Source organism: Vibrio maerlii (genome assembly GCF_003415655.1).
GTDB lineage: Bacteria > Pseudomonadota > Gammaproteobacteria > Enterobacterales > Vibrionaceae > Vibrio > Vibrio maerlii.
The window spans coordinates 57,672-115,342 of the sequence record NZ_QRHC01000012.1 but is presented as its reverse complement, the minus strand read 5'-3'; the positions used below and the strand labels follow the sequence as shown (position 1 = coordinate 115,342).

Genomic DNA, 57,671 nt, shown 5'->3' with positions numbered 1-57,671 from the left:
GTGACTATATGCAAGGCTTCTACTTCGGCCAGCCAATGTCGATCTCAGAGCTAAATAGCTGGTATAAAAATAGACAAGGAATAGAACAATAAATGAAGAGTGTCGTTATCGCTTCTCTTAACCCTGCGAAATTAAGTGCCGTTGAAAGTGCTTTTAATTCAGCTTTTCCGGGACAAGAGTTTACGTTTTCAGGGGTGTCTGTACCAAGTGGCGTATCGGACCAACCGATGTCTAATGCCGAAACGTATCTTGGTGCCACTAACCGTGTGTTTAACGCGCTAGAAGCGCAACCAGATGCGGATTACTACGTAGGGTTAGAAGCTGGGATAGAAGGGCATACCACCTTTGCGTGGATGATTATTGAAGCTAAAGATGGAACTCGCGGAGAGTCGCGTTCTGCAAGCCTTATGCTGCCACCGATTGTTGTAGAAAAACTGGAGCTAGCTAATGAGCTTGGTGATGTGATGGATGAGGTCTTTAACACTCAGAACATTAAGCAAAAAGGCGGAGCTATTGGGCTATTAACACAAAACCAATTAACTCGGAGTTCTGTATATCATCAAGCGCTAATTCTGGCTTTGATTCCCTTCATAAACCCTGAACACTATTAGGGACTCACGTCCCTAATTCGAGTTAAAACAAGTTACTTAGAGTCCTCTAAGCCACGATTTAACAACGCACTCAATTGAGTGCGTTGTTGCTCATCTTTACTCTTCAGTTCATTAGAACCACGAGTGATGGTTGCCACCCCAACACCAAGCATTTGACTGATCTGACGCTGAGACATTTCACCTTTCAACAACTCAGACAAAATGTTTACACGTGCTAGCAAGGCATCGCGCTCATCAGGGGTCATCAACAACTTAAGCAAAAATCCATGTTCACCTTGTTCAACAGCTGTCTTTACCAACTCTTCTATCTGTTGCCATTGTTGGTAGTCGGGTTTCTCAGACACTCACTTTCCTCATTGCTCGGCCAATCAGGCTTTGGCCAATCTTACTAATATTTTAGGCTTTCTTCGCTCTTAGTGAGGAAACTACCTTCTACATTCATGATATCGCGATAGTAGGTTTCAAACATCAAAATATTCTGCACATAACCACGGGTCTCTTTGAATGGGATCGATTCGATAAAGCTATACACATCAACATTACCCTGAGTACGTCCTCGCCATGTTTTTACGCGGCTTGGACCCGCATTATAGGCAGCAAAAGCGAAGATACGGTTGTTGTCGTACTCCTTGAGTAAGCTGCCAAGGTATTGACTTCCGATCTCTATATTTTTTTGTACCTCATAAAGCTCGCTTGGCCCACTGTACTTGATCTTGTACTTGTTAGCTGTTGCTTTAGCGGTTGCTGGCATAATCTGCATTAGACCTCGCGCGCCGACAGGTGATTTCGCCTCAGAGTCTAGAGCGCTTTCTTGTCGAGCAAGGGATAGCATAGTAATAGAGCTAACGTCATTTTTTTCACCATAAAAATCAAACCACCATTGATGCGCGATAGGGAAACGAACGTTAAACTTATCCCACATTTTGGCTTGAATGCTAGCTGTTACGCTAAGGTGGTGCCAGCGCTTCTGGCTAGCAAATTTTGCAAGCATCTCTCGCTTGTCCTTGGTGACATTACCCAGTAGAAAACGCCACTCGGATTTTGCGGCAGCAATCTTATCCAGAGCAATAAGCTCCTCAATCCTATCTAACGAGGCTTGATAAGGCTCTATCAATGACTTATCAAGTTCGATTGTCCCTTTGGGGTATGTAATTGGTACTTGCAATTCCTCAGCCGCGGCTGCGCTGTAAAAGTTACGCTCCCCTAGAATCGATTTGAGTCGCGCTTTACCTTGCTCAACTTGTCCCAGTTCGATCTCACTGCGACCACGCCAGTATTTCCAACGTTTATGACCTTGAACAGTCTCACTTAGGTTAGATATCCAAAACAAGACGCCTTCCCAATCTTGATTCTGCACCGCTAAGCGAGCTCGTGTCTCCGTCAATGGTTTGTAGCTACTATTTTTCACTACTTCATCACGCCATTTAGCCAATTCTTCCGATTCAGTACGAGTTAGACGAAATGCAATGTAGTCCGCCAGGCGTTGAGCGTCATCTTGAGAGAACTTTTGCCCTGAAATAACAGCATCATATGATTGCTGTGCTTGTTCCACATCCATACGAGCCAGCTTTTGCAACGCAAGCTTAGATTGTTCGCGATTTATTTCGGTAACTTTCGACTGTTTCGCAAACTTAGCCACGCCGTCAGGCTTGTTAAACAGCGTCAACATGCTTTTCGCTTGTTTCTTAGCCGCCTCAGTTTTAGGTAGCTTCGCAAGGTACCTCACCATATTGCTATTACGTGCCTCAAAGGCTAGCAACATTCGAGTTAATATCTTATCGTCGCTACGCCGGTCCGCTTTATCCCATTCGTTTAACAGGGCGTCACATTGGTCAGCAATGCTATTCCCCGTTAGCCACAGCTTCTCTGCCCCCTCGAATGCGAGATCTTGATTACCAAGTTCAAACTGTGTTCGATAATAGATGCATTGATAGCTTTGCCCTTTTGGCTCTTGCTGTTGAAAGGCTCCGATGGCCTGCCAATCTTTTCGTTTATATAACGCATCAAGGTAAGGGGCACGAACACGTGTGGAAAAAGGAAACTCTTTATATTGAGAAATGAAGCCTTCGACTTGAGCGGGTGATTGATCATTTAAATCACGAAGAAATAAACGGTAATCCAAATAAGGGGTTAGCGAGTAATCTGGAATCTGTTTTTTCAACGCTAGAGCTTTGTCCAACTCACCCTTGTCTATCGATGACTGGGCTTGCTCGTATATTTTGCGCTGCTCCTCAAGTGGAGAAGCACTCGCCACACTAGCCCCCAAGCACAACATACCTAGAGTACTTCTAACTAACCAGTTTGGCATTGTTCGCGTTGAACTCACTTTCATTATCATCATCCCAGATGTTTCTCACTGTAAGATATAGAGCCTGATCGATATGCAATTGTAAAGGGGATAGGTGTAATAATTATTAACTTTATTTACAGTTTCTTTACTCTTGATAAACCCATCAGTTCGTCATCGGAAAATGCAAGCAAAATAAAGTCGATAAGTAACATATTAGGCCGCTTTGAGTTACACTATTGGGTTTGAAGACAATTGTTTATTTAGGATCGATCGGCAATGGCTGAATACGTATATACCATGTCGCGCGTGAGCAAAATCGTGCCACCAAAGCGACAAATTCTGAAGGACATCTCTCTTAGCTTTTTCCCAGGCGCAAAGATTGGTGTTTTGGGTCTAAACGGCGCAGGTAAATCAACCCTACTCCGCATCATGGCAGGTATTGATACCGATATCGATGGTGAAGCGCGTCCACAACCAGGTCTAAACGTAGGCTACCTACCTCAGGAGCCGGTTCTTGATGAATCAAAAACGGTTCGTGAGATCGTAGAAGAAGCAGTGTCAGACGTTGCTGGCGCAATGAAGCGTCTAGACGAAGTTTACGCAGCTTACGCAGAACCAGATGCAGATTTTGACGCACTTGCTAAAGAGCAAGGTGAGCTTGAAGCTCTTATCCAAGCGAAAGATGGTCACAACCTAGATAATGCTCTAGAGCGTGCTGCCGATGCACTACGCCTACCGGAATGGGATCAAAAAATCGAACACCTATCTGGTGGTGAACGTCGCCGTGTTGCTATCTGTCGTCTACTGCTGTCTAAGCCAGATATGCTACTACTCGACGAACCAACCAACCACCTAGATGCAGAATCTGTTGCGTGGCTAGAGCGCTTCCTAGTGGATTACAGTGGTACCGTTGTTGCGATTACCCACGACCGTTACTTCCTAGATAACGCTGCAGGTTGGATCCTAGAACTTGACCGTGGTGAAGGTATTCCATGGGAAGGTAACTACACCTCTTGGCTTGAGCAAAAAGATGCGCGTTTACAACAAGAAGCATCTCAAGAAAAAGCTCGTCAAAAGACTATCGAGAAAGAACTTGAGTGGGTTCGTCAAAACCCTAAAGGTCGTCAATCGAAGTCAAAGGCTCGTATGGCTCGCTTTGAAGAATTACAAAGCGGCGATCGTCAGAAGCGTAACGAGACTAATGAACTGTTCATCCCACCAGGTGAGCGCCTAGGTGACAAGGTTATTGAAGTAAACAACCTGACTAAGTCTTTTGACGGTCGCGTTCTTATTGATGACCTATCATTCAACATGCCTAAGGGTGCTATCGTCGGTATCATCGGTGCTAACGGTGCAGGTAAATCTACCCTGTTCAAGATGCTAAGCGGCACTGAACAACCTGATTCAGGTACGATTGATATGGGTGAAACGGTTAAACTGGCTTCTGTTGATCAGTTCCGTGATTCTATGGATGACACTAAGACAGTGTATCAAGAGATCTCTGAAGGCGCTGATATTATCAAGATCAACAACTTCGAAATTCCAGCTCGTGCATACTGCTCTCGCTTCAACTTCAAAGGTTCAGACCAACAGAAGATCATTGGTGAGCTATCCGGTGGTGAGCGTAACCGTGTACACCTTGCTAAGCTTCTTAAAGCAGGCGGTAACGTACTGCTACTCGATGAGCCAACCAACGACCTCGACGTTGAAACACTACGTGCACTAGAAGAAGCGCTTCTAGAATTCCCTGGCTGTGCAATGGTAATCTCGCACGACCGTTGGTTCCTTGATCGTATTGCAACCCACATCATCGACTACCGTGATGAAGGCCAAGTTAACTTCTACGAAGGTAACTACAACGAGTACATGGAGTGGCTGAAGAAAGAAATTGGTGCGGAAGCTGCTGAACCACATCGTATTAAGTACAAGCGCGTTACTAAGTAATCAGCAAAAAGTACCCAATATGCTATAGGCCGCTCACATGAGCGGCTTTTTATTTTGGCATCTTCGATAGATTGCACAATAAGCTAATGCATTTCACCGGCAATAGGTCTATATTAATCAGCATACTATTCCAATTAAGGTGACATCAGGATGATTGAACGCCGAAAATTCTCCCGAATTTCTTTTGAGGCACCGGCCTCTATTCAACAAGGCAGCACTACTGTAAGTGGCACTGTCCGTGATCTGTCACTGCATGGGTTACTTGTTAGTTCTGAAAATGCCTCACAGCTCTCTCAAGAACAAGGGCTCACTGCGTCAGTCATGCTCAATGACTCAGAAGTATCACTAACTCTCACTGGTCAGCTTGTTGCCGCTCTAGACAAAGAACTTCATATTCGTATTGATAAGATTGACCTAGATAGCATCGCTCATTTACGTAGATTAGTTGAGCTCAATATGGCAGATGAAGAGCTACTTAACCGCGACCTAGAAAGTCTAATTGCTCTAGGTTCAAACTAGCTTCGGATTGAAAGCATAAAAAAGCGCGCAGATACCAGTCTCTTGTTATGAGCCAGTATTTGCGCGCTTTTTAAATCCGATGTCGTTAGCCTCGATGGATAGAGTCGTTCGCCTGTTTGAGTAGATTTTGGCTCTCATCCAAAAATTGTTGGGAGTAGTCACCAAACCAATCACTCACTTGATTAAAGCTCTCAACAAAGGTCTGTTTATCCTTACTATCCAATATCTCCAAAGCCTCACCAAAGCGCTGGTGGAATCGCTTAATCATTTCAATATTGTTATCCGAAGCAAGAATGATATCGCCATATAGGTTAGGGTCCTGACCGAACAATCGACCAACCATCGCCAGTTCCAATCGGTAGATAGGTGAGCTCAGCTGAAGAAGCTTATCAATGTTTGGATTCTCTTTACTCAAGTGCAAGCCGTAAGCAAATGAAGTGAAGTGGCGTAGAGCCTGAATTAGGGTCATTCCATGATCATGCTCTGCGGCATCAATCTGACACAAGCTAGCGCCCCAGATACCAAACTGTTTCAACAGCCATTGGTAAGTTTCTTCACCACGGCCATCACAGTAAACAATTACCTGCTTCGCAAGGCTTGGAACATCGGGACCAAACATTGGGTGCAGGCCAACAACAGGACCTTGATGCACCTTCATCATTTTCTCTAATGGCTTAGACTTGATGGAGGTTAAATCACAAAGGATACAATCTTGAGGTAGATTACCTAACTTATCAATCACACCTTCCGTTAAGTGGATTGGCACGGTCACAACAACAAGGCCAGCATCAGAAAGCATCTCGTCCGCTTTATCCCAGTCTTTGCTGCCTAGCAGTTTCACATCGTACCCAGAAAGCTGGAACATACGAGCAAACAGGCCACCAAGTTGACCACGACCACCAATAACCACAACTGAACGCAGCTCTGGGTTTAGGCACTTAAAGCCAGAATCTTTTTCGCTAGCATAAGACTCACGCATCACTCGGCGTAGGATGTCCTCAATCAGTTGAGGTGGCACACCCATTTTTTCCGCTTCTGCACGACGTGAAGCCAACATTGCTGCCTCACGATCCGGAGCATAAATTGGCAAGCCGTGCTCGCTTTTTACTTCACCAACTTTTTCTACTAGCGCCAAGCGCTGCGTCAGCAAATCTAAGATCTGCTTGTCTACGGCATCAATTTGATCACGCAGCTCGTTAAGTTCTACAGCCATCGATATCCCTTATTGTTCTAGCTTTGAGGCATCATAACCTAAACGCCACAAGCTGTGTCAGCTTGTGGCGCGTATTCATTTGATAATTAAGACCTAAATTAACCTTTTAGACGGTCTTCTAGGAATGGTACTAACTCTTTATGAGCATGGCGTAGAAGCTCATCTGTCGAGTCCCAGTTGATACATGCGTCGGTGATAGAAACGCCGTATTCCATTTCACTCAATGGGATATCTGATGGCTGATTACCTTCGTTAATGTGGCTTTCAATCATTAGGCCAATGATCGATTTGTTGCCTTCACGAATTTGGTGGATAACATCTTCAGCAACTAGCGGCTGACGACGGTAGTCTTTGCGAGAGTTCGCATGGCTACAGTCAACCATGAGTGACGCATCAAGACCAGACTTCGCCATCTCTTGCTCACAGTCATTTACTGACACTGAATCGTAGTTAGTTTGCTTACCACCACGAAGAATAACGTGACCATTCGGGTTACCTTGCGTAGTAAGAAGCGCTACCTGACCTTCGCGGTTGATACCCATGAAGCGGTGGCTTGAAGATGCTGCCTGCATTGCATTTACTGCGGTAGCTAGGCTGCCATCTGTGCCGTTCTTAAAGCCGATTGGCATTGAAAGACCGCTTGCCATTTCACGGTGAGTTTGTGATTCCGTAGTACGAGCGCCGATTGCTGCCCAGCTAAACGTATCTGCTAGGTACTGTGGGCTGATTGGGTCTAGCGCTTCTGTTGCTAGTGGGATTTCCATCTCAGCAAGCTCAACCAAAAGCTCGCGACCTACATGCAGACCGTGCTCGATATCGAATGAACCATCTAGATGAGGGTCATTGATAAGACCTTTCCAGCCTACCGTTGTACGAGGCTTCTCAAAGTACACACGCATTACAATATACAGTTGGTCACTTAGTTGCTCTGAAAGGGCTTTAAGACGTTTCGCGTACTCCTTCGCTGCCTCAACATCATGAATAGAACATGGGCCACATACCACAAGTAGGCGATGATCTTTCTTATGAATGATGTTTGCAATCGTCTCACGAGACTCTTGGATAAAACGACGAGCATTGTCACTCAGTGGTAGCTTTTGCTTTAGTTCTTCTGGAGTAATTAGAACCTGTTCATCACTAATGTTGATATTGCTTAGTTCACTTTTTTGCATATTCTTGCCTGTATATTATTTTTTACAGAGCTTCAGCTGCTCCCTTTGAAGACAACATATATCTATCAACAAACAGATGCAAGTGTAAATTACAAAAAACATTTACTGTAAATTAAAATTTACAGTAAATAAAAACCAGAATGTAATCATTCTGGTTTTTATTGTTCAACTTGTTCTGACAACAGCAAGGTTGCTAATCAAGCAACCGCTTCATAGCTTCAGATGCTAGCTTCCATTCGTCACTCAAACGCAGTTCACTCAGCGTAAAGCTTTGTTTCTTCATTAGGTTGACAGCGCGACCAGAAAGGTGAGGGGCTATATCACTGATCTTAAGATTATCTAGCACTTCAACTTGAGCATCACGCTTATTGCATACCAGTAACATATCACAGCCAGCATTCAGTGCTTGAAGTCCACGCTCTGCTGGCCCACCCATGATTGCAGCACCTTCCATCGTCAGGTCATCAGAGAAAACTATGCCTTTGAAACCGAGCTTTTCACGCAGGATCTGTTTCAACCAAAATGTTGAACCACTTGCAGGCTGGTCATCATAGTGCGGAAACACTACATGAGCAGGCATCATTGCATCCAAAACGCCCGCTTCAATCTGCGCTTGGAAGATAGCCATATCTTGTTCAACAATAGTGTCTCGAGCATCAAAAGGGGTTTCTAGATGCGAGTCAGCCACTACCCCACCATGCCCCGGAAAGTGCTTACCTGTTGTTGCCATACCAACCGACTTCATACCCTTCATATAAGCACTACTATGACGGATGATTGAGTCGATATCCTCACCAAACGAACGACTACCAATCGCCTTACACTGATGGCCTTTGTCCAATACAGGTGCGAAGCTTAAATCAATATCATGCGCCACCAGCTCAGCGGCCATCAACCACCCACCAAGCTCAGCAAGTTGTTCACCATTGGTATGCTTAGCGTATTGCTCTGCTGCGGGGATCAAGGAAAAGCCTTCACGGAAACGTTGCACTCGCCCACCTTCTTGGTCGACGCCAATTAAGATTGGTCGCTTAGCTGCTTCACGAATTGATTTGTTCAACGCTAACAGTTGTTCACTATCATGATAGTTGCGGGCAAAAAGAATCACGCCACCTACCGTAGGGTGTTGCAAAATCTCCTTATCTTCTGCAGTCAACTCGTAACCTTCAACATCAACCCATAATGGCCCCATACAAACTCCTAGCTCTTGATTCGATTTGTGTTGTTGAACGAGGTTATTCTGTTTAAATTAGCTTTACAATAAGTTTTAACGCTTTGAATTTAGGACACACGATGGCGAGCCGAGAGTTATATATTGGAGTAATGTCAGGAACGAGTCTTGATGGAATAGACACAGCGTTAGTGGAATTTACACACGGTTGCCCAAAGCTGATTGCATCACACGAGTACTCATATCCAGAAGGTTTAAAGCAGAGAGTTCTGGCTATCTGCTTAGGACAACAAACCAATTTAGTAGAGGTGGGTGAAATAGACCACCAGCTAGGTAAGCTTTATGCTGATGCGGTCCTAGCGTTACTCAATCACAGTGGCTTTGATGCATCGCAGATCACCGCGATCGGTAATCATGGCCAAACCGTCTTCCACCAACCTAACGGACAATCGCCATTTACTATTCAGCTTGGCGACGCCAATCTCATTGCGGCAATAACGGGTATCGACACAGTCGCTGACTTCCGGCGTAAAGATATGGCATTAGGTGGACAAGGTGCGCCGCTCGTTCCGGCTTTCCATCAATCGCTATTTTCCAGCTCTGATTCGAGCACTGTAGTACTCAATATTGGAGGCATCGCTAATATCTCAGTATTACGCCCTGGTGAAAAAGCTATTGGTTATGATACCGGTCCAGGCAACATGCTAATGGACGCATGGTGTCATAAGCATACCAACCAAGCTTTCGACAAAGACGCGAACTTGGCTAAACAAGGTAGTGTTAATCCGACCCTACTCAACGATCTTCTCAATGAGGAATACTTACAACTTTCAGCCCCAAAAAGCACTGGAAGAGAGCTGTTTAATCTTCCTTGGCTTGAGAGCAAACTTGCGAAACACTCATTGAGTAGCCAAGATGTTCAACGCACGCTGTGTGAGTTCACCGCAATCACCATTGCCCAAGAAGTGGACAAGTTTCAGCTTGGTAGCCAACCAGAGCTACTGATCTGCGGTGGTGGGGCTCAAAACCCACTATTGATGTCACGAATCCGTGACCTTCTGTCCAATTGGACCGTAATGACCACCAACGATAAAGGTGTCGATAGCGACAATATGGAAGCGATGGCCTTTGCTTGGCTCGCCTATTGCCGCATTCATAACTTGCCAAGCAACTTGCCTGAGGTCACCGGAGCATCGCGCTTAGCTTCTCTCGGTGTGATGTACTTTGCGGATAAATAAGGACACCTATGACTAACGACGCGCTTATCACTGCGCTTTCTCATCTTGTATCAGAAGGTCGTAACCCTGAAACCATGGACATCGACCTATTGTCCTCACTTGAGATCGTTCAGAGAATTAACCAACAAGATCAACTGGTCCCTCTAGCGGTAGAGAAGGTGCTACCAGAAATCGCTCTGGCAGTGGATAAAATTACCGAAGCATTTAAGCAAGGTGGTCGCCTTATTTATATGGGAGCAGGAACAAGCGGTCGCCTCGGGGTACTCGATGCCTCTGAATGTCCGCCGACTTTCGGCGTTTCAGATAAAATGGTTATTGGCCTAATCGCAGGTGGGCCAGAGGCGATATTAAAGGCCAAAGAAGGGGCAGAAGACTCACCTGAACTTGGCATCGAAGATCTTAAGTCTATTGATTTTACAGACAAAGATGTCGTGGTGGGTATTGCCGCAAGCGGCCGCACTCCTTACGTAATTGGTGCTCTGGGTTATGCAAACGATATTGGCGCTACCACTGTAGCATTGTCTTGTAACCCGGGATCTCCTATTGCTGACATAGCTAAGATTGCCATTAGTCCAGTTGTTGGCCCTGAAGCACTAACAGGTTCAACGCGCCTTAAGTCAGGTACCGCACAGAAACTCGTGCTCAACATGCTGACGACAGCCAGTATGATTCGCTTGGGCAAAAGCTATCAAAACTTGATGGTAGATGTGAAGGCCACCAACAAAAAGCTTGTGGCTCGTGCGGCACGCATTGTAATGCAAGCGACCGACTGTGATACCCTAGAAGCGACTCAAACACTTGAGCAAACAGATTACGATGTGAAACTGGCCATCTTAATGATTCTAACCGGTTTGGACGTTACGACCGCCAAGCTGCAACTTCGTCAGCAGCAAGGATTCTTACGCCGCGCTGTTGAATCAAATAAGTAACCATAAATAAACGAAAAGGGCTCTTTTGAGCCCTTTCTGAACTTGGCGTTTAACGCTTAGAGGTTATACTCACTCCAGCCACGTTGCCACTCCATTCGGAATCGCTGACCATCTTCAGTACCCTCACAGACGCCCTCATAGTAGCTACCCGATAATCCAATTTGGTATGCGAAATCAGGGTTACAATACTCTTCTACCCCTACAAGGTAGCCTTGCTCGTAGTCTGTGATATTCGCATCTCCGAGACGGTTCAACGCGTCATATGAACGATGAGTGGAGCCTTTGACACCGTCTTGGTAGCCAATTTGATACCAATTGTTATCATCAGCTAATTGTTGCACACTGGCACTACAGCCAAACAGTAGAACCAGTGAGGCGAGAATCGCGATTCGTTTCATTGCTTTTCCTTAAACAGAATCTTTGTTTTACAAATACCCTGCAATCATAGCTTATCCAGAGCTAAGATACTGCAAGCACTCGAGTTTTAGCAGCAATCTCAGACAATAGCAGCTCTGATTGTTCAATGAACCTCTCAATCAATACCGTATCGATATGCTCTTGTTGCAGAATTTGTAGCTCAATATTCTCAGCCATAGAAACTAGATGCCAAGCGGCTAAATTTCGCCAAGTCGCTTTTACTGTATGAGTATAGTGCTTTACCTTATCTTGCTCATTTAGCTGTACTCCTTGAGCTAGCATAGCAAGGTGAGCTTGAGTTTCTTCAATCACAGTCGAAAAGAAGTTTTCTGCCATGTGCATTGGTAATCCAATATTACGCAACGTCTCTTCAACATTGAACGTAGGTTGCGGATTGTTCAGTTGAAAGTTGGATTTGAACACCACCGCACCACTGAACAACCTTTTAGCAAACACACCCAACATTTCATCAAGCTCTCGCTCAACAATCGGTTTAGCGACTAGCTCGTCAGCCCCCGCTTGCAACATCTTAGTTCTAGACTCTTGAAACACATCGGCGGTACAACCTAACATCACAACATCCTTATTATGCTCTTGCTGTCGAATCAGCGGCATCGCCTGCAAGCCATCCATCAATGGCATGTGATTATCCATCAAGATCAAGTTAAAGCTTTCTTGACTAGCTAGCTGAACACCTTCACGCCCATTACCCGCTTTTGCCACCTCAAAGCCTTTTTGCTTGAGCATAGACTCTATAACTAATGTATTGACTCGGTTGTCTTCAACAATGAGAGCCTTAAGTCCTTCGTAACTTAGGCGTTTAGTCTGTACGACCGAATCTTCAACCGGCTCTGTCTCATCAAGGTATACAGAGACTTTAAAGTAGCTCCCCATTCCTTCTTGGCTATTTACCGAAACCTGGCCATGCATCAACTCAGCGAGACGTTTGACAATGGATAATCCAAGTCCTGTACCACCGTAGTTACGTGTCGTCGAGCTATCTGCTTGCTCAAATGGAGTAAAGATACGCTGCTGCACCTCTTCGGACATACCGATACCGGTATCTTTCACGCCGATATCCAAGCGTAGACGATCCCCCTGTTGCGATTCATCAAATGAAATTTCGATATATCCACGGTCGGTAAACTTGATGGCGTTGTTGAGCAAGTTGAAAATAATTTGTCGAAGACGAGAGCGATCACCTTTGTACCAACGGTTTGACGCAATAGAACTATTAATATGGAGCTCTAAGCCTTTATCCTTCGCAATCGAGTAATACATACTCTGGATGAAGCCAACCACAGAAGACATTGCGAACGGAACCTTATCGAGTTCCAACTTCCCTTCTTCAATCTTCGAGTAATCGAGAATCTCATTGAGCAATACCATCATGTGTTCACCAGATTCATACAAACTACGTAATTGCGAACGTTGTTCTGAGTTCAACTGGCTTTTCTCAAGTAACTGCGCAACCCCTAACACACCATTCATTGGCGTACGTATCTCATGAGATACCGTGGCTAAGAACGCTGATTTCGCCTTTGCTGAGCTTTCTGCTTTATCTTTCTCAATACTCAGCTCTTCAATGACGGCGCTGTAGTTATCAGCAATTTCACTCAACTCATCCCAGTTACTGGTATCTGCAGAGCGAATATTGCCATCATGCAATTCACGACTGTAGGCAGCAAAACTAGAGATGCGCTTTAGGACACTACGGTATACCCACGCTAAGCCGATGAGACAGGCTAAAAAGATCAGCGTGCCACCAATCAGGGTGAGATCTATCGAGTTATTCATCAAAACATCATTATTGGCTGATGCATTACGGCGCATGTTATTCATTTCATCATAAAGAAGGTTGATGGCGCGAATAGCAGGTTCATCATCCACTTTGACCTTTTCATCGGTCATAGAAATCAATGAAGAGTCATACCCCTCACGATAAAGGTCTGTTAGCTGAGATTGGTATTGACGAATTACACCCGTTAATAAAACTAGTGCCTTTGATTCTTCTGCGGTGAGTTCTAGGTCATGGTAATGCTCAATGGTAGAAAGGGCATTCTTAAATCCGGATTTCGCGGCGCTGAGATAACGGGTTTCCCCTCGAAGAACGAAGTTTTTGAAATGGTGAATTGCCCCCCCATAACCCAATTGGTTACGGATATCGGTCAACATTGTTTGTCGCTGAACCACATCTACTCGATAGTTTTGAATCGAGGATTCGAGCTTGGAAAAGGAGTAGTAATTCACACCAACAGCCGTCGCTGTCAGTAGAACCAAAACAAAGAACACCGTGGCGAGACGCCCGCGAATGGATAGATGTCCATTGGCATAGAAGAAAGGTTGTAACGACATGCAGCACTCCTTGCTGACTAGGGTCCCATGAACCTAAATAAACATATTTGTTGTAAATGTATCAAACATCCCTGAGTAATACAGCACGACATTTCAAAATATATTTAACAACTAATTCAACATAAAATAACAGTCTCTCGTTCAAAATGCGATCGAGTCGACATCTTACGAAACCACTTAATTCTCTATACGACCACTCACCTTTTAGACCAATGAAAGGAAACCTTCCGAACAATAGACTGCACTATGAAAGTGAAACTTAATCCATTCAATTAAGGATAATTGCTATGTTATGGTTCTTAACCTGTGTTGCTGCTCTTATCGGTGGCTATTTTATTTACGGTGCATTCATTGAGAAAGTGTTCGGTATCAATGAAGCGCGTAAGACCCCTGCTCATACCAAAGCTGATGGCGTTGACTATGTCCCAATGTCGACTAAAAAGGTTTACCTCGTTCAACTATTGAACATTGCTGGTGTGGGTCCTATCTTTGGTCCAATCATGGGGGCTCTATACGGCCCTGCAGCGATGCTATGGATTGTGGTTGGCTGTATATTTGCTGGTGCCGTGCATGACTACTTCTCAGGCATGCTATCGGTTCGCAATGGTGGTGCTTCGGTTCCCACCATCACAGGTCGCTACCTGGGTAATGGCGCTAAACATTTTATGAACGTCTTTGCTATTATCCTGTTGCTTCTTGTTGGTGTGGTGTTCGTTTCTGCACCTGCCGGCATGCTAACAAACCTTATCAATGATCAAACTGACCTAACGATCAGCATGAGTACCATGGTTATTGCGATCTTCGCTTACTACATCATCGCTACCATTGTTCCTGTTGATAAGATTATTGGCCGATTCTACCCACTGTTTGGCGCTCTACTTATTTTCATGTCAGTAGGTCTGATGACAGCGGTTGCTTTCTCAAGTGAACATACTGTTATGGGTGAGTTCCAAGTAGGCGATATGTTCTCTAACCTAAACCCTAACGATATGCCGCTATGGCCTGCACTGTTTATCACCATTGCTTGTGGTGCTATCTCTGGTTTCCACGCAACTCAGTCACCTCTGATGGCGCGTTGTATGGAGAATGAGAAGAACGGGCGCTTCGTGTTCTATGGAGCAATGATTGGTGAAGGTGTGATTGCGCTCATCTGGTGTGCACTAGCACTTTCTTTCTTCGGCAGTATGGATGGCCTTGCAGAAGCAGTTAAGAATGGTGGCCCAGGTAATGTCGTGTACAGCGCATCGTTTGGCCTGTTAGGTGTCGTAGGTGGTGTACTTGCGTTCCTTGGCGTAGTTATCCTACCAATTACTTCAGGTGACACAGCATTCCGTTCTAGCCGTCTGATCCTCGCTGAATACTTCAACATGGAACAAAAGACACTGCGTAATCGCCTGATGATGGCTCTACCTCTATTCGTTATCGGTGGAATTCTGACTCAAGTGGACTTCGGTATCATCTGGCGTTACTTCGGTTTCGCTAACCAATCAACGGCGGTAATGATGTTGTGGACAGCTTCAGCTTACCTACTTCGTCATAACAAGAACCACTGGATTACCACAGTACCTGCGATGTTTATGACTACGGTATGTGTCACCTTCATTTTGAACAACAGTACTTTAGGATTCGGCTTGCCTATGCAAATATCAACAATTGCAGGCATGCTATTTACCCTAGCGGTAGCGACTTATGTCATTAAGAGCTCGAAAGGCAAAGGTGAAACAGACCTTGCTGATGAAGAGAAACCTTCAGGTACAACTAAAACAGCCTAGTGAAACTCTTTAACCCTAAGAGCCAGCTGCGTGCAGGCTCTTGTTGTTTCACCCCACTAGAAAGTCAAACTAAGCTCTCAATTAAATAATCCTAAACTCACGCCCAAAGTTGAAGTTTGATACTTTGAACCTCTATCTAACAGCGGAAAGTAACCATGGAATTGATCCTCTCTCTTCTACAGCAAATGTGCGTCTACTTAATGCTGGCATACATGCTGAGTAAAACCCCTCTGGTTCTTCCACTACTCAACATTTCCTCCCACCTTAGCCACCGTATTATCTGTTACTTCATGTTTTCTGCATTTTGTATTCTAGGTACCTACTTTGGCTTGCAGATCAACGATGCTATTGCGAATACCAGAGCGATTGGTGCTGTTATGGGTGGATTATTTGGAGGTCCTGTTGTTGGCTTTGCTGTGGGATTAACGGGCGGTATTCATCGCTATACCTTGGGAGGATTTACCGACCTCGCTTGTGCTATTTCAACCACAGCGGAAGGTCTCATCGGTGGTCTACTGCATGTATATTTACTGCGTAAAAATCTCGGTAGATACCTGTTTAATCCAGCGATTGTCTTTGGGATCACTTTCATTGCCGAAGTGGTTCAAATGCTGATTCTGTTGATAGTCGCCAAGCCCTTCGACCAGGCTTATAACCTAGTTTCAGAGATTGCCGCCCCGATGATCATCGCTAACTCGGTGGGCGCGGCTTTGTTTATGAACATCCTGCAAGACAGAAAAACTATGGTCGAGAAATACTCAGCCGCATTTTCTCGCCGTGCACTAACCATAGCGGATCGTTCTGTAGGGATCTTAACGAACGGCTTCAACAGTGAGAATGCAGAGAAGATCGCTCGTATCGTCTATGAAGAAACCAATGTCGGTGCGGTAGCAATTACCGACCAAGAGAAAATCTTATCCTTTATCGGCATCGGTGATGATCACCATAAGCCTAATACCCCTATCTCTTCACAATGTACTTGGGACTCTTTAAAACACGACCGAATCATCTATCTTGATGGTAAAGAGCACCCTTACCAATGCTCATTGAGTCCTCACTGCAAACTTGGCTCCGCACTGATCATTCCGTTAAGAGCAGGAAAAGAAGTAATTGGAACCATAAAGCTGTACGAACGTAAACATAAGCTATTTTCTACGGTCAATATGTCAATGGCCGAAGGTATCGCCCAGTTACTTTCTAGCCAGATCCTATTTGGTACTTATCAACAACAACAGAGTCTACTTGCTCAATCGGAGATCAAGTTGCTCCATGCTCAAGTAAACCCGCACTTTTTATTCAACGCACTCAATACCATCAGTGCGATAACCCGAAAAGATCCTGATAAAGCGCGAGAGCTGATCCAAAAGTTGTCTCAGTTTTTCCGCAGTAACTTAAAACAGAACATCAATGTCGTCACCCTGAAAGAAGAGCTAGAGCACGTTGATTCATACCTCAGCATTGAGAAGGCTCGCTTTACTGACCGACTTAATGTAGTCATTGATATTGCGCCAGAGCTTCTCGACACCAAGCTTCCCAGCTTTACCTTACAGCCTCTAGTCGAGAACGCCATTAAGCATGGTATTTCGCATCTAATCGAAGGTGGGTTAATCAGAGTCACTAGTACAAGGTTAGCGCAAGGCTATGAAATTATGGTGGAAGATAACGCCGGCCTTTATCAAGAACCAGAACAAAGCCACTCGGGCTTGGGAATGGAGATAGTTGATCGCCGCCTCATAAATCAATTTGGGCAAGATTCAGCACTCAAAATTCGCTGTGAACGGGAGTCTTTGACGCAAATGAGCTTTATTATTCCCTACTAACAGGGAATCTAGCGAGAAGCACGATGTTAAATGCAGTGGTCATTGATGACGAACAATTTGCCCGTGAGGAATTATGCCAGCTTTTAATTGAAAGCGGTCAGGTTGAGGTATTGGGAGAAGCGCCCAATGCGATTATTGGATTACAAAAAATCAATGAATTGAAACCTGATGTCGTTTTTCTCGATATTCAAATGCCACAAGTCTCAGGTATTGAACTCTTAAGCATGCTTGACCCGGATACTATGCCGAGGGTCGTGTTTGTGACAGCATTTGATGACTACGCGATTCAAGCCTTTGAAGACAATGCATTTGATTACTTACTGAAACCTCTTGACCCTAAACGCTTAAATAAAACCCTGTGTCGACTTAAAAAAGAGGCCCACCAGCACGAACCGAGTGATGTCCAAATCATTGCCCCGGACAGATTAGAACAAATTCCATGTGTGGGATTAAACCGTATTGTTATGCTTGCAACAGAACAAGTTGAATGCGCGTTTACGGACATCAGCGGTGTTCATATTCAGACGGCTGCGCAAACAGCCAGCACACAATTAACGCTTAAGGTATTAGAGGAAAAGACCTCACTGATACGCTGTCATCGTCAATATTTAGTCAATTCAAAAACGATCCGCGAGATCAAGTTACTCGAAAACGGATTGGCCGAGATCATCACTCGTTCAGGCTTTGACGTACCTGTCAGTCGGCGCTACTTTAAGCTACTTAAAGAACTGCTTGGGATTAGCGGTTGAACCACTTCTTCAATTAGATATTCGATTGTAGATAACAAAAAGGCGACCTGATGGCCGCCTTTCGAATTCATAGGAATAGAGGGATTAGTCTACTTGCTTAATTTGAAGCTCTTTAGGTACTTCAAAGAACATGTTCTCTTCTCGACCTTGGATCTCTTCAATCTCATCCACACCGATAATTTCTTTGATGCGCCCAATGATCTTGTTTACCAACTCTTCAGGAGCAGAAGCCCCGGCAGTAACGCCGACTTTCTTCTTGCCATCTAACCATTCAGTTTGAATGTCTTCTGGACAATCAGTTAAGTAACCCGGAGTGCCAAGCTTTTCTGCTAGTTCTTTAAGGCGCGTTGAATTCGATGAGTTCTTAGAGCCAACCACCACCACGACTTCAACATCGGATGCCATATCACGCACCGCGTCTTGGCGGTTTTGGGTTGCGTAACAGATATCATCTTTTCGTGGACCTTGGATATCAGGAAAGACGCGACGAAGCTCTTCAATGACGTCTGCCGTTTCATCAACTGAAAGAGTTGTTTGACTCACGTAATGCAGATGAGTTGGGTCTTTAACCATCTCTTTTAGCTTCACCACGTCCTCTGGTTTTTCAACCAAATACATGCCGCCCTCATCGCTTGCGTACTGCCCCATAGTGCCTTCCACTTCTGGATGGCCAGCATGACCAATCAGCACTACTTCCATATGTTTGCGGCTCGCACGAGCTACTTCCATGTGTACTTTCGTTACCAGTGGACAGGTTGCATCAAAAACCGTCAGGTCACGTTCTTTCGCTTCTTTGCGTACCGCTTGAGATACACCGTGAGCAGAAAAGATCACAATGTTATCGTCTGGCACTTCGTTTAGTTCTTCAACGAAGATAGCACCGCGCTGCTTTAGTCCTTCTACCACAAAGCGATTATGCACGACTTCATGACGCACGTAGATTGGCGGTTGATACATTTCTAGGGCACGTTCAACAATGCTGATAGCACGGTCAACACCCGCACAAAAGCCACGTGGGTTGGCTAAGAGAATTTTCATTTCGTTGCTCATGGTACTTATCTTTTGGCTCGCTATTCTACTGTCAAAATCTCAACTTCAAAAGTCACATCTTGCCCTGCGAGCGGATGATTAAAATCAACGGTCACTGAATCTCCAGCAATATCAGTAATAATCCCTGGAATTTCCATACCGTCTGGACCAGAAAACGCCATGATGGTGCCCACTTCGACCTCTGCATCGCCAACAAACTTAGCGCGATCCATATGATGAACATTATCTGGATTTGGCATGCCAAAAGCATCAGCCGCTTTTAGCTCAATCGACTGATTATCACCGCTTTCTAAGCCAATTAAGCACTGCTCAAAGTTGTCACTCAAGCTACCATCACCAATAATTAGCTTAGCGGGTTTGCCCATATTATGCGTGCTGTCTGCGACAGAACCGTCATTCATTTTGATAGTAAAATGCAGAGTTACTGCCGAGTTTTGTGCGATGACTGCCACGTTTCTGCTTCCTTGTTGTTATCGTTATCTCACGCTTTTTTGTGAGGTACCCTCTTATACTAAAAAAGCGCGGTCCGAATCAACGGACAGCGCTTGTGGTTATTCATTTAATTTACACTTCGAGGCTTAGCTCTCTTTCTGCTCAGGCTCTTTATCTTTTCGAAAGCCGTCAAGAATGATCATTGCTGCACCGATACAAATACCCATATCTGCAAGGTTGAATGCAGGCCAGTGATAAGTGCCCCAGTAAAAATCTAGGTAATCGACAACAAAGCCATGCACGACACGGTCAAATACGTTGCCTACTGCACCACCAATGATCATCGCATAAGCAATGTTGTTCCACTTTTCTTTTGCGGGTAGCTTACTCATCCAGTACGTCAGCATCGCAGTCACTGCAAATGCAATAGCCGTAAAGAACCAGCGCTGCCAGCCACCTTGGTCACTCAAGAAGCTAAACGCAGCTCCGTAGTTGTGGACATACAGTAAGTTGAAGAAAGGCAGAATCTCAATGCGATTCGACCAGCCGTAACCCATGTTCTCCATAACGACAAACTTGATGGCGATATCTGCAAGAAAAATGACGAAAGCAAGTAACAGCCAACGAACACCTGATTGTTTTAATGGAATGTTTGACATCCTATCCCCTGAAAACTGAAACCTAGAATGGCTCCTAAAAATAACCCCAGTAGATACTGGGGCTATAGAAGTTACATAAAGATCAACTAATTATGCGTAACGACGAGTTTCGCCTTCACCGTCGATATTCGACACACAACGACCACAAACTTTTTCGTGACCTGCAATAGTGCCTACATCTGGAGTGTGGTGCCAACAGCGGTCACACTTCTCGTTCTCTGTCGCTGCAACTTCAACGAATAGACCTTCAACATCTGTCGCTTGTGCTGCGTCTGTCTTCTCGCTCAGTGGTTTTACTGTAGCCGCTGAAGTCAGAAGAACGAAACGTAGTTCATCTTCAAGTTTGTTGATCTTAGCTGCTAGTGCATCGTCAGCGTATAGCGTTACTTCCGCTTGCAGAGAACCACCGATAGTCTTGTCTTTACGCGCATCTTCTAGAAGCTTGTTCACTGCGCCACGAACGGTCTGGATTTCAGCCCAGAATTCGTTGCTTAGCTCTTCACCTTCCGCTAAACCAAATAGACCTTCGAACCACTCGCCTGTGAATACGAACTTATCACGCTGCTCACCAGTAGGTAGAGAGCTTGGCATCTCGTTCCAGATTTCATCTGCTGTGAACGACATGATAGGAGCCATCCAACGAACAAGTGCTTCCACGATGTAGTAAAGTGCTGTCTGACAGCTACGTTGAGCGTTACCGCCCTCTTTTGCTGTGTACTGACGGTCTTTGATTACGTCTAGGTAGAATGAACCCATCTCTACTGAACAGAACTGCATTAGACGCTGAGTAACACCGTGTGTGTTGTACTCTTCGTATGCTTTCACGATCTCTTCTTGAGCCGCTAATGCACGACCTACAGCCCAGCGATCTAGCGCTACCATATCTTCTGGTGCAACCATATCTGTAGCAGGGTTAAAGCCGCTTAGGTTAGCTAGGAAGAAACGTGCTGTGTTACGGATACGACGGTAAGCATCAGCAGAGCGTTTTAGGATTTCATCAGAAACCGCTACTTCACCAGTGTAGTCGGTAGAAGCAACCCATAAACGCAGAATGTCAGCACCTAGCTTGTTAGTTACATCTTTTGGTGCAACCACGTTACCGATAGATTTAGACATCTTACGGCCGTTACCATCTACTACGAAGCCGTGCGTTAGCACTTGCTTGTATGGCGCTTCGCCTTTCATCGCGATAGATGAAATTAGAGAAGACTGGAACCAACCACGGTGCTGGTCAGAACCCTCTAGGTATAGGTCTGTCTTGTTACCGTTGTACTCTTCACGTGAGTCTACTACTGAGTAGTGAGTCACACCTGAATCGAACCATACGTCTAGCGTATCCAGTACTTTCTCGTACTTGTCAGCGTCTTCACCTAGTAGGTCTGCAATTTCTACATCCCACCAAGCTTGAATGCCTTTTTCTTCAACTAGCTGAGCAACTTTTTCTACCAGTTCAATTGTGTTCGGGTGAAGTTCTGATGTCTCTTTGTGAACGAATAGAGCGATTGGCACACCCCAAGTACGTTGACGAGAGATACACCACTCAGGGCGTCCTTCAACCATACCTTCGATACGGCTTTGACCCCACTCAGGCATCCACTCAACACCTTTGATCGCTTCTAGTGCGTTTGCACGAAGACCTGCTTGGTCCATCGATACGAACCACTGCGGTGTTGCACGGAAGATGATTGGCGTTTTGTGTCTCCAACAGTGTGGGTAGCTGTGCTCGTAAGCGTGGTGGTGTAGAAGTGCACCTTTTTCTTTCAGAACTTCTAGTACTGAATCGTTCGCTTTGAATACGTGCTGACCAGCGAATAGCTCGGTATCTGGTAGGTAAACGCCGTTTGAGCCAACTGGGTTCGCTACTTCTAGGTCGTATTTTTTACCAACCGCGAAGTCTTCTTGACCGTGGCCAGGTGCTGTGTGAACCACACCAGTACCAGAGTCAGTTGTTACGTGATCGCCAAGGATCGCAGGAACCGTGAAGTCGTAGAATGGGTGGTTGAACTGAGACAGTTCAAGATCTTCACCCTTCGCAAAACCTAGGTTATGGAAGTGCTCGATACCCGCGCGATCCATTACGTCTTTCGCTAGCTCAGAAGCTACGATGATCCGCTCAGGCTGCTGTCCGTTTTCAGGAGAAGCCTCAGTTTGGATAAGAACGTACTCTAGATCATCACGTAGACATACTGCGCGGTTTGCAGGCAGTGTCCATGGCGTTGTTGTCCAGATAACGATAGAGATATCGCCTTGACCTTCGTGGCCTTCTGCGACAGAGAACTTAGATACCAGTGCTGCTTCATCAGCCGCTTTAAAGCGAACATCGATAGAAGGAGATACTTTATCTTTGTACTCAACTTCTGCCTCTGCTAGTGCGCTGCCACAGTCAGTACACCAGTGAACAGGTTTGAAGCCTTTTAGTAGGTGACCGTTGTCAGCAATCTTACCGAGTGCACGGATGATGTTCGCTTCTGTACCGAAGTCCATCGTGCGGTAAGGCTTATCCCACTCACCCATGATACCAAGGCGCTTGAAGCTCTCTTTTTGGCCCTCTACCTGGCCTGCCGCGTATTTACGACACTCTTCACGGAACTCTGCCGCAGAGATTTTTTGGCCTGGCTTGCCTTTCTTCTTCTCTACCATTAGTTCAATTGGTAGCCCGTGACAGTCCCAACCTGGAATGTACGGTGCATCAAAACCAGAAAGTGTTTTGGATTTAATAATAATGTCTTTAAGAATCTTGTTTAACGCGTGACCAATGTGAATGTCACCGTTAGCGTATGGAGGACCATCGTGTAGAACGAAAGATTTCTTGCCTTTCTTCGCTTTACGGATCTCGCCGTAAAGGTCTTCTTTGTACCAACGCTTAAGCATTTCTGGCTCGCGATTAGCCAGATTACCGCGCATCGGAAACCCTGTTTCAGGTAAGTTCAGGGTATCTTTATACTCACTCATCGATTCTTAATTCCGTTGTGTTGGGTGACAGTTAGACATTATGCTAAGCCGCGAACTAAACGACTTAGGCTTTACACTGCTGCAGCCACACCCTTGCTGCCTCAGCATCCAATTCGATTTGTTGTTTTAAAGCGTCAAAAGATTCGAATTTTTTCTCATCTCGCAGCTTATGTCGAAGTACGATTTCCAGTTGTTTGCCATATAAATTAGCCTGAAAGTCAAATAAATGAACTTCGAGTTGTTGGCGAACGCCATTTACCGTAGGTCTGTTACCAATATTGGCAACGCCGTTGACCGGTTGTTCCCCCAAGCCCAATGCTTGAACCGCGTATACACCTGAAACGGGTGATACACAACGTTTAAGTGGGATGTTCGCCGTAGGAAAGCCAATAGTTCTTCCTAATTTACGACCGTGAGAAACACGACCGCTAATGCTGTAATCACGCCCCAGCATATGGGCAGCAGAGTCTAAATTATCGCCTGCTAATGCTTCACGAATCGCAGTACTACTTACTCGCAACTGCTGTAAACGGAAACTTTGCGTGCTAACGACTTCAAAACCAAATTTTTCACCGGCTTGTTGTAACATCTGAAAGTTGCCTTCACGATTCTTACCAAAACAAAAATCGTCACCAACTACCAAAAACTTAACACCCAATCGTTTGACCAACAAGTCAGTAATGAACTCATCAGGGCTTTGATTAGCAAAACGACGGTTGAAGTTAACACACAATAAACGCTCAATACTCAGTTTACTGAGTTGAACATACTTATCTCTCAGTCGAGTTAAGCGAGCTGGTGCTTTATCACGAGCAAATAATTCAAGGGGTTGCGGATCAAACGTCATCACCGTGGATGGCAAACCTAACTGCTTGGCCTTCTCAGAAACCTGCTCAAGTACCGCTTGATGACCTAAATGTACGCCATCAAAGTTGCCAATTGTCAGTACACATCCTGCATGATGTGGTTTGATATTGTGAATGCCTCGGATTAATTCCATTGGGTGTCACTACAACCTATTAAGTCTATTTACTCGTAAAGCTTGCTTCTAAAAGCGTGAAACTGACGGATTATATACTAATCTGACTTATTCTGTCGCTGCTTTTACATCTTTTAAGCGAATACCCAAAACAAGCAAAGTGATCAAGTAAACTGCTGCACCCAATCCTATTAATGTTGTTAACCAGAAAACTCGTTCTACTAAAGTCCAGGATAACCAAACTTGCATCTCTTCAAGCTGCCAAAGAATCACAGCAACCATCGCCCCACCAGCAACGATCAAACGAGCAATAAACAATAACGTTTTCTTGGTTAGTTGATAAACCTTTGCTAGGTGTAGGCCTCGATAAAGTAGCGACATATTGACGAATGCCGACAGTGCAGTTGCCATCGCCAAGCCGACATAACCATAGAACCATGCAAAGATGGCATTGAATACCATGTTCGAAACCATCGCAATAATGCCGTACTTCACTGGCGTCTTGGTATCTTGGCGCGAGTAGTAGCCAGGCGCTAGCACCTTAATCAGCATAAAGTTCAACAGACCCGAGGCGTAAGCCATTAAAGACATCGATGCAAATTCAACATCTTGTGGGCTAAACTCACCACGCATAAACAACACCATCAGCATTGGTTTTGCTAACACAATTAAGCCAAGCATCGCAGGCACACCGAGCAACATCACCATGCGGACCCCCCAGTCCATGGTATGAGCAAAGCCTTCTCCCTCATCATCGACATGTTTGCGAGAAAGCGCTGGGAGGATTACGGTAGCAATCGCGATACCAAATAAGCCTAGAGGAAATTCAAGAAGCCGGTCTGAATAATAGAGCCAACTGATTGAGCCCGTTTCAAGGAAGCTAGCAATAAACGTGTCGAATAACAGGTTAATTTGGCTTACCGAGACACCAAACAAAGCAGGGATCATTAGCGTGCGGATCTTCACGACACCAGGATCTCGCCAACCCCACTTGGGCTTAACCATCACACCGGCTTTAATAAGGAAAGGGATCTGAAATAGGAATTGCACCAAACCACCGAGGAACACACCTATTGCAAGACCAATCTCAGGTTGTGATAACTGCGGAGCGATCAACCACGCAGACAGAATAATCATCACATTGAGGAAAACAGGAGTAAAAGACGAAACCGCAAACTTACCCAATGTGTTAAGAATCGCGCCAGATAACGCAACAAAGGTAATGAACCATAAATAAGGAAAGGTAATTTTGAGCATCAGACTGGCTAGTTCGAATTTACCCGCAGATGGGCCATCGTTCATCCAATCCAAGAACCAACCAAAGCCGAACAGCGCAGTCACGACTCCTGAGCCTAAAACGCCAAGTACGGTAACAATAGAGACAATAACGCCTAAGGTACCTGCGGCCCGAGCAATCAGTTGACGGGTTTTATCCATATCACCAGAGGCATGATATTCCGTTAGGACAGGAACAAAGGCTTGCGAGAAGGCACCTTCAGCAAAAAGGCGACGCAGGAAGTTGGGGATTTTATTAGCGAAGAAGAAAACATCAGCGCTCGCTCCTGCCCCCATTAAATTTGCCACTACAATATCGCGCACTAAGCCTAGGACGCGGGATACGAGCGTCATCGCACTGACAATCATGCCAGACTTGAGCAGTCTTTTACTCACATTAACCTCAGATAGAAAACCAACACACTTTTATTAGCATTGGTATAGAAATGCTGTTAGAATCCCCGCCATCTTAACCGCGATAACTTATACATACCAAAATTTGTTTGGTTTCGATGAGTTTTTGCACAAATCAGTTGACATTTAAGCGCAAATGAGGGATATTCCTCGCCCTTAAATTGTCACCGAACTAAGTTTTTGGGAGTTAGACCCTTGGCAAACAGTAAATCTGCTAAGAAGCGCGCTATCCAAGCTGAGAAACGTCGCCAGCACAACGCTAGCCGTCGTTCTATGATGCGCACTTACATGAAAAAAACTATCGCTGCTATCGAAGCTGCTGATAAAGAAGCTGCAACTAAAGCATTCGCTGAAGTTACACCACTACTAGACCGCATGGCGACTAAAGGCCTTATTCATAAGAATAAAGCTGCGCGTCATAAGTCTCGCTTCGCTGCTGCAATCAAAGCTCTTTAATAGAATTTTGATTTAGCAAAAAAAACCGGCTTTAGCCGGTTTTTTTATACCTAAAATTCAAGCGTAAAAAAGACGACACTTCCGGTCGCCTTCTTCTTTCATATTTGTAGCTAAATATCAGCTATTTACAATAGATTCCGTGCAGCAATTTGATCATCGCTTTCACTTCATCGCTACTCAGCGTGTAATAAACTGTCTGTGCTTCTTTTCGAGTCTCAACCAAACCATCGCGACGTAACCATGCCAAGTGCTGTGAGAGTGCAGATTGGCTCAGCTCTAACTGACCACATAACTCGCCAACCGATAGCTCGTTATTATGAAGTAAACACAAGATCTGCAATCGGCGTTCATTAGCCATTGCCTTTAGCAGAATCACAGCTTCTGCTGAGTTCTTCTCCATCTCTTGTAAATTCATGATTTCCTCATAATATTTTGATTACATTCTGAAGCGATACTTTAAACAATTCACCGCAAATTAAAAACCGCCATTCTGGAATAAATGACCAAAATCCGCGTCACATACGTTTTTCACTGCAGGATGTTGAATCATTCTCTCAGCAAATATGACGTAGTACTCTTCTTTTAGCTCGTCGATATGACCAATCAGCTTTAGTGGCAAGTCATTACGCACTTCATTCATATACAATGTTGGAGCAAGGAAAATGACATCATTGTGGTAGCGAGCAAAGGCTTTCATCAATGCCACATCGTCAAACTCACCAAGGATATCGGCCTCAATTCCCTGTTGATCAAACCACTGCATAACCTTGCGCCCCATCGACGTTCGGCTTCCTGGGATCAGTAGTTTACGCTGTTCTAGTACATCAGGAAATTGGACTTCATTAATATCACTAGAACAAAAGAAGCTCATATTACTCTCTCCGAGCTTTTTGCTGTATAAGCCCGGACTCTTACCTGAATCGACCGGGCAATCGGACAAGATCATATCCAAGTTATGTTGCGATAACTTTTCTAGCAACATTTCGTGGGTCGACTCAAAACAGCGTAGGTGGATGCTGCGATCTTCAGGGACCGTGGTCGAGAGAATTTTACTTACCAACCTTTTTGACAGAGCATCTGCCACACCCACTTCAAACAACGTATTTGACCGTTGACTGTAGTTAACGATATCGAGCATCTCATAACTTAGTCCAAACATACGATCTGCGTATTTATAAATAAGTTGGCCAAGCTCGGTTGGCTCCACGCTTCGACCATTTCGTTTAGTAAGCTTCCCCTTTACTCGCTCTTCTAATGCCTTTATTTGCCCTGTGACCGTTTGCGGCGTGAGGAAAAGAGCATCAGCCGCTTTTGTCACAGAACCTTGCTTGCAGACCATCCAAAAGTAATAAAGGTGGTTATAGTTTAAGTGAGACATATCTATTCCTTTGTGACAGCTAGTGTCATGAATAATAACAAAAGCTCGGTAATAACGACATTATAGTAACTATTATCAGATTTTACCGAAACCACTCCTGTCACATTGTCATAGAAGATTCAAAAAACAGAATACTTTTTAGTCATATAAAGATGTTCTTTATCTCTTAATGGAATATCGCACTATAAATTAATTAAATTAAAACAATAGGTTAAGAATCGTAAATTTAATTAGACACCTAATTAATAAATTAATCGGGAAAAATAACCTCGTTTTATCAAAGTGTCATATAACTGAAATATTTCCCCTCTAACATCGGCCGCAGTTATCAAAAACACCCTAACTACTAACTCTTGGGTTCCGGAGAAATTATTATGAACCAAGCTACTACTGCAGCAGCGCCTGCTTCAAGCAAAGCGAACATGCTACGTTGGGCTAACTTGGCATTCATGCTGTACCTTCTACTGCTATCAGTTGCAATGGTTGGTACAGGCTTCAAATGGGCAACAGGCGATCAAGCGAAAGCATTATTCGAATTTGCATCACACCCTGTTGCTGGCTTAATGATCGGTCTTGTAGCAACAGCACTGATTCAATCATCTAGTACTGTAACCTCAATTATCGTTGGTCTAGTTGCAGGCGGCCTTCCTGTTGAGACTGCTATCCCTATGATTATGGGTGCGAACATCGGTACAACAGTCACGAATACGATCGTGTCTCTTGCACACATTCGTGATCGCGATGAGTTCAAACGTGCATTCTCAAGTGCAACGATTCATGACTTCTTCAATATTCTTGCGGTAGCAATCTTCCTACCTCTTGAAGTGATGTTTGGTATCTTTGAGAAAATATCTCACTGGCTAGTATCACCAATGCTTGCAACTGGTGACATGAGCATCAAAGGCTTTAACTTCATCAAGCCAATCACAAAACCTGTTGTAAATGCAGTGAAAGAGCCTCTAGCGACTTTCGGTGACCAAATGGGTGGCGTGATGCTCATCGGTCTGGGCATCTTGACTATCTTCGTTGCAATTACTGTTATGGGTAAGCTAATGAAGAGCTTAATGGTTGGCCGTGCAAAAGAGCTTCTAAAGAATGCTATCGGTCGTGGTCCACTGCACGGTATCTTCTCTGGTTCAATCGTAACGGTATTGGTTCAGTCTTCTACAACGACTACATGTCTGATCGTTCCACTAGTAGGTAACGGTGTATTAAAAGTAAAAGACATCTACCCATTCACAGTAGGTGCAAATATAGGTACTTGTATTACCGCTCTACTAGCTGCGACAGCAGCAACAGGCGAGTTTGCAGTATTCGCACTTCAAATTGCGCTAGTACACCTATGCTTTAACCTAGCGGCAACTATTTTCATCTTTGGTATTCCATTCCTGCGCAACATCCCACTAAAAGGCGCAGACTGGATTTCAGATATGGCACTTAAAAACAAAGCTGTTGTAGTAGGTTACCTAGCAGTACTATTCCTAGTCGTACCAGGTACAATTCTAGCTTTCACTGTGTAATTACAGATTAAACCATCGCTTATCAAAGCCCCTAACTTCGGTTGGGGGCTTTTTCGTTTTAGAGCTAGAGAGCTAGAGAGCTAGAGAGCTAGAGAGCTAGAATATTGAAGGTTTGACGTTTGACATCAACCCTTCTCCACCCTATGGCTATAAAAATCGAGATATCTAGCTTTCTTTAAGCGTAGCGTCCTAGATCTGCTCTCCAAAAAAAGCGCCGGTCTTTCGACCAGCGCTTTAAAATTCAAACCTATGGATTAGTCACTTCGCTACACTGAGAACGGGTACTTAATTGCGTCGTGGTGTTCATAACCCTCAACCCAAAAATCGTCTAGAGTCACCCATGTTTCTAGGTCTTCTAGAGATTTAATCTCTGGGTTGATGTGGAAGGTTGGTGCTTTCAATGGCTCACGCTTCAATTGAACGTCACGCATCAGTTCAAGCTGATCTTCATAAATGTGCGCATTCACGATTTTATGGTATGCCTGACCCGCTTTCTTACCGGTGATTTGCGCCATGATAGCTAGGAATACGTAAACCTGAACCATATTAAAGTTAAGGCCTAGTGGAACATCACAAGAACGCTGTGTGCTGTTTAGATAAAGCGTATCACCCAATAGCGAGAAGTGATGACTGTACATACACGGACGTAGGCAACCCATATGGAACTCACCTGGATTGTAGAAGTTTAGGATCTCCCCACGGTCATCTGTGCCACGAGTCAGATCGTCGACAATCTTACGTAGTTGATCGATATGCCCACCGTCCGGCTTTGCCCATGCACGACCTTGAACACCGTATACACGCCCCATGTCGTCCTCACCTTTACGGTAGGGGTTGTTCAGCCAAGCTTCGTTTAGGTTTGCATTAGCATCCCAAGTTTTGGTACCAAGCTTACGGAAATCTTCTGCGTTATCATAACCGCGGATGTAACCAAGTAGCTCTGCGACTGCGGCCTTCCAGAAGCTCTTACGCGTTGTCACAAGAGGGAATTGGTTCGCAGCAACATCGTAAGTGAGGTCAGCATTGATAACCGTTAAGCAACGCTTACCGGTACGCTCATTTTCAATCCAAGTGCCTTCATCAACGATACGCTGACAGAGTTCTAAATACTGTTTCACACCAAATCCTTACTTCTTTTGTTGTGGTAGTTCATCTTTGTAGTGGCCACGTTTGTAAGCCCAAAGCACCATGAGTGCACCGATGATAATCATTGGTAGAGACAAAATCTGCCCCATTGAGATGAAATCACCAAATAAGCCTAAATGAGCATCCGGTTCACGTACGTATTCTACTAAGAAACGGAATGTACCGTAACCGGCAAGGAATAAACCTGATACAGATCCAAGTGGACGAGGTTTCTTGATAAACCAGTTCAAAATGAAGAACAGAACAATGCCTTCTAGCGCCATTTCATACAGTTGTGATGGGTGGCGAGGTAGAGGACCGCCATTAGGGAACACAAATGCCCAAGGCACATCTGTAACTCGGCCCCAAAGCTCACTGTTCATGAAGTTACCAAGACGTCCCATACCTAAACCAAACGGTACAAGTGGCGCAATGAAATCCGCGACACCAAAGAAGGTGCGACCGTTTTTCTTCGCGTACCAGAACATCGCGGTGATTACGCCGAGTAAGCCACCATGGAAAGACATACCGCCTGTCCAAACTTTAAATAGGTAAAGCGGATCCGCCAGGAATAAATCGAAGTTGTAAAACAACACATAACCAACACGGCCACCAATCACAACACCTAAAAAGCCGGCGAATAGCAGATCTGATACCTGCTCACGCGTCCACCCACTACCCTTTTTATCTGCGCGACGGTTTGCAAGCCACAATGCAAACGCAAAACCAACAAGGTACATCAAGCCATACCAGCGAATTGCGAGTGGGCCGATTTCAATTAATACAGGATCAATATTGGGGAAAGTCAGATATCCCTGAGACATAATGTGAATTCTCTAATTATGATGAAATGAGCATGCTTGCTGCAATAAACAGCAAGAATAGCGCGAATATTTTTTTGAGACTCGCCGTTGGCAATTTAGTTGCAAGGCGAGCACCGATTCTTGTCGTCAGTACCGAGGTAAATGCTATCGCGAACAGAGCTGGTAGGTAAATATAACCTAGACTATATTTCGGTAAGCCCTCGACACCATGGCCGTGAAACATGAAGCCTAACATACCAGCAATCGCTATCATGCAGCCACACACCGAAGATGAACCAACCGCCTTTCGCATCTCTACACCGTAGCGACTTAAGAAAGGCACTGTCAATGAGCCACCACCAATACCGGCCAAGCTAGAGATAATTCCAATCACGGTTCCACTCAAAGAAGTATTGAGGGGCGATGGCATAGCGCGGACTCGCTTACTGCGCGCAGAAATGAGCATCTGTAATGCCAAGCCTAAGACTATGAAACCAAAGATACGCGGCAAGTAGTGTGTTGGCACCCAATCAGCCACATAAGTTCCAATAAAACCTCCAATTATCACACCAGGTATCAACCACTTAACTACGTAAAGGTCGACATTTCCCAAGCGTAAATGATTAAAGGCCGAGGAGCCTGAAGTCAGAATAATGGTGGCAAGAGAGGTCCCCAAAGCCATGAGCATAGTTAACTCAGCAGAAATGCCGGACCAGGGTAGGATGATCGTCAGAGCAGGAACCACAATTAAGCCCCCACCAATGCCCAATAGGCCAGCCATAACGCCAACAAAGCCCCCTAGGGCCATCAATAATAAAATCAGTTCTAAAGACACAATATTCCTAGCTTTTACCTGCTCGAATGAAGCCAGCATGCCCTTTATTGATGAAATGCTTGGTCATCATGCTATAAATCTGATGTCCATAGGGTTGACTAAGCGCTTTCTGCGCTAACTTTTTAAGCTCTTTTGAATCACTGTGGCGTAGTAGGTATTTAACTTTGGCGACATTCGAGTTGTTCATGCTAAGTGTGTCGTAACCAATCCCTGTGAGTAGCAAAGCACCAAACGGATCACCAGCCAATTCACCACAAACACATACCGGCAACTGGTGGTGTTTACACATATCATAGATGTGTTTCAGCGCCATGATGACAGATGGGTGCAAAGATTCATACACATCGGAGACACGTGCATTATTGCGGTCAACAGCTAAAAGGTATTGGGTCAGGTCATTGGTACCAACAGAAACGAAATCGATCTTATCTGCCATGAGCGGAAGTAGATAAAGCATGGATGGCACTTCAAGCATCACTCCAACTTGAGGCCGTTCTAAAGACGGCTCAAGAAGCTTAACTTCTTCATAAGCCTGTTCAATCAGCGCCAGTGCGTCATCTAGCTCTTGGCTACCGGAAATCATCGGCAGCAAGATACTAAGGTTTGGTGAGTGGATACTCGCTTTTAGCATCGCACGCAATTGGATAAGGAAAATATCAGGATGATCGAGTGTGAAGCGGATACCTCGCCAGCCTAAAAATGGATTGTCTTCTTCGATAGGAAGATAAGGCAACGCTTTATCACCACCAACATCTAGCGTGCGCATCACGACACGTTTGTTCGGATACGAAGACAACACCGCTCGATATTGCTGAGTCTGCTCTTCTTCTGACGGAAAGCGTTGTCGTAGGAGAAATGAAATCTCTGTGCGATACAAACCTACGCCATCTACCCCACGATTAAATGCGATGTTGCTATCCGCACTCAAGCCTGCATTAAGTAATACCTCAATCTTTTTACCATCACGGGTAATGGCTTCCTCAAGCAGGTCTTTCTCGACCATCGAACTCAGTTCAGACTCTTGCCCGACTAGCTCACGATATTCTTCAAACAGTTGAGGAGACGGATCGATATAAACATCGCCGCTATAGCCATCAACGATCCCCACTTGCTTGTTAATATGCTCTAGGCGGACCTGAGCCCCCATCACTGCCGGTACACCTAATGCTCGTGATAGAATTGCAGCATGCGAATTTGCGGCGCCTTCAATCGAAACGACAGCAAGAAGCTTATCTTTTGGCATTGAAGCCAAAATAGTCGCGGTTAACTCACGCACAACCAATATTACTGGTTGTTCAAAATGGTATTGCTCAGACTCTGCATTGTGCAAGAAGTAAAGAAGACGTTGCCCTAGCTCCCGAATGTCTTGTGCGCGTTCTCTGAGGTAAACGTCACTCATCTTTGCAAAGCGGTTAGAATAAGACTCCACCACTTGTCTCAATGCCCAATCTGCGCGATCACCTTTTTTGATCTGAGCTTTAAGATCACTGCGCAGCATCGGATCATTCAATAAATGGGTGAAAAGGTCAAAGATCGCTAGCGTGTCTTTATTGATGTCACTATCGAGCTTTTTGCGCATGCGACGAAAATCATTCAACGCACTCTCAATCGCGACAACAAGACGCTCTTGTTCTTGTTCAATGTTTAGCGTCGACGCAGGATAAACCTCTGAAAGCTCAGGTTGATTGTCATCACACCAAAATGGACCGATTGCAACACCAGAAGAAGCTCCAATGCCCTTAATCGATTGATTATCAGCATCAGATAACAACCAATGCCCTTGCTGTTGAGCATGAGCAATCGTCACGGCGATCTGAGCCGCTAAGGTAACTAAGAATGATTCTTCAGATTCGTCGAATAACCGTGGTGATTTTTGTTGGATCACTAAAACACCCAACACCTTTTTACGGTGGATTATCGGTGTTCCTAGGAAAGAGTGGTAAACGTCCTCGCCTAATTCAGGAAAGAACTTATAGTTGGGGTGGTCAGCCACTTCTGCCAAGTTAATGGGTTCAGCAGAGCGACGGACTAAGCCAACAAGACCTTCTTCATAATTGATGTGGATCTTGTTGCCTTTGAACTTAAGACCTTGAGTCGCCATTAACTCAAGGCGCTGATGCTCATCATTAGCAAGATAGACAGTGCAACATTCAGTTTTTAGGGCGTCACAAGTCTCTGTCACCAAGAGTTTTAATGCTTGGTGAACATCATCCACTCTTGATACGTGTTCAACTATATCCCTTAACTGGCTGAGCATGCCTATCCTCTACGAGCTTTTCGCTTTTGCTTAATTTTCCTTTCCCTAAAAGGCATTGCCATTGAAGCAAACTCTTTCATTGCCCGACGATACACATCCCGCTTAAAAGAAACTACTTGCCTTACTGGGTACCAATAGGACACCCATCGCCAACCATCAAATTCAGGGGTACTTCCGCGCTGCATATTAATTCTCGATTCATCACAGTCGAGACGCAGTAAGAACCATTTCTGTTTTTGCCCGATACAGACAGGCTTTGAGTCCCAACGAACTAGGCGCTTTGGCAGTTTATATCTTAACCAATGACGGCTAGTCGCAACGATCTTCACATCTTGTTTAGTAAGACCGACTTCTTCATACAACTCCCGATACATTGCTTGTTCAGGAGTTTCACCATCGTCAATTCCACCTTGCGGAAATTGCCACGAATGTTGTCCGTATCGTTTAGCCCAGAATACCTGACCATGGTTGTTACAAATCACAATACCAACATTAAGTCGGTAACCATCGCCATCTATCACGGCCAACCTCAATATAAATTTTTAATTACTTTGATTTTTCCACATATCCCCAACGGGAGCAAACTTAGTAGGTGGATAAACCCAATATTTATTGGCTAGCGCTCATTTTTGAATAACTTAGATGTTAAATTTGAGTTATCAACACAAGAATGAGATATAAGCCACATTTATTCACGTTTTCTGTGTATAACTTTGTGAAGAATTCACAACAAGCTAAAAAGTGAACGCCATTTTGATTAAACATCAACCAGTCAGATCTGTGCACATTTAAGTATAAATCAATATTTTCAATAACTTAATTTGAAATTTCAGAGTTGTTAAATAAAAGATCATTTCAAGATCTAAACTGGACTTAGATCGAACAAAGATTAACCACACATAGCAATATCCACAGAAGCAAGATTAAGCTTCATGCCACCCCCTAAATATCAAGCATTTATTCGCAGAAAACCACTGTTTATTCATCCAGAAAACTCAATTATCATTTGAACAAAAAAACAACTGTGGATAACTTATTATTAAAGTTATCAGATCCGTTCTGTTTGCTAACAGCAAAAGATCTTTTCTGATAGAATCAAAACCAAGATCATCTCCAATCACAGTTATGAAACCAGAACCCACCTCCGAATCAGAACTACTTGACCGTGCTAGAGCCATTGCTGGTTTCAGCTACCTAGAACTCGCGAAAGAAGCAGGGATGACGGTACCTAAAGATCTCACCCGAGATAAGGGCTGGGTTGGTCAATTACTTGAATGGCATTTGGGGGCACCATCCGGCAGTAAGCCGCAGCAGGACTTCCCTGAACTAGGGATCGAACTCAAAAGCATTCCGATCAGCTATACCGGAAAACCACTTGAAACAACCTTTGTTTGTGTTGCGCCATTAATCGGTATTCATGGCCTTACATGGGAGACCAGTCATGTAAGGAACAAACTCTCAAAGATCTTATGGTTTCCAGTTGAAGGTGAACGTGAAATTCCATTATCAGAGAGGCATGTGGGATCACCACTACTTTGGACCCCTTCAGCAGCTCAAGAAGCTCAACTAAGAGCGGACTGGGAAGAGATCATGGAAATGATCGTGCTTGGTCAGATCAATCAAATAACAGCTAGGCATGGCGAGTCTCTACAGCTACGCCCAAAAGCGGCGAATGGTAAGGTTAAGACGGAAGCCTACGGACCAAACGGAAGCATTATAAAAACACTTCCGCGTGGCTTTTATTTACGGACCCAGTTTACCGGACAGATCCTCGAACAACACTACGCGTAACCAACGGTTCGAAAGACCAACAGGCCCTAGTGGGATACTAAGGACAGTTCGATATCATGATAAGCGGCTTCCCCTTCACTCCCAAACTCATCATATGCGTTGTGTAACCTCAAATAAGCTTTTGAAAAACCCAACCTCAGTAACTCTTCTTTTACTTGTTCAAGAGAAGAAAAGTGAATAGGTTCTTCGTCGAGTTTAATTGGCTCGAGTTTGTGCTTATATTCCACTGCTAATAAGTATTGGGAAATGTCAGCACAGCCAATTACAAAGACTTTTGGCACTTGATAGCTATCTTTATGGTAGCCATGCAACCAGCGATCTAATTGATGCTTCTGCATACACAGTTCCTCCAAAACACTGAGTACAACGACTCATTATTACAATTGTAGACAAAGATCCTCGATATAACGCACTTCCCCTACGATCAACTAACGAATATATTGGTTAAATGTAAATACAAAGGGAAAGCACGAATGGAATACAACAAACTCCCTCACTCTAGTTTAGAGGTCAGCAAGATTTGCCTTGGCACAATGACGTTTGGTGAGCAAAACACCGAGAAAGAAGCCTTTGAGCAGTTAGACTACGCATTGGAGCGCGGGGTCAACTTGATCGATACGGCCGAGATGTACCCCGTACCACCAACAGCCAAAACTCAAGGTAAAACGGAAGAGTACATAGGTAACTGGATAGCAAAGTCCGGTAAACGCGAGAAAATAGTTCTTGCTACAAAGGTAGCAGGTCCACGTAATGTTCCGCATATTAGAGAGAACATGAGTTTAAACCGTCGCCATATCCATACGGCTATCGACGATAGTTTGCGTCGCCTTCAGACTGATTATGTCGACTTGTACCAGCTTCACTGGCCACAAAGGAAGACCAACTGCTTTGGCCAGTTGAACTACCCTTACCTAGATGAGAACGAAGAAGTTACACTGATCGAAACTCTGGAAGCGCTCAATGATTTAGTCAAAGCGGGTAAGGTACGTGAGATCGGTGTATCAAACGAGACACCATGGGGCATCATGAGCTTTCTAAAACTAGCAGAAAAGCATGATCTACCAAGAATGATCACTATCCAGAACCCATACAGCCTACTCAACCGTAGTTTTGAAATTGGTTTATCTGAAATCAGTCACTACGAGGGAGTGAAGTTACTTGCCTACTCTCCACTCGCGTTTGGTTGCTTAAGTGGCAAGTACTTAGATGGCGCAAAGCCAGTAGGTGCACGTTGCACTATTTGGGAAAGATTCTCTCGATACTTTACGCCGCAGGGAGTAAAAGCAACAGAGGCTTATGTCAACCTGGCCCGTGAACATGGTTTAGATCCAGCACAGATGGCGTTAGCGTTTGTTAATCAGAGACCGTTTGTCGCATCCAACATCATTGGTGCGACAAACTTAGACCAGCTAAAAAGTAATATTGATAGTTTGGATGTCACTTTAAGCGACGAATTACTTCAAGGACTTCAAGAAATTGGAACTACCTACTCCAACCCTTGCCCTTAACTCGTTGCGGGGCTAGTGAAGCGCTAGCCCCATTCTTTAAGTCACTATTCGCGCACTTAGAACACGACGAAGATGACGAACTCGACGTTCAACAGTCACGGCTTCTGGCTCGCTATGACCACCGATAGGGCGACCATCAACTTCAATACCTATATCTTTTAGTAGATGGATATTTTCCCATGGCAATTCGTAGCTGCTACGACGAACTTTCCGTTTCCACTCTCGCTCTTCACGACGAAGATCGGCATAAACAAGTGCTGTTGCTAACTTTAGATAAATTGAATGACGCATAATATTTCTCCAGTTTTATATGGACTAAACTGAGAAACGGCAGCTATAGAAAGGAGATAAATCTGAGTACTAAGCTACCATTTCCGCAGCCTAGTATTAGGATACGGATCGATTAGTTCGGTTTATCTTGCATAATGATCGCGGTTTCAGACGCCAATACTGGAGACGAAACTGCGGTAATGCATCGATCATCAGAGGCAAAAACATTGAATACGAAATGAAGATGTTTCATGTTTGCCTCCTAGCTAACTAATTGATCCTAATAAAGTAATTTAAGTAGAAAGACTGTGCTTTCTACATGGTTAAATTCTAATCATATGAAACTATTATTCAACCGAAGATATGAACATTGATTAAAAACAAATCAATATACTGTTGATTAGCCAATCAATCTTTTAATTTCGAAACTATTCACCATCTTTGGCAACACCTATAGAACATAAAAACAACAAACCACGCCGGAGCGTGGTTTGTTTATCTTTATAAAAGGGTTAAAAAGCAGTTTTATACGATCGTCTCAGTAATAAGATTGTGTTTGTTCAGCAAACGGTACATAGTCGCGCGAGACACACCCAGCTCTTTAGCCGCTAAAGATACCTGCCAATTATGCGACTCTAATACCATCAAAATGGCATCTTTTTCCGAACGTTCGCGAATTGATTTTAGACTTTGCTTGGTATCTCTTCGCTTTGGCAAATCAATATGTCCTTCGTCCACCACAATGCTATCTGACATCAACACAATACGCTTGATTTGATTAATGAGCTCACGAACATTACCCGACCAATTATGCTGGCTGAGCATCTGCATCGCATCGTCAGAAAAACTACGAGTACGTGCATTATATTCGCGCGCTAACTCATTCAAGAAATGGCGAGCTAGGATTGGAATATCTGTCGAGCGATCTCTCAGGCTAGGCACATTAATACGCAATACATTGATATAGTGATAAAGCTCCTCGCTAAACTCATGCTCAATGATCGCTTTCTCTATCTCAGAAGAATTTGCTGTCAAAACCCTGACATCCAACTCCATGGTGCCAGAATCTGTTTCAATTGCGCTAGTTTGCAGGAACTTAAGAAGATTCTGCTGCTGACTTGAGGGCATACTCAATATGTCTTTAAAGAAAACTGTACCACCCTGTGTTTGCTCTAATAATGAAGTACTGCCCGGCATTACTCCAATACCAAAGATGTCTTTCTGCATTCGCTCTTCGGAGAGCGCTCGGCAATTCACGACCTTAAATGGCATTTTAGCCCTAGAAGAGGAGTTATGTACTGCTTTCGCTGTCAGCTCCTTCCCTGTTCCGCTATCTCCAACAATTAAAATACTCACGTCGGTTGGCCCTACTCGCTTTATTTGATCGCGTAGTCTTTTAATTTGGACCGATTCACCAATGAGCCCCATATCTGCAGTCGAACCATGGTACGGCCAGACTTTCTTTTCAAGTTTAAGCATTCCCAACTGGTGACCAATAGTACTCAGTAGCTGTGCGTCAGGGATAGGTGCAGTAAAGAAGTCGATACAGAAGTTAACGATGAATTGGCAGATAGTATCGGAGCTAAGTTGAGACTCTCGAATAAATGCAATCCAGCGTACATGCTTGTGAGTGCTTACTAGGTTGGCAATACCATTCAAACTAAACTCATCATGACTCAGGTCAACAACACCAATGCATGGGCCGACTTCTTCAATAACCTGATCCGCTTTGCGTAAATCTGCACATTGAATACAGCGCCACCCGACCTGCTCTAATACTGATAACCAAGGTTCGTAGGTACCACCAACAACAACGAGAGATCCTGGTATTGAATCCATTCGGAACTGAGAACTCATGAAAGCCAACCTTAAAATTAATAGAGCAAAGTCCAGCATGCTCTGTAGAAATTTATAAATAATCTAAAGGACGATACATTAACTCATTCTCGCCACAAATTAATGTCTCACTATTGAGACTAGCACTAAAACAGAATTATTCTCATCTTTGCTTAGTTACAGGTACAAAAAAACCGCCAAGTGGCGGTTTTTTATCTAAATTCTATTTTAGCTTACGCTTGTGGGCGCATCGCTGGGAATAGAATCACGTCACGGATTGTGTGCGTGTTAGTGAACAGCATTGCTAGGCGGTCGATACCGATGCCTTGACCTGCTGTTGGCGGTAGGCCGTGTTCTAGTGCTGTGATGTAGTCTGCATCGTAGTACATTGCTTCGTCATCACCAGCATCTTTCGCGTTCACTTGCGCTTTAAAACGCTCGTCTTGGTCTTGTGCATCGTTAAGCTCTGAGAAGCCATTCGCTACTTCACGGCCACCGATGAAGAACTCAAAACGGTCTGTGAAGAATGGGTTGTCATCGCTACGACGTGCTAGAGGCGAGATGTCAGCTGGGTAGCCAGTGATGAACGTTGGTTGGATTAGCTGAGGCTCAGCCGTTTCACCAAAGATCTCTTCTAGAAGCTGACCACATGTCCAGAACGTTTCTACTTCTACGTGTACTGATTTCGCGATTGCTACCATCTTGTCACGGTCTTGTAGATCCGCTTCTGTTAGCGCTTGAATCTCAGCGTGGTCAGGGTTGTACTGCTTGATCGCATCGAACATGCTCATGCGTGCGTACTTACCACCAAACTCAACCGTTTCGTCACCGTAAGGCATAGAAGTCGAACCAAGAACGTCCATTGCTGCCGTGCTTAGCATCTCTTCTGTTAGATCCATAAGATCTTTATAGTCAGAGTACGCTTGGTAGAATTCCATCATTGTGAATTCTGGGTTATGACGTGGCGACAGACCTTCGTTACGGAAGTTACGGTTGATCTCGAATACACGGTCAAAACCACCCACTACTAGACGCTTCAGGTAAAGCTCAGGAGCAACACGTAGGTACATGTCGATGTCTAGCGCGTTGTGGTGAGTGATGAATGGACGAGCCGTTGCACCACCAGGGATTACGTGCATCATTGGCGTTTCTACTTCAAGGTAGCCTTTCGCGCTCATGAAGTTACGGATTGAAGATACAAGCTTAGAGCGCACGATGAATGCGTTACGAGAATCTTCGTTCACGATCAGGTCAACGTAACGCTGACGGTAACGCATCTCTTGGTCAGTCAGGCCGTGGAACTTCTCTGGAAGTGGACGAAGTGCCTTAGTTAGCAGCTCGTAAGACTCCATGTTCACGTAAAGGTCGCCTTTACCTGATTTATGAAGTGCACCTTTAACACCGATGATGTCACCGATATCTAGACCTTGGTATTTCTCTTTCAGTTCTTTTTGAACATCTTTTGCTGCGTATGCTTGGATACGGCCAGATGTTTCTTGAATCGCTAGGAATGGGCCACGCTTAGCCATTACACGACCAGCGATTGCAACCACGTGGTTTAGCTCTTCTAGCTCTTCCTTCGTCTTTTCACCGAATTCCGCTTGAAGATCGCCAGCTAGGTGCTCACGACGGAAATCATTTGGGTGACCGTTTGCTTTGCAGCTCTTGCGGATGTGATCCAGCTTGCTACGACGCTCTGCGATCAGTTTATTCTCTTCAGGTAGAGAGCCTTCTTGTGCGTTTTCGTTTTGAACAGCATCAGTCATTTTCGATGTATCCTGTTTTCGTTAGTAACGAGTGTTTTTCGGTGAAAAGCTTACAGACCTGATTTCAGGCTAGCTTCGATAAATTTGTCTAGGTCGCCGTCTAGAACCGCTTGAGTGTTGCGGTTTTCTACGCCAGTACGTAGGTCTTTGATGCGCGAGTCATCTAGTACGTAAGAGCGGATTTGGCTACCCCAGCCGATGTCAGACTTGGCATCTTCGTTCGCTTGCTTCTCAGCGTTCTGCTTTTGAAGCTCATGTTCGAACAGTTTTGCACGAAGCTGTTTCATCGCCTGATCTTTGTTTTTGTGCTGAGAACGGTCGTTCTGACACTGAACCACGATATTGGTCGGTACGTGAGTAATACGTACTGCAGATTCCGTGGTGTTAACGTGCTGACCACCCGCACCTGATGCACGGTATACGTCGATACGTAGATCAGATGGGTTAATGTCGATCTGGATGTTGTCATCAATCTCTGGGTAGATAAACGCAGAAGCAAATGACGTGTGACGACGGCCGCTTGAGTCAAACGGTGATTTACGAACTAGACGGTGAACACCAGTCTCAGTGCGCAGCCAACCGTAAGCGTATTCGCCAGAGATCTTAACCGTTGCGCCTTTCAGGCCAGCAACTTCACCCTCAGATACCTCGATTACCTCGGTCTTGAAGCCTTTCGCTTCAGCCCAACGTAGGTACATACGAAGCATGATGTTGGTCCAGTCTTGCGCCTCTGTACCACCTGAACCTGATTGTAGGTCGATGTAACAGTCGGAAGCATCATGGTCACCAGAGAACATACGACGGAACTCAAGTTTCTCAAGTTTTGCTTCTAGGTCTGCAAGTTCTGGCTCGATCTCGTCAAACGTTTCTTGATCTTCTTCTTCAACAGCAAGCTCTAGAAGACCATCTACGTCTTCGACACCTTGCTCAAGGAGATCGATCGTTTCAACAACCGCTTCCAGTGCAGAACGCTCTTTACCTAGCGCTTGTGCGCGGTCAGGTTCGTTCCATACGTCTGGCTGTTCTAGTTCTGCGTTAACTTCTTCTAGACGCTCTTTCTTAGCGTCATAGTCAAAGATACCCCCTCAGGACATTCGTGCGCTCAGACACGTCCTGTAGGCGGTTTTTAATAGGATTGATTTCAAACATGTTGTCTCAACATTCATGAGTAGAATTTAACCGCAGAATTCTACTCAAAAATGTGACGAAGATACAGAAAAAAGTCGATCTTTACCTGTTTAAGTGGGGATATACAAAAGCTGTTGAAGTTTAACGAGCCTCTAGGTGGTCGACCATCAGTTGCAGAGATTGGTTACCTCGAAACTCATTAATATCGAGCTTATAGGCAAGATGCACTGTTTTGACAGAAGCATCAGGCCAACGTCTCAAGTCAACATTGAAGGCAATACCATCAATCATAATGTTTGTGGGGTGGCCTTTATGCAGAGGCTCTAACATCATCTTGAGGTGCTTTTCCCCCACTAACTTCTGGTGTAATACTTTGAATTCACCATCAAAGATTGGTTCTGGAAAGGCCTGTCCCCAAGGACCACCAGCACGCAACATTTCAGCCACGTGCATGGAGAACTCTTCCGGCTTCAACTCACCATCGGAGAGAATAATTCCCTTTAGCGCCGCTTCATCAAGGTCTTGTTTTACCGCTTCGTCGAACAGTCGACTAAAGCGCTCAAAGTCTTTTTCACGAATAGTTAAACCTGCGGCCATGGCATGGCCACCAAATTTTAGAATTAGGTCTGGATTTTGGGTGTCGATACGATCCAGATTATCTCGCATATGCAAACCAGGAATAGAGCGACAAGAGCCTTTGATTGTACCTTCCCCACCATCTGCAAATGCAATCACAGGGCGATGAAATTTATCTTTAATACGCGATGCCAAAATACCAATCACACCTTGGTGCCAATCACGTTGGAATAGTGCCAAGCCATAAGGCATATCATCATCACCGAACTGCAAACGCTCACAGAAAGCCATGGCTTCTTGCTTCATGCCATCTTCAATCTCACGTCGAGTTTGGTTTAAACCATCAAGTTCGCTGGCCATCCGACGTGCGGCGTGGATGTTATTGCTCATGAGCAGCTCAACACCAAACGACATATCATCAAGACGACCCGCTGCATTGATACGCGGACCTAAAGCAAAACCGAAATCAGCAGCAACCAAACGACGAGCATCGCGCTTAGCAACCTCAATCAAAGCCTGAATACCCGGACGAGCCTTGCCCGCGCGGATACGCTGCAAACCTTGATGAACCAAAATTCGATTGTTTTCGTCTAAGGCCACTACGTCCGCAACGGTACCAAGCGCAACCAAGTCAATAAGCTCCATAAGCTTAGGCTCAGGAACACCTTGCTCAGCAAACCAACCCAATTTGCGCATGTGAACACACAGTGCCATCATCAAATAGAAAGCAACCCCCACTCCAGCTAAAGACTTAGATGGGAAAGCACAATCTTCCAAATTTGGGTTAACCATCGCATCAGCAATAGGTAACTCATGACCCGGTAAGTGATGGTCGGTGACCAGCACATCGAGGCCTTGCTCTTTCGCGTATTTCACACCAGATATCGATGAGACGCCGTTATCTACTGTCATTATGAGCTGAGCACCAATCTCAATGGCTTGATCAACCACCTCGGGGCTCAATCCATAACCGTCTTCAAAGCGATTCGGAACCAAATAATCGACATTTTGGCTACCTAACATACGCAGAGCGAGTACCGACAATGCAGAGCTAGTTGCTCCATCAGCATCGAAATCACCGACAATAATGATACGTTTCTGCTCTTGAATCGCTTCAAACAACAGCTCAACCGCTTTATCGATTCCGCCGAGCTTTTGATAGGAGTGCAGACCTTTTGCTGCAGTCTCTAGTTGGTGCGGACCTTGAACACCGCGACTGATATAGATGCGTCGCAATAACTCTGGGATAGTGGTAGGAAGCTGTGATACGTCAACTTCTTCTCGGCGTTGTATCTCGATCATCATGAACTCATTATTTGAGGAAAGCTGTTAGCACAAGATGGATTTCTAGCGCTCAGGGATCTAAGCGCTAGAAACATTGGGAGCATTATAGTTTGTGATTACTTCTCAATAATCTTAAGCAGTTGGTTTGCATCGACGTAACCACCAACGATTTCACCACTTTCTAGAATGATTGCTGGTGTACCAGAAATACCCAGTTCACGACCTAGATTGAAGTGTTCTGCTACGGTTGCACGGCACATAGCCATATCCCCAATAGGCTCAGCGGATTGACGATCAACCTTTGCTGCATGTAAAGCTTGTGCATTGTCTTCAGCACACCAGATTTTCGCCATCTCTTCTGCGGTTTGGTTTTGCAAACCGTTTCGTGGATAGGCCAGATAGCGAACGGTAATGCCTTTATCTAGGTAATCTTGTAACTCACGATGTAGCTTTAGACAGTACCCACACGTGATATCAGTGAAGACAGTGATCACATGTTTTTCATTGTCAGCTTTGTAAACAATCATGCTATCCGCTAATGCTTCTACTTTTTCCGCATTGAGTGGTTGTTGTTTTGCAGCCAGAAGGTCAACATAATTGCCTTCTTTATCTAACGAGAAGAGAGTCCCGGTTAGGAAGTAGTCGCCTTCTAGGCTCGAGTAAAACACACCGGCATTGGTTGTCAGTTCATATAGGCCAGCAACGGGAGATGGCTGCGCTTCTTGCACTTCTATTTTTAGCTTGCTGAAACGGTTTTTTAACTGCTGCAGTTCGTCTTGGCTAACCTCAGACGCTTGCTCAGGCACCGTTTGTTGTGTTGTTTCAGCTTTAACGCTCTGCTCTTCTGCCCCACACGCAGCAATGAATGAACATAGGGTCAGAGTTGTGATGTGGCGAATAACGCTCATATCGTTACCTTAATCAAATTAATTAGTGATCACGCTCTTGGGTGATGCTCGCTATGGATTTGCTTCAATCGCTCGTTAGCGACGTGAGTATAAATCTGTGTCGTAGACAAGTCACTGTGCCCCAACAACATTTGTACCACACGCAAGTCTGCCCCATAGTTTAACAGATGTGTGGCAAATGCATGTCGTAATACGTGAGGAGAAAGTAGCTCTGTATCGATATTTGCTAACGTCGCATAGAACTTAATACGATGCCAGAAGGTTTGGCGAGTCATTTGCTTCGCTCTATTGCTCGGGAACACCACATCGGAGGTTTTTTCTCCAAGCAACTCTGGGCGACCTTTACTGATGAATGCCTCTATCCATTCAACCGCATTTTCTCCCATCGGTACTAAGCGTTCCTTATTACCTTTACCGATCACTCGCACTACCCCCTGCCGAAGACTAATGTTCTCCATAGTTAAACTCACCAGTTCCGTCACACGTAGGCCAGTTGCATATAGAAGCTCGAGCATCGCCTTGTCTCTTAGCTCAATCGGGTTATTTGGATCAGGCGCTTCCAATAACGCGTCGACTTGCTCTTCACTGAGATCTTTTGGTAGACGCTTTGGAAGCTTGGGGCTAACCAAGAGTGCACTGGGATCATCACCCCTTTGCTTTTCTCGGTGCAGGTATTGAAACAATCGACGAATAGCTGAAAGCATTCTCGCTCTTGAGGTCTGCTTGTAATCCTTATCCACCAGCCACGATTGGTATTCTTGCAAGCCAGCAGTACTAATGAAATCGAGGCGGTAATTATTCGCTTTCATCCACTCCAATAGCTTATTTAAATCATTGCGGTAAGAGCTCAAGGTGTTATCTGATAGCCCTCGCTCCATCCACATCGCATCTAAAAATTGTTCGACAAGCGCTTGCTCGGTGGACATCGGTTTTACCGCTGTCGCTGCTACAGGTTCGTTTTGGCTCACAGTGCCTCTCACTAAAAACAGGGTCACAACCAGTGGTTATATATACAGGGTATGTGAGCCAGTCACAGATTTCCATAAAAACCTTATATCGACCTTGGTTTAGCGTTAGAATCCCGCTATTGCTCATTTACACACATGCACATCACAATGAAAATTGGTTTATTCTACGGCTCTACAACTTGCTATACCGAGATGGCAGCAGAGAAGATGCGCGGCATCATTGGTGAAGACCTTGTCAACCTTCATAATGTAAAAGAATCTTCACTGACTCTAATGAATGATTATGATTTACTCATTCTTGGCATATCAACATGGGATTTCGGTGAACTCCAAGAGGATTGGGGAGAAATATGGGATCAAATCAACGGCATTCAACTCGATGGCAAGCACGTCGCGTTGTTCGGCTTAGGCGATCAAGAAGGCTATGGCGAATGGTTCCTTGATGCAATGGGTATGCTGCATGACGAACTGAAACCAACCGGAGCGAAGTTTATCGGCTACTGGTCAAAAGAAGGCTATGAATTTGAGGCTTCGAAAGCACTGACGGAAGATGGTGAGAAGTTTGTTGGATTAGCGCTAGATGAAGACTCTCAGTATGAGCAAAGTGATGAGCGTATTGAAGCTTGGGTAACTCAAATTCTGAACGAGTACGCTGAGACTATCTAACCTATAATGTGTTTCTAGTTCCTAGGGCAAAACTGCTAGGAACTAGAAATCTAAACGCTAATAAGCCTAGTTAGTAAACTACATCCAGCTTAACTTGGTTGTTCACTACCCATTCTGTTTTCTCTTCCTTGATAAGCTCTACTGCTACATCGACCGGCTGCTCAGGGTCTATCTCCAGCTGCCACTTAAATGCGACTTCCCATGCCGTTGCACTGTGCGTGCGCAACTCAACATCATCTGCATATATTGACCAGGTTTCAGTACCCTGGCGAAGTACGACCTGAGTGACATCGAGCTCTGCTGGCAAGTAACTACTTGATTCAAGGTAAAGTGCGCCGTGAAGCGTTTCTTCATTTCTTTCATCACCAATCATAGGCATTTTGTTCAACCAAAGATTGCTACGCAGCGTTACATCTGTTGCTGCTTTCATTGCTGTTGCATCAGCAGACCAGTCAACCTCTGATGTTGTGATCGAGCTACAACCGGCTAAAGCCATCACGCTTAGTCCTACTAGTGCTAGTTTTTTCATCTTTATTATATCCTCATCGACTAGGGTCTTTGACCTAACCACTGTTTAAGTACCTCAATATCTTTGCTGTACTCATTCTCAATTTCATCAACCCAATCACTGATGTTATCCCACCATGCTGGTAAGTCTGGTGATTGCGCTTTTTGAGCTACTGATTGAATGCGCTTGAGGCCGATTGAGCCCGCAGCACCTTTAATTTTGTGCGCCTCTTCAGCAATACTCGCCTGATCCTTGGCGGTAAGGTTCGAGGTCAGTACCTCTATATAGCCCGGCATCATCTCTTCAAACATACTAATGTTATCAAGCACTAACTCAGGGCCAACAATATCAACATATGACTCAAGCATAGCTAAATCAAGTACTTGACCATACTCATCACAGGATTCTTTTGGCTTCGACTCAATCACTTGCTTATCTTGTTGCTCTGCCGCATCAATAAACTTCACGATGACTTTGAGGACTGAAGAGACAGAAAGTGGCTTACTGATCGCATCATCCATGCCTTTCTCGAGATACTCGCTCTTGTCTTTAATGACGTTCGCCGTAAGTGCGACGAGCGGAGGTAAATCAAGGTAGGTTCTTCTAAAGTACTCTGCGATATCAAAACCGGTCATATCCGGTAAATTAATATCTAGGAAGGCAAGATCGTAAAGCTCAGGGTCAAACATCTCCATTGCTTCTTCACCGTTCATCGCTACCGTCACTTCATGTCCAAGGCTTTCAAGCAAAGAGCGTGCAACGGTGATATTGAGTTCAATATCCTCAACCATGAAGATGTTTAGCTCATGCGATGCTGCTGTCACTGTCGTTTCAGGTTGCTCAATCTCAGCAAGTGGTGCCTTGATAGTAACAGTAAAGGTACTGCCAAATCCCTCTTCACTGCTAACGGTAATATCACCATCCATCATGTTGATCAGTTGCTTAGAGACTGCAAGGCCGATACCTGTACCCACGGCGTGTAAATTGTCTTTGCCGGACTTCACCTGATAATACATCGCAAAGATCTTATCGAGCTCAGCCTGAGGAATCCCAATACCGCTATCTTCAACTTCAATAGTAATATATGCAAAGCGTTGATCGGTTTCAGCTTCAACACTCATGACTACCCCACCCTCTTTGGTGAACTTCATGGCGTTACTGACCAGATTCCAAAGTACTTGGCGAAGACGTGTTGCATCGACTTCAATTGCGCCAGGCAGGTCGCTCAATCGCTCTAAGTCGAAACGCAGCCCTTTTTGAGAAGCCATCAAGCCTGAGATACTTTCCATCTCTAGGACAAACTCTTCAAAATTGAGTGGTTTAGGGAAAAGCTCAAGCTTGCGTCGATCGAACTTATCCATATCGATAATATCGTTAAATATGTTGCCCAGTGTGACGGCACTGACGTTGATCGTCTGCATGTACTGACGTTGTTCTTCATTAAGTTTGCTATCAAGCAGCATGCGACTCAGGCCAACGATGCCGTTTAACGGCGTTCTCAGTTCGTGACTGATCGTAGAAATGAAGGTGGTTTTATCACGGCTCGCTTTTTCTAGCTTCTCTTGAGAATGCTTGCGCTCAGTAATATCACGACCAAAGCCAACCAGACCTAGGTGGCGGCCGTCTTTACTATAAAAGGGCACTTTACGCAGTTCAAAGTAGCTCTTCTTACCATCTGGATATTCAAGCCACTGCTCATACGTGAGCGCTTGGTTGTCATGGAAAACCTTCTCATCGGTTTCTACCACTTGCTGGGCAATCTCTTTGCTGTACACATCCCATGGTGTCAAACCAACGAGATCCTTTTCTCTCTTACCAATCAGGTCCTCTACTGCCTTGTTACAGCCAGAGAATACGCCATCGGCATTACGGTAATAAATGAGATCCGGTGAGGCATCAATAAAAGAACGCAATAGTGCTGTTCTCTCGGCCAATTCGACCTGAGTACGCTCGCGTTGATAGACCTCGTTTTCAAGATCATGCATCGCTTCTTCACGCGCTTCTTCAGCTTTAATTCGCTCTTCGATCTCTTTATTAAGCTTTTCAATGTTGCTTTGCAGCTTAATGTTCATCTCTTGATCTCGAGAGCGCATGTCTTTGAGCTTAGAAACCAGTTTGGCTAGGCGTTGGCGGGACTCTTCAAGCTGGTCAACGACTACCGATAAGAAGTAGACCGCCCATGGGGTAATAAGCAAACCAAAGAAAATAGAACGGACGATATCAACATCATCCACCCGCCCTTTGAGTAGCATGGTAATGACAACTTGCACAACAAGGGCAAGCGCAACCAAGGCGAGGGCAAGAACAACAGAAAAGCGCACAATACCGAGTCGTACTAATAAGTCGACATAGTACTGAGCGAGGTTCTTCATCGGTTTCATCAAATACTCCGCAGAAACAGGTCAGTAGAGGCAGTGTACTATTTTTTGATGAAAAAACAGCATGCTGACCAGCAAACGGGGTGAAAGGATGATGAAAAGCAGGAAAATAGACGAAAAACGAAAACGAGGAAACACTTAGGAGTCTGACGACTTTCGCTTCCTCTTAAGATGATCGTTACTTTAAAATGGGCAGGGTGTACTCGAACGGTTGACCAACAAGAGCACCTTGAGCGCCCTCTTTATTTAACGCACGACCAATTTCGGTCATAGCAAGCCAACGGTTTTCACACCACAGTGGGGATAATAAAGTAGGTCGACGAGCAGCTGAACTCACACGGTGATAAACCACATCTGCAGGTGTACGACGAATAACTTCGCTCGCAATATCCACATACTCCTCAAGGGAAGGGGCTTCTAGGCGACCCGCTTTCCAGGCTTTTGCCATAGTACTGCCTTCTACAATATGTAGACCATGTAGCTTGATACCATCAGTGCCCACTTTAAGTACCTTATCTAAGGTCTCAAGATTGTCTTGTTTGGTCTCTTTAGGTAGGCCAACAATCAAATGAGTACACACTTTGATACCCAGAGCACGGGCACGCTTGGTGATCGCTTCATAGACTTCAAAGTCATGACCACGATTGATGCGTTTTAGGGTGTCATTGTTTGCAGTTTGCAGCCCAAGCTCAAGCCAAATTTCGTAGCCTTGCTCCACATAACCCGATAGCAACTCAAGGACAGAGTCAGGCACACAGTCAGGACGAGTCCCCACACACAAACCAACAATATCTGCAGCCTTGAGAGCTTCTTCGTACATGTTTTTAAGAACCTGTACCTCGGCGTAAGTGCTGGTGTAAGCCTGAAAATAAGCCAGATACTTCTTCGCTCGTGCAATCTCACCCGCTCGGTCAGTGAGTTGGTCAACAATACTCTTTACTTGAGTTTCTTCATCAGCAAAAGAAGCCACATTACAAAATGTACATCCTCCTCGCCCGATAGTGCCATCTCTATTTGGACAACTAAAACCGCCATGTAGCGTCAGCTTATGTACCTTCTCGCCATATCGACGCTGAAGGTCTTGTCCAATAGTGTTCACCAACTCATGTAACTGCATTCGATTACCCGTAACTTAGTAACTAAGAATAAATCTCAATCCTATTTATGAAATAAAATTACATCCCTGCAATTAAAGACCGCACAGAATAGCGTCAAAAATTCGCGAGCCACCTAACGCAAATCAATAAACATGCAAAAAATAACGCTAAAAACCGAAATGTTGAGTAAATGTTAAACTGAATATTCACTTTTTGACGCAAAAAATGTTCTACACGGTCAAACTTTCGTTGGAATTAAGCTAAACAAAATTGTAGGATACTTACACAATTCTGCTAATTTTGTCGTTTTTATGACAGTGGATAAATGCAGAAATGTCGGTGAATCCCAACACCCACCATATAAATCACTATGACGTGATATTAAATCATTGGGATTCACTAAGGATTGTTTTTCTCGCAATACTTTTCCTGCGAGATACGGAAAGGACTCAGCCACCAGCATAGGTGGTTTAGATTCATAAATATAAAGGACAAGGCTAAGTCAGCTATATGCCCCTAGCCTAGATTTAACTGGAAGGATGTATCTATGGTTTACCAAGATCAGGTAGATAAAGAGCAAAGCTCACAGGGTCTTTATACTCCAGAGTTGGAGCATGATGCTTGTGGTATCGGTTTTGTTGCTCATCTGAAAAACCGCAAATCACATGAAGTAGTGACGCAAGCTCTCGACATGCTAGCGCGCATGGAACACCGTGGCGGTCAAGGTTGTGACCCATGCTCTGGTGACGGTGCGGGTATCTTGCTTCAGAAGCCACACGAATTTCTACTAGAAGAAGCCGTAAAGCTTGGTATCAAGCTGCCTTCATTTGAGAAGTACGGTGTTGGTGTGGTGCTATTCCCTAAGGACGAGCACAAACGCGCACAATGTCGCGATATCTTAGAGCGCAATGCTAAACGTCTAGAACTCGACGTAATCGGCTACCGCGTTTTACCGACCGACAACTCAATGATCGGTGCAGATCCACTAAGCACTGAGCCTCAGTTTGAGCATGTGTTCATCTCTGGTGGCCCGGGCATTACTCCTGAAGAGCTAGAACGTAAACTGTACGTACTACGTAACTACACGGTTCGTGTTTGTCTAGAGAGCATTTCGAACATTGGTGATGATTTCTACATCAACTCGATGTCTTACAAGACCGTGGTGTACAAGGGTCAGTTAACGACGGAACAAGTTCCTCAGTACTTCTTAGATCTACAGAATCCAACGATGGTGAGTGCGCTAGCACTGGTTCACTCTCGTTTCTCTACCAATACATTCCCTCGCTGGCGTCTAGCACAGCCTTTCCGTTACATTGCTCACAACGGTGAAATCAACACAGTTCGCGGTAACCTGAACTGGATGAAAGCCCGTGAAGCAATCATCGAATCTGATCTGTTTACTCAGGCAGAGATCGACATGCTACTTCCTATCTGTCAGGAAGGCAGCTCGGATTCATCTAACTTCGATATGGCACTTGAGCTCCTAGTTCTATCTGGTCGCAGCCTGCCACATGCGTTGATGATGATGATCCCTGAAGCATGGCAAGAAAACAAAAACATGGACCCAACTCGTCGCGCGTTCTACCAGTACCATGCGAACGTAATGGAACCATGGGATGGCCCAGCATCGGTATGTTTCACTGACGGTGTTCAAGTAGGTGCAACCCTTGACCGTAACGGTCTGCGTCCTTCTCGCTACACAGTAACTAAAGATGACTTCCTAGTAATGGCTTCTGAGTCTGGTGTTGTTGAGATTGAGCCAGAGAACGTTGAGTTCCGTGGCCGTCTACAGCCAGGTCGTATCTTCGTTGCTGACCTAGAGCAAGGCCGCATCATCTCTGATGAAGAAGTAAAAGACGGCATTGCAGGTGCTCAGCCTTACGAAAAGTGGGTTGAAGAGAACCTTCTAAGCCTGAAGAAACTGCCAGATGCGAGCAACGAATTCAGTCAGCCATCACCTGAAAAGCTACTTCACAAGCAGCAAGCATTCGGTGTGAGCTCTGAAGAAGTCAATGAAATCATTGTACCGATGGCGAAAGATGGCAAAGAGCCACTTTCAGCAATGGGTGCCGACTGGCCACTAGCGATTCTTTCGCACCAGTCACAACATCTATCAAACTACTTTAAACAGCTGTTTGCTCAGGTAACTAACCCACCAATCGACCCGATTCGTGAGCGCATGGTTATGTCTCTGAACACTTACCTAGGTAAGGACCAGAACCTACTTGCGGAGTCTCCAGAGCACTGTCAAAAAGTAGAACTAGAGTCGCCAGTTCTATCTAACTCTGAGCTTGAAAAGCTACGTGCGATCGATAACGAGCACCTACAAGCGAAGACACTAGACATCGTATTCCAAGCGAACGAAGACGAAGGCAAGCTAGAGCGCGCACTTAAACGCATCTGTCAGTATGCTGAAGATGCGGTTGTAGATGGTTACTCAATCATCCTTCTAACTGACCGTGCGGTTAACTCTAACCACGCAGCTATCCCAGCAATGCTGGCGGTTGGCGCGGTTCACCACCACCTGATCCGTAAGGGTCTACGTGCGAAGTGTGACATCGTGGTTGAGACGGGTGATGCACGTGAAACGCACCACTTCGCAACGCTAGTGGGTTACGGCGCGAACGCAGTTAACCCATACCTAGTGATTGAGACTATGGTTGAGCTACAGCGCACTAAGAAGCTTGATCCTGAAGCGAACATTAAAGACCTATTCGAGAACTACCGTAACGCTATCAATGGCGGGCTACTGAAGATCTTCTCGAAGATGGGTATCTCAACACTGCAGTCGTACCACGGTGCTCAAATCTTTGAAGCTCTGGGCGTCAGCAAGTCAGTAGTAGATAAGTACTTCACTGGTACGGTTTCTCGTATCCAAGGCCTAACCATTGATGACATCGCGAAGGAAGTGCTAGTGCGTCACCGCATTGGTTACCCAACGCGTGAAATCCCAGTTCAAGTACTTGATGTCGGTGGTGTTTACCAGTGGAAACAGCGTGGCGAAAAGCACCTGTTTAACCCTGAGACGATTTCACTGCTACAAGAATCTACTCGTAACAAAGACTACGCTCAGTTCAAGAAATACGCGAAAGCGGTGGACGACCAAGGCGATAACGCAGCAACACTGCGTAGCCAGCTAGATTTTGTTAAGAACCCAGCAGGTTCAATCCCGCTAGAAGAAGTAGAGCCAATCGAAAACATCCTCAAGCGTTTCGCGACAGGTGCAATGTCATTCGGTTCTATCTCTTACGAAGCACACTCAACGCTAGCGGTTGCTATGAACCGTATCGGCGCGAAATCGAACTCTGGTGAAGGTGGTGAAGACCCAACACGTTTCGAACGCAAAGAGAACGGCGATTGGGAACGATCTGCAATCAAGCAGGTGGCGTCAGGCCGCTTTGGTGTAACGTCTTACTACCTAACTAACGCAGATGAGCTACAGATCAAGATGGCTCAAGGCGCGAAACCAGGTGAAGGTGGTCAGCTACCAGGTGATAAGGTTGATGATTGGATCGGTGCAACACGTCACTCGACTCCAGGGGTTGGTCTAATCTCACCACCGCCACACCACGATATCTACTCAATCGAAGATTTGGCTCAGCTGATCTACGACTTGAAGAATGCAAACCGTGCTGGCCGTGTAAACGTGAAGCTAGTATCAGAAGCAGGTGTAGGTACGATTGCATCAGGTGTAGCAAAAGCGAAAGCTGACGTTGTTCTTATCGCCGGTTTCGATGGCGGTACAGGTGCATCACCAATGTCTTCTATCCGTCACACAGGCCTACCTTGGGAACTAGGTCTAGCTGAGACGCACCAGACGCTAATCAAGAACGGTCTACGTAACCGTATCGTGGTTCAATCTGACGGTCAGATGAAAACCCCTCGCGACCTTGCAGTAGCAACACTACTGGGTGCTGAGGAATGGGGTGTAGCGACAGCAGCGCTGGTTGTTGAAGGCTGTATCATGATGCGTAAGTGTCATAAGAATACCTGTCCTGTTGGGATCGCAACACAAAACAAGACCCTACGTGAGCGTTTCGATGGCCGCGTAGAAGACGTAGTAACATTCTTCCAGTACATGGCTGAAGGTCTACGTGAAGTGATGGCTGAGCTTGGCTACCGCACTATCGACGAGATGGTTGGTCAGTCGCACAAACTAAAAGTTCGTGAAGACATCAAACACTGGAAATACAAAAACCTAGATCTATCACCTGTGCTTCACATTGAAGAAGCGCGTGAAGGCGACGGCATCTTTAACCAGACAGAACAAAACCACAACCTAGAAGAAGTTCTAGACCGTAAGTTGATTCAAGCGGCTATCCCAGCACTTGAGAAAGGCGAAGCAGTGAACGCTGAATTCCCTATTATCAACACAGACCGCTCTGCGGGTACCATGCTGTCGAACGAAATCTCGAAGGTTTACAAAGACGCAGGTCTACCACAGCCAATGAACGTGAAGTTCAATGGTTCTGCAGGTCAATCGTTCGGTGCATTCCTTGCTAAGGGCGTGAAGTTCGAAGTAGAAGGTGATGCGAACGACTACTGGGGCAAAGGCCTATCTGGCGGTACGCTAGTGCTTTACCCAGATGCGAAATCTGACATCGTTGCTGAAGATAACATCGTGGTTGGTAACGTATGTTTCTACGGCGCAACATCAGGTGAGTCTTACATTCGCGGTATGGCGGGTGAGCGTTTCTGTGTACGTAACTCAGGTGCGAAGGTTGTCGTTGAAGGTGTCGGTGACCACGGTTGTGAATACATGACTGGTGGTGTTGCGGTAATCCTTGGCTCTACAGGTCGTAACTTTGCGGCAGGTATGAGTGGTGGTGTAGCTTACGTTTGGGATAAATCTGGTGATTTCGAAACCAAGCTAAACCCTGAACTGGTAGACCTAGATCCAATCGAAGCAGAAGATCGCGAACTACTGAAAGAGATGCTAACGAAGCAAGTTCAATTCACAGGAAGTGAAGTTGCTCAGTCTTTCCTAGATAACTTTGACGCAAGCCTAGCCTCTATGGTTAAGGTAATGCCGCGTGACTACAAAGCGGTACTTCAAAAGCGCAAGGCTGAAGCAGAGCAAGCACAAACGGAAGAAGTGGAGGCAGTATAATGGGTAAGCCTACTGGATTTTTAGAACACGGTCGTGAGCTTCCAAAGAAGCTCGACCCATCGGTTCGAATTGAAAACAACAAAGAATTCGTTCTTAACGAAGAGTTTGGTGAAAAAATTGGTGAACAGGCTTCTCGTTGTATGGATTGTGGTGTGCCTTTCTGTCACAGCGGTTGTCCGATTGGTAACATCATCCCAGAATTCAACGACGCGGTTTACCGTGATAGCTGGGAAGAAGCTTGGAACATTCTAAGCTCTACCAACAACTTCCCTGAATTTACAGGTCGTGTGTGCCCTTCTCCTTGTGAGAGCGCGTGTGTTCTTGGTATCAACCAAGACCCAATCACCATCTGTAACATCGAGAAAACGATCGTAGAAACTGCGTACCGCGAAGGGTACGCAAAACCTAAGACGCCTCGCTCTCGCACAGGTAAAACTATTGCAATCATCGGCTCTGGTCCTGCTGGCTTGGCAGCGGCTGAACAGCTCAACAGTGCGGGGCACTCTGTGACAGTTTTTGAACGTGACGAAAAAGTCGGTGGTCTACTACGCTTCGGTATTCCAGACTTCAAGCTAGGTATGGACGTTATCGATCGTAAGGTTAACCTAATGGCTGAAGCGGGCGTTGAGTTCAAAGTAAACCAGCACATTGGTGTTGATGTAAATGCTCAGCAGCTTCGTCAAGAGTTCGATGTTGTACTCCTAACCGGCGGCTCTACAGTGCCACGTGATCTTCCAGTCCCAGGTCGTGAACTGACAGGCGTTCACTTCGCAATGGAATTCCTAGGTCAAAACAACCGCCGCGCGAACGACATGGATCTTAAGGGTGAAGAGATTCACGCGAAAGATAAGCATGTTGTGGTTATCGGTGGTGGTGATACCGGCTCTGACTGTGTAGGTACCTCTAATCGTCATAAGGCGACAAGCGTTACTCAGGTTGAGATCATGCCGATCCCACCAGAGAAGCGTCCAGCAAATATGCCTTGGCCTCAGTACCCAATGATCATGAAAACAACCACTTCACACGAAGAAGGTTGTGACCGTCATTGGAATATCCTGACTAAAGAGTTCATCGGTAACGATCAAGGTCAGGTAACAGGCCTACGTATCGCAGATATCGTATGGCAAGACGCAAAACCAGGTGAGCGCCCTACTTTTGAGGAAGTAGCAAACTCTGAGCGTGTTATCCCATGTGATATGGCATTCCTAGCAATGGGCTTCCTACACCCAGAACCAACAGGCGTACTTGCTCAGCTAGACATCAAACTGGATGAGCGTGGTAACGTAACAACTGACGGCTATGCGACTAACCAGAAAGGTGTGTTTGCTGCAGGTGATATGCGTACTGGTCAGTCTCTGGTTGTACGTTGTATCAACGAAGGTCGTGAGTGTGCGATTGCTATCGATGATTACCTAATGGGTAATTCAAACCTTGAAGCAAAAGCGAACTCGCTAATGCTATCGGCATAACCATTTATTAGATAAAGTTTCCTTCCAAACTTTATATTTGGCCAACCCATTGGGTTGGCCTTTTTTGTTTTAA

The 57,671-nt window shown here is 45.1% G+C and carries 47 protein-coding genes (1 of these 47 only partly in view); 16 read left to right on the top strand and 31 right to left on the bottom strand.

Annotated elements, in window-relative coordinates; translation table 11 throughout:
* Both DPF91_RS18480 and yjjX read left to right on the top strand, forming a co-directional pair.
* Positions 1–92 carry the 3' end of a putative bifunctional diguanylate cyclase/phosphodiesterase gene (locus DPF91_RS18480; protein ID WP_241033855.1) on the top strand. It extends 2,101 nt beyond the left edge of the window, so 92 of the gene's 2,193 nt are visible here — the last part of the coding sequence; its start codon lies off the left edge, out of view; it ends in the stop codon at positions 90–92.
* Positions 93–611, top strand: a complete 519-nt coding sequence (yjjX, locus tag DPF91_RS18475; protein WP_117235926.1) for an inosine/xanthosine triphosphatase — start codon at positions 93–95, stop codon at positions 609–611.
* Positions 612–643: 32 nt separating this feature from the next.
* On the opposite strand, the gene trpR is transcribed toward yjjX, so the two are convergent.
* Together trpR and sltY are read right to left on the bottom strand one after the other, a co-directional pair.
* Positions 644–955 carry a trp operon repressor gene (trpR, locus tag DPF91_RS18470; protein ID WP_117235925.1) on the bottom strand — a complete coding sequence of 104 codons (312 nt, stop codon included), beginning with the start codon at positions 953–955 and terminating at the stop codon, positions 644–646.
* A gap of 44 nt (positions 956–999) precedes the next feature.
* A complete protein-coding gene (gene sltY, locus DPF91_RS18465; protein ID WP_420855617.1) occupies positions 1,000–2,943 on the bottom strand; it encodes a murein transglycosylase in 1,944 nt (647 codons plus the stop codon).
* 234 nt (positions 2,944–3,177) lie between these two features.
* Between sltY and ettA the strand changes: the two genes are divergently transcribed.
* Both ettA and DPF91_RS18455 read left to right on the top strand, forming a co-directional pair.
* On the top strand, positions 3,178–4,845 hold the full coding sequence (gene ettA / locus DPF91_RS18460) for an energy-dependent translational throttle protein EttA (RefSeq protein ID WP_117235923.1): 1,668 nt from the start codon (positions 3,178–3,180) through the stop codon (positions 4,843–4,845).
* Positions 4,846–4,995: 150 nt separating this feature from the next.
* On the top strand, positions 4,996–5,364 hold the full coding sequence (locus DPF91_RS18455; RefSeq protein WP_117235922.1) for a PilZ domain-containing protein: 369 nt from the start codon (positions 4,996–4,998) through the stop codon (positions 5,362–5,364).
* Between the two features lie 85 nt (positions 5,365–5,449).
* On the opposite strand, the gene tyrA is transcribed toward DPF91_RS18455, so the two are convergent.
* The 3 genes from tyrA to nagZ form a co-directional block, all read right to left on the bottom strand.
* Positions 5,450–6,577: a bifunctional chorismate mutase/prephenate dehydrogenase gene (gene tyrA, locus DPF91_RS18450; protein ID WP_117235921.1), complete on the bottom strand. Its 1,128-nt coding sequence runs from the start codon at positions 6,575–6,577 to the stop codon at positions 5,450–5,452.
* Between the two features lie 98 nt (positions 6,578–6,675).
* Positions 6,676–7,749: a 3-deoxy-7-phosphoheptulonate synthase gene (locus tag DPF91_RS18445; protein ID WP_117235920.1), complete on the bottom strand. Its 1,074-nt coding sequence runs from the start codon at positions 7,747–7,749 to the stop codon at positions 6,676–6,678.
* 193 nt (positions 7,750–7,942) lie between these two features.
* Positions 7,943–8,941 carry a beta-N-acetylhexosaminidase gene (gene nagZ / locus DPF91_RS18440; RefSeq protein ID WP_117235919.1) on the bottom strand — a complete coding sequence of 333 codons (999 nt, stop codon included), beginning with the start codon at positions 8,939–8,941 and terminating at the stop codon, positions 7,943–7,945.
* A gap of 101 nt (positions 8,942–9,042) precedes the next feature.
* Here nagZ and DPF91_RS18435 point away from each other — a divergent pair, with 101 nt between their 5' ends.
* Positions 9,043–10,158, top strand: coding sequence for an anhydro-N-acetylmuramic acid kinase (locus tag DPF91_RS18435; RefSeq protein ID WP_117235918.1), 1,116 nt, complete (start codon positions 9,043–9,045; stop codon positions 10,156–10,158).
* Between the two features lie 8 nt (positions 10,159–10,166).
* On the top strand, positions 10,167–11,087 hold the full coding sequence (gene murQ, locus DPF91_RS18430; protein WP_117235917.1) for an N-acetylmuramic acid 6-phosphate etherase: 921 nt from the start codon (positions 10,167–10,169) through the stop codon (positions 11,085–11,087).
* A gap of 56 nt (positions 11,088–11,143) precedes the next feature.
* Here murQ and DPF91_RS18425 read toward each other — a convergent pair whose 3' ends face one another.
* Entirely contained in the window at positions 11,144–11,485 is a 342-nt protein-coding gene (locus DPF91_RS18425) for a DUF2799 domain-containing protein (protein WP_117235916.1), read from the bottom strand.
* 61 nt (positions 11,486–11,546) lie between these two features.
* Positions 11,547–13,859: an ATP-binding protein gene (locus DPF91_RS18420; protein WP_117235915.1), complete on the bottom strand. Its 2,313-nt coding sequence runs from the start codon at positions 13,857–13,859 to the stop codon at positions 11,547–11,549.
* A gap of 287 nt (positions 13,860–14,146) precedes the next feature.
* On the opposite strand from DPF91_RS18420, the gene DPF91_RS18415 reads away from it, so the two are divergent.
* The 3 genes from DPF91_RS18415 (at position 14,147) to btsR (ending at position 18,200) form a co-directional block, all read left to right on the top strand.
* Positions 14,147–15,631, top strand: a complete 1,485-nt coding sequence (locus DPF91_RS18415; RefSeq protein WP_117235914.1) for a carbon starvation CstA family protein — start codon at positions 14,147–14,149, stop codon at positions 15,629–15,631.
* A gap of 155 nt (positions 15,632–15,786) precedes the next feature.
* On the top strand, positions 15,787–17,451 hold the full coding sequence (locus tag DPF91_RS18410; RefSeq protein ID WP_117235913.1) for a sensor histidine kinase: 1,665 nt from the start codon (positions 15,787–15,789) through the stop codon (positions 17,449–17,451).
* Positions 17,452–17,474: 23 nt separating this feature from the next.
* Positions 17,475–18,200, top strand: a complete 726-nt coding sequence (gene btsR, locus DPF91_RS18405; protein WP_117235912.1) for a two-component system response regulator BtsR — start codon at positions 17,475–17,477, stop codon at positions 18,198–18,200.
* A gap of 84 nt (positions 18,201–18,284) precedes the next feature.
* On the opposite strand, the gene ispH is transcribed toward btsR, so the two are convergent.
* From ispH to murJ, 6 genes are all read right to left on the bottom strand, one after another.
* A complete protein-coding gene (gene ispH, locus DPF91_RS18400; RefSeq protein WP_164684233.1) occupies positions 18,285–19,250 on the bottom strand; it encodes a 4-hydroxy-3-methylbut-2-enyl diphosphate reductase in 966 nt (321 codons plus the stop codon).
* 20 nt (positions 19,251–19,270) lie between these two features.
* Positions 19,271–19,702: an FKBP-type peptidyl-prolyl cis-trans isomerase gene (gene fkpB, locus DPF91_RS18395; protein ID WP_117235911.1), complete on the bottom strand. Its 432-nt coding sequence runs from the start codon at positions 19,700–19,702 to the stop codon at positions 19,271–19,273.
* A gap of 126 nt (positions 19,703–19,828) precedes the next feature.
* The gene (gene lspA, locus DPF91_RS18390) at positions 19,829–20,341 is read right to left on the bottom strand and encodes a signal peptidase II (protein ID WP_117235910.1); all 513 of its coding nucleotides are present in this window, start codon (positions 20,339–20,341) and stop codon (positions 19,829–19,831) included.
* 90 nt (positions 20,342–20,431) lie between these two features.
* Positions 20,432–23,293: an isoleucine--tRNA ligase gene (gene ileS, locus DPF91_RS18385; RefSeq protein ID WP_117235909.1), complete on the bottom strand. Its 2,862-nt coding sequence runs from the start codon at positions 23,291–23,293 to the stop codon at positions 20,432–20,434.
* 64 nt (positions 23,294–23,357) lie between these two features.
* Positions 23,358–24,293 carry a bifunctional riboflavin kinase/FAD synthetase gene (gene ribF / locus DPF91_RS18380; RefSeq protein WP_117235908.1) on the bottom strand — a complete coding sequence of 312 codons (936 nt, stop codon included), beginning with the start codon at positions 24,291–24,293 and terminating at the stop codon, positions 23,358–23,360.
* Between the two features lie 87 nt (positions 24,294–24,380).
* Complete coding sequence (gene murJ / locus DPF91_RS18375) at positions 24,381–25,943, bottom strand: murein biosynthesis integral membrane protein MurJ (RefSeq protein WP_117235907.1); 1,563 nt, start codon at positions 25,941–25,943, stop codon at positions 24,381–24,383.
* A gap of 213 nt (positions 25,944–26,156) precedes the next feature.
* Here murJ and rpsT point away from each other — a divergent pair, with 213 nt between their 5' ends.
* Complete coding sequence (gene rpsT / locus DPF91_RS18370; protein WP_117235906.1) at positions 26,157–26,417, top strand: 30S ribosomal protein S20; 261 nt, start codon at positions 26,157–26,159, stop codon at positions 26,415–26,417.
* Between the two features lie 121 nt (positions 26,418–26,538).
* On the opposite strand, the gene DPF91_RS18365 is transcribed toward rpsT, so the two are convergent.
* Together DPF91_RS18365 and nhaR are read right to left on the bottom strand one after the other, a co-directional pair.
* Positions 26,539–26,832, bottom strand: coding sequence for an ArsR/SmtB family transcription factor (locus DPF91_RS18365; protein ID WP_117235905.1), 294 nt, complete (start codon positions 26,830–26,832; stop codon positions 26,539–26,541).
* Between the two features lie 60 nt (positions 26,833–26,892).
* Positions 26,893–27,795 (bottom strand): transcriptional activator NhaR, encoded by a 903-nt coding sequence (gene nhaR, locus DPF91_RS18360; RefSeq protein WP_117235904.1) that lies wholly within the window; start codon positions 27,793–27,795, stop codon positions 26,893–26,895.
* Positions 27,796–28,169: 374 nt separating this feature from the next.
* Here nhaR and DPF91_RS18355 point away from each other — a divergent pair, with 374 nt between their 5' ends.
* The gene (locus DPF91_RS18355) at positions 28,170–29,315 is read left to right on the top strand and encodes a Na/Pi symporter (RefSeq protein WP_117235903.1); all 1,146 of its coding nucleotides are present in this window, start codon (positions 28,170–28,172) and stop codon (positions 29,313–29,315) included.
* Between the two features lie 266 nt (positions 29,316–29,581).
* Here the strand turns inward: DPF91_RS18355 and DPF91_RS18350 are convergent, their stop codons facing one another.
* Genes DPF91_RS18350 through rppH form a run of 5 tightly spaced genes read right to left on the bottom strand, consistent with a single transcriptional unit; the run spans position 29,582 to position 34,856 of the window.
* A complete protein-coding gene (locus DPF91_RS18350) occupies positions 29,582–30,433 on the bottom strand; it encodes a thymidylate synthase (RefSeq protein ID WP_117235902.1) in 852 nt (283 codons plus the stop codon).
* A 9-nt stretch (positions 30,434–30,442) separates the two neighbouring features.
* Complete coding sequence (gene lgt, locus DPF91_RS18345) at positions 30,443–31,264, bottom strand: prolipoprotein diacylglyceryl transferase (protein ID WP_117235901.1); 822 nt, start codon at positions 31,262–31,264, stop codon at positions 30,443–30,445.
* 16 nt (positions 31,265–31,280) lie between these two features.
* Positions 31,281–32,078: a sulfite exporter TauE/SafE family protein gene (locus tag DPF91_RS18340; protein WP_117235900.1), complete on the bottom strand. Its 798-nt coding sequence runs from the start codon at positions 32,076–32,078 to the stop codon at positions 31,281–31,283.
* 7 nt (positions 32,079–32,085) lie between these two features.
* Positions 32,086–34,335 carry a phosphoenolpyruvate--protein phosphotransferase gene (ptsP, locus tag DPF91_RS18335; protein ID WP_117235899.1) on the bottom strand — a complete coding sequence of 750 codons (2,250 nt, stop codon included), beginning with the start codon at positions 34,333–34,335 and terminating at the stop codon, positions 32,086–32,088.
* Between the two features lie 2 nt (positions 34,336–34,337).
* Positions 34,338–34,856: an RNA pyrophosphohydrolase gene (rppH, locus tag DPF91_RS18330; RefSeq protein ID WP_117235898.1), complete on the bottom strand. Its 519-nt coding sequence runs from the start codon at positions 34,854–34,856 to the stop codon at positions 34,338–34,340.
* Between the two features lie 604 nt (positions 34,857–35,460).
* On the opposite strand from rppH, the gene mutH reads away from it, so the two are divergent.
* On the top strand, positions 35,461–36,126 hold the full coding sequence (mutH, locus tag DPF91_RS18325; protein WP_117235897.1) for a DNA mismatch repair endonuclease MutH: 666 nt from the start codon (positions 35,461–35,463) through the stop codon (positions 36,124–36,126).
* Positions 36,127–36,152: 26 nt separating this feature from the next.
* On the opposite strand, the gene DPF91_RS18320 is transcribed toward mutH, so the two are convergent.
* Positions 36,153–36,464, bottom strand: a complete 312-nt coding sequence (locus tag DPF91_RS18320; RefSeq protein WP_117235896.1) for a DUF6482 family protein — start codon at positions 36,462–36,464, stop codon at positions 36,153–36,155.
* 135 nt (positions 36,465–36,599) lie between these two features.
* Here DPF91_RS18320 and DPF91_RS18315 point away from each other — a divergent pair, with 135 nt between their 5' ends.
* Positions 36,600–37,634, top strand: coding sequence for an NADP(H)-dependent aldo-keto reductase (locus DPF91_RS18315; RefSeq protein WP_117235895.1), 1,035 nt, complete (start codon positions 36,600–36,602; stop codon positions 37,632–37,634).
* A gap of 36 nt (positions 37,635–37,670) precedes the next feature.
* Here the strand turns inward: DPF91_RS18315 and DPF91_RS18310 are convergent, their stop codons facing one another.
* From DPF91_RS18310 to xerD, 7 genes are all read right to left on the bottom strand, one after another.
* Positions 37,671–37,925, bottom strand: a complete 255-nt coding sequence (locus DPF91_RS18310) for a DUF1127 domain-containing protein (protein ID WP_117235894.1) — start codon at positions 37,923–37,925, stop codon at positions 37,671–37,673.
* A gap of 504 nt (positions 37,926–38,429) precedes the next feature.
* Positions 38,430–39,761 carry a sigma-54-dependent transcriptional regulator gene (locus tag DPF91_RS18305; RefSeq protein ID WP_117235893.1) on the bottom strand — a complete coding sequence of 444 codons (1,332 nt, stop codon included), beginning with the start codon at positions 39,759–39,761 and terminating at the stop codon, positions 38,430–38,432.
* Between the two features lie 212 nt (positions 39,762–39,973).
* Positions 39,974–41,506, bottom strand: coding sequence for a lysine--tRNA ligase (lysS, locus tag DPF91_RS18300; protein ID WP_117235892.1), 1,533 nt, complete (start codon positions 41,504–41,506; stop codon positions 39,974–39,976).
* 50 nt (positions 41,507–41,556) lie between these two features.
* Positions 41,557–42,655, bottom strand: a protein-coding gene (prfB, locus tag DPF91_RS18295) for a peptide chain release factor 2 (protein WP_117235891.1) whose coding sequence is annotated in 2 segments (ribosomal slippage) — positions 41,557–42,579 and positions 42,581–42,655 — 1,098 coding nt in all. Because the reading frame shifts where the segments join, the coding sequence is not laid out codon by codon here.
* 120 nt (positions 42,656–42,775) lie between these two features.
* Positions 42,776–44,512: a single-stranded-DNA-specific exonuclease RecJ gene (recJ, locus tag DPF91_RS18290; RefSeq protein WP_117235890.1), complete on the bottom strand. Its 1,737-nt coding sequence runs from the start codon at positions 44,510–44,512 to the stop codon at positions 42,776–42,778.
* A 98-nt stretch (positions 44,513–44,610) separates the two neighbouring features.
* Positions 44,611–45,402, bottom strand: coding sequence for a bifunctional protein-disulfide isomerase/oxidoreductase DsbC (gene dsbC / locus DPF91_RS18285; protein WP_117235889.1), 792 nt, complete (start codon positions 45,400–45,402; stop codon positions 44,611–44,613).
* A 29-nt stretch (positions 45,403–45,431) separates the two neighbouring features.
* On the bottom strand, positions 45,432–46,328 hold the full coding sequence (gene xerD, locus DPF91_RS18280) for a site-specific tyrosine recombinase XerD (RefSeq protein ID WP_117235938.1): 897 nt from the start codon (positions 46,326–46,328) through the stop codon (positions 45,432–45,434).
* A gap of 189 nt (positions 46,329–46,517) precedes the next feature.
* On the opposite strand from xerD, the gene fldB reads away from it, so the two are divergent.
* A complete protein-coding gene (fldB, locus tag DPF91_RS18275) occupies positions 46,518–47,036 on the top strand; it encodes a flavodoxin FldB (protein ID WP_117235937.1) in 519 nt (172 codons plus the stop codon).
* Positions 47,037–47,106: 70 nt separating this feature from the next.
* Here the strand turns inward: fldB and DPF91_RS18270 are convergent, their stop codons facing one another.
* The 3 genes from DPF91_RS18270 to mnmL form a co-directional block, all read right to left on the bottom strand.
* Positions 47,107–47,565 carry a hypothetical protein gene (locus DPF91_RS18270; protein WP_117235888.1) on the bottom strand — a complete coding sequence of 153 codons (459 nt, stop codon included), beginning with the start codon at positions 47,563–47,565 and terminating at the stop codon, positions 47,107–47,109.
* A 20-nt stretch (positions 47,566–47,585) separates the two neighbouring features.
* The gene (arcB, locus tag DPF91_RS18265; protein WP_117235887.1) at positions 47,586–49,925 is read right to left on the bottom strand and encodes an aerobic respiration two-component sensor histidine kinase ArcB; all 2,340 of its coding nucleotides are present in this window, start codon (positions 49,923–49,925) and stop codon (positions 47,586–47,588) included.
* Between the two features lie 175 nt (positions 49,926–50,100).
* Positions 50,101–51,039: a tRNA modification radical SAM protein MnmL/YtqA gene (gene mnmL, locus DPF91_RS18260; RefSeq protein ID WP_117235886.1), complete on the bottom strand. Its 939-nt coding sequence runs from the start codon at positions 51,037–51,039 to the stop codon at positions 50,101–50,103.
* Positions 51,040–51,566: 527 nt separating this feature from the next.
* Between mnmL and gltB the strand changes: the two genes are divergently transcribed.
* On the top strand, positions 51,567–56,129 hold the full coding sequence (gene gltB / locus DPF91_RS18255; protein ID WP_117235885.1) for a glutamate synthase large subunit: 4,563 nt from the start codon (positions 51,567–51,569) through the stop codon (positions 56,127–56,129).
* Positions 56,129–57,598 carry a glutamate synthase subunit beta gene (locus DPF91_RS18250; RefSeq protein WP_117235884.1) on the top strand — a complete coding sequence of 490 codons (1,470 nt, stop codon included), beginning with the start codon at positions 56,129–56,131 and terminating at the stop codon, positions 57,596–57,598. Before gltB ends, DPF91_RS18250 begins: the two co-directional genes overlap by 1 nt.
* The last annotated feature ends 73 nt before the right edge of the window (positions 57,599–57,671 follow it).

Coding starts and splice junctions, on each gene's coding strand:
- recJ (WP_117235890.1), bottom strand. CDS start 44,512: ATGATCGAGATACAACGCCGAGAAGAAGTTGACGTATCACAGCTTCCT.
- dsbC (WP_117235889.1), bottom strand. CDS start 45,402: ATGAGCGTTATTCGCCACATCACAACTCTGACCCTATGTTCATTCATT.
- DPF91_RS18420 (WP_117235915.1), bottom strand. CDS start 13,859: ATGTCGTTACAACCTTTCTTCTATGCCAATGGACATCTATCCATTCGC.
- xerD (WP_117235938.1), bottom strand. CDS start 46,328: ATGTCCACCGAGCAAGCGCTTGTCGAACAATTTTTAGATGCGATGTGG.
- murQ (WP_117235917.1), top strand. CDS start 10,167: ATGACTAACGACGCGCTTATCACTGCGCTTTCTCATCTTGTATCAGAA.
- DPF91_RS18355 (WP_117235903.1), top strand. CDS start 28,170: ATGAACCAAGCTACTACTGCAGCAGCGCCTGCTTCAAGCAAAGCGAAC.
- ribF (WP_117235908.1), bottom strand. CDS start 24,293: ATGGAATTAATCCGAGGCATTCACAATATCAAACCACATCATGCAGGA.
- fldB (WP_117235937.1), top strand. CDS start 46,518: ATGAAAATTGGTTTATTCTACGGCTCTACAACTTGCTATACCGAGATG.
- arcB (WP_117235887.1), bottom strand. CDS start 49,925: ATGAAACCGATGAAGAACCTCGCTCAGTACTATGTCGACTTATTAGTA.
- gltB (WP_117235885.1), top strand. CDS start 51,567: ATGGTTTACCAAGATCAGGTAGATAAAGAGCAAAGCTCACAGGGTCTT.
- DPF91_RS18270 (WP_117235888.1), bottom strand. CDS start 47,565: ATGAAAAAACTAGCACTAGTAGGACTAAGCGTGATGGCTTTAGCCGGT.
- DPF91_RS18250 (WP_117235884.1), top strand. CDS start 56,129: ATGGGTAAGCCTACTGGATTTTTAGAACACGGTCGTGAGCTTCCAAAG.
- yjjX (WP_117235926.1), top strand. CDS start 93: ATGAAGAGTGTCGTTATCGCTTCTCTTAACCCTGCGAAATTAAGTGCC.
- ispH (WP_164684233.1), bottom strand. CDS start 19,250: ATGAGCAACGAAATGAAAATTCTCTTAGCCAACCCACGTGGCTTTTGT.
- DPF91_RS18310 (WP_117235894.1), bottom strand. CDS start 37,925: ATGCGTCATTCAATTTATCTAAAGTTAGCAACAGCACTTGTTTATGCC.
- nagZ (WP_117235919.1), bottom strand. CDS start 8,941: ATGGGGCCATTATGGGTTGATGTTGAAGGTTACGAGTTGACTGCAGAA.
- DPF91_RS18315 (WP_117235895.1), top strand. CDS start 36,600: ATGGAATACAACAAACTCCCTCACTCTAGTTTAGAGGTCAGCAAGATT.
- lgt (WP_117235901.1), bottom strand. CDS start 31,264: ATGTCTCAGGGATATCTGACTTTCCCCAATATTGATCCTGTATTAATT.
- tyrA (WP_117235921.1), bottom strand. CDS start 6,577: ATGGCTGTAGAACTTAACGAGCTGCGTGATCAAATTGATGCCGTAGAC.
- btsR (WP_117235912.1), top strand. CDS start 17,475: ATGTTAAATGCAGTGGTCATTGATGACGAACAATTTGCCCGTGAGGAA.
- lspA (WP_117235910.1), bottom strand. CDS start 20,341: ATGTCAAACATTCCATTAAAACAATCAGGTGTTCGTTGGCTGTTACTT.
- DPF91_RS18320 (WP_117235896.1), bottom strand. CDS start 36,464: ATGCAGAAGCATCAATTAGATCGCTGGTTGCATGGCTACCATAAAGAT.
- DPF91_RS18410 (WP_117235913.1), top strand. CDS start 15,787: ATGGAATTGATCCTCTCTCTTCTACAGCAAATGTGCGTCTACTTAATG.
- DPF91_RS18365 (WP_117235905.1), bottom strand. CDS start 26,832: ATGAATTTACAAGAGATGGAGAAGAACTCAGCAGAAGCTGTGATTCTG.
- DPF91_RS18425 (WP_117235916.1), bottom strand. CDS start 11,485: ATGAAACGAATCGCGATTCTCGCCTCACTGGTTCTACTGTTTGGCTGT.
- DPF91_RS18415 (WP_117235914.1), top strand. CDS start 14,147: ATGTTATGGTTCTTAACCTGTGTTGCTGCTCTTATCGGTGGCTATTTT.
- DPF91_RS18305 (WP_117235893.1), bottom strand. CDS start 39,761: ATGAGTTCTCAGTTCCGAATGGATTCAATACCAGGATCTCTCGTTGTT.
- lysS (WP_117235892.1), bottom strand. CDS start 41,506: ATGACTGATGCTGTTCAAAACGAAAACGCACAAGAAGGCTCTCTACCT.
- DPF91_RS18455 (WP_117235922.1), top strand. CDS start 4,996: ATGATTGAACGCCGAAAATTCTCCCGAATTTCTTTTGAGGCACCGGCC.
- mutH (WP_117235897.1), top strand. CDS start 35,461: ATGAAACCAGAACCCACCTCCGAATCAGAACTACTTGACCGTGCTAGA.
- sltY (WP_420855617.1), bottom strand. CDS start 2,943: ATGAAAGTGAGTTCAACGCGAACAATGCCAAACTGGTTAGTTAGAAGT.
- DPF91_RS18435 (WP_117235918.1), top strand. CDS start 9,043: ATGGCGAGCCGAGAGTTATATATTGGAGTAATGTCAGGAACGAGTCTT.
- nhaR (WP_117235904.1), bottom strand. CDS start 27,795: ATGTCTCACTTAAACTATAACCACCTTTATTACTTTTGGATGGTCTGC.
- ileS (WP_117235909.1), bottom strand. CDS start 23,293: ATGAGTGAGTATAAAGATACCCTGAACTTACCTGAAACAGGGTTTCCG.
- DPF91_RS18445 (WP_117235920.1), bottom strand. CDS start 7,749: ATGCAAAAAAGTGAACTAAGCAATATCAACATTAGTGATGAACAGGTT.
- mnmL (WP_117235886.1), bottom strand. CDS start 51,039: ATGCAGTTACATGAGTTGGTGAACACTATTGGACAAGACCTTCAGCGT.
- ettA (WP_117235923.1), top strand. CDS start 3,178: ATGGCTGAATACGTATATACCATGTCGCGCGTGAGCAAAATCGTGCCA.
- ptsP (WP_117235899.1), bottom strand. CDS start 34,335: ATGCTCAGCCAGTTAAGGGATATAGTTGAACACGTATCAAGAGTGGAT.